The sequence below is a fragment of the Shewanella sp. SM29 genome (assembly GCF_025654245.1).
GTDB lineage: Bacteria > Pseudomonadota > Gammaproteobacteria > Enterobacterales > Shewanellaceae > Shewanella > Shewanella oncorhynchi.
In genome coordinates, this window is sequence record NZ_JAKKRN010000002.1 from 173015 (window position 1) to 230685 (window position 57671).

Annotated in this window: 51 protein-coding genes (2 of these 51 running past the window's edge); 27 read left to right on the forward strand and 24 right to left on the reverse strand. The window is 45.6% G+C overall.

Annotated elements, in window-relative coordinates; all coding sequences use genetic code 11:
* On the reverse strand, positions 1-1300 hold the 5' portion of the coding sequence (astB, locus tag L5L77_RS02160) for an N-succinylarginine dihydrolase (RefSeq protein ID WP_263185399.1). Its footprint begins 35 nt before the window's first position; only the first 1300 of its 1335 coding nucleotides appear in the window; the start codon lies at positions 1298-1300; its stop codon lies beyond the left edge, outside the window.
* A gap of 330 nt (positions 1301-1630) precedes the next feature.
* Here astB and topA point away from each other — a divergent pair, with 330 nt between their 5' ends.
* Complete coding sequence (gene topA / locus L5L77_RS02165; RefSeq protein ID WP_105252683.1) at positions 1631-4273, forward strand: type I DNA topoisomerase; 2643 nt, start codon at positions 1631-1633, stop codon at positions 4271-4273.
* 225 nt (positions 4274-4498) lie between these two features.
* Here topA and zomB read toward each other — a convergent pair whose 3' ends face one another.
* Entirely contained in the window at positions 4499-5278 is a 780-nt protein-coding gene (gene zomB / locus L5L77_RS02170) for a flagellar motor control protein ZomB (RefSeq protein ID WP_028759720.1), read from the reverse strand.
* A 228-nt stretch (positions 5279-5506) separates the two neighbouring features.
* On the opposite strand from zomB, the gene cysB reads away from it, so the two are divergent.
* Positions 5507-6490, forward strand: a complete 984-nt coding sequence (gene cysB, locus L5L77_RS02175; protein WP_028759721.1) for an HTH-type transcriptional regulator CysB — start codon at positions 5507-5509, stop codon at positions 6488-6490.
* A gap of 63 nt (positions 6491-6553) precedes the next feature.
* Here cysB and L5L77_RS02180 read toward each other — a convergent pair whose 3' ends face one another.
* The 4 genes from L5L77_RS02180 to L5L77_RS02195 form a co-directional block, all read right to left on the reverse strand.
* Positions 6554-7216: a response regulator transcription factor gene (locus L5L77_RS02180; RefSeq protein WP_028759722.1), complete on the reverse strand. Its 663-nt coding sequence runs from the start codon at positions 7214-7216 to the stop codon at positions 6554-6556.
* Positions 7217-7436: 220 nt separating this feature from the next.
* Positions 7437-7901 (reverse strand): acyl-CoA thioesterase, encoded by a 465-nt coding sequence (locus L5L77_RS02185; protein WP_168825401.1) that lies wholly within the window; start codon positions 7899-7901, stop codon positions 7437-7439.
* A gap of 180 nt (positions 7902-8081) precedes the next feature.
* The gene (locus L5L77_RS02190) at positions 8082-9146 is read right to left on the reverse strand and encodes a 3-deoxy-7-phosphoheptulonate synthase (RefSeq protein WP_028759724.1); all 1065 of its coding nucleotides are present in this window, start codon (positions 9144-9146) and stop codon (positions 8082-8084) included.
* Between the two features lie 182 nt (positions 9147-9328).
* Positions 9329-10141 carry a pyruvate, water dikinase regulatory protein gene (locus L5L77_RS02195; protein ID WP_028759725.1) on the reverse strand — a complete coding sequence of 271 codons (813 nt, stop codon included), beginning with the start codon at positions 10139-10141 and terminating at the stop codon, positions 9329-9331.
* 124 nt (positions 10142-10265) lie between these two features.
* Here L5L77_RS02195 and ppsA point away from each other — a divergent pair, with 124 nt between their 5' ends.
* From ppsA to L5L77_RS02215, 4 genes are all read left to right on the forward strand, one after another.
* Positions 10266-12635, forward strand: coding sequence for a phosphoenolpyruvate synthase (gene ppsA / locus L5L77_RS02200; RefSeq protein WP_263221955.1), 2370 nt, complete (start codon positions 10266-10268; stop codon positions 12633-12635).
* Between the two features lie 98 nt (positions 12636-12733).
* Positions 12734-15775, forward strand: coding sequence for an FAD-binding and (Fe-S)-binding domain-containing protein (locus L5L77_RS02205; protein WP_263221958.1), 3042 nt, complete (start codon positions 12734-12736; stop codon positions 15773-15775).
* Positions 15776-15897: 122 nt separating this feature from the next.
* Positions 15898-16371 (forward strand): DUF1285 domain-containing protein, encoded by a 474-nt coding sequence (locus L5L77_RS02210; protein WP_168825406.1) that lies wholly within the window; start codon positions 15898-15900, stop codon positions 16369-16371.
* Between the two features lie 144 nt (positions 16372-16515).
* On the forward strand, positions 16516-16932 hold the full coding sequence (locus L5L77_RS02215; protein ID WP_028759729.1) for a MarR family winged helix-turn-helix transcriptional regulator: 417 nt from the start codon (positions 16516-16518) through the stop codon (positions 16930-16932).
* Between the two features lie 135 nt (positions 16933-17067).
* Here L5L77_RS02215 and L5L77_RS02220 read toward each other — a convergent pair whose 3' ends face one another.
* Positions 17068-17412 (reverse strand): hypothetical protein, encoded by a 345-nt coding sequence (locus L5L77_RS02220; RefSeq protein ID WP_011789104.1) that lies wholly within the window; start codon positions 17410-17412, stop codon positions 17068-17070.
* Positions 17413-17624: 212 nt separating this feature from the next.
* Positions 17625-18659, reverse strand: a complete 1035-nt coding sequence (locus tag L5L77_RS02225; RefSeq protein WP_028759730.1) for a Glu/Leu/Phe/Val dehydrogenase dimerization domain-containing protein — start codon at positions 18657-18659, stop codon at positions 17625-17627.
* Positions 18660-18939: 280 nt separating this feature from the next.
* On the opposite strand from L5L77_RS02225, the gene L5L77_RS02230 reads away from it, so the two are divergent.
* A complete protein-coding gene (locus L5L77_RS02230) occupies positions 18940-19389 on the forward strand; it encodes a DUF4826 family protein (protein ID WP_011789106.1) in 450 nt (149 codons plus the stop codon).
* A 176-nt stretch (positions 19390-19565) separates the two neighbouring features.
* Here L5L77_RS02230 and L5L77_RS02235 read toward each other — a convergent pair whose 3' ends face one another.
* From L5L77_RS02235 to rluE, 6 genes are all read right to left on the reverse strand, one after another.
* Entirely contained in the window at positions 19566-20705 is a 1140-nt protein-coding gene (locus L5L77_RS02235) for a cupin domain-containing protein (protein WP_263185396.1), read from the reverse strand.
* 151 nt (positions 20706-20856) lie between these two features.
* Positions 20857-22227 carry an adenylosuccinate lyase gene (purB, locus tag L5L77_RS02240; protein ID WP_263185395.1) on the reverse strand — a complete coding sequence of 457 codons (1371 nt, stop codon included), beginning with the start codon at positions 22225-22227 and terminating at the stop codon, positions 20857-20859.
* A 29-nt stretch (positions 22228-22256) separates the two neighbouring features.
* Positions 22257-22874, reverse strand: a complete 618-nt coding sequence (hflD, locus tag L5L77_RS02245; RefSeq protein ID WP_263185394.1) for a high frequency lysogenization protein HflD — start codon at positions 22872-22874, stop codon at positions 22257-22259.
* A gap of 3 nt (positions 22875-22877) precedes the next feature.
* On the reverse strand, positions 22878-23996 hold the full coding sequence (mnmA, locus tag L5L77_RS02250; RefSeq protein ID WP_248991201.1) for a tRNA 2-thiouridine(34) synthase MnmA: 1119 nt from the start codon (positions 23994-23996) through the stop codon (positions 22878-22880).
* 331 nt (positions 23997-24327) lie between these two features.
* Positions 24328-24822: an NUDIX hydrolase gene (locus L5L77_RS02255; RefSeq protein WP_263185393.1), complete on the reverse strand. Its 495-nt coding sequence runs from the start codon at positions 24820-24822 to the stop codon at positions 24328-24330.
* A 46-nt stretch (positions 24823-24868) separates the two neighbouring features.
* Complete coding sequence (rluE, locus tag L5L77_RS02260) at positions 24869-25654, reverse strand: 23S rRNA pseudouridine(2457) synthase RluE (RefSeq protein ID WP_263185392.1); 786 nt, start codon at positions 25652-25654, stop codon at positions 24869-24871.
* A 332-nt stretch (positions 25655-25986) separates the two neighbouring features.
* Here rluE and L5L77_RS02265 point away from each other — a divergent pair, with 332 nt between their 5' ends.
* Positions 25987-28212, forward strand: a complete 2226-nt coding sequence (locus tag L5L77_RS02265; RefSeq protein ID WP_263221962.1) for an NADP-dependent isocitrate dehydrogenase — start codon at positions 25987-25989, stop codon at positions 28210-28212.
* A 321-nt stretch (positions 28213-28533) separates the two neighbouring features.
* Here the strand turns inward: L5L77_RS02265 and cspD are convergent, their stop codons facing one another.
* On the reverse strand, positions 28534-28740 hold the full coding sequence (cspD, locus tag L5L77_RS02270) for a cold shock domain-containing protein CspD (protein ID WP_006081937.1): 207 nt from the start codon (positions 28738-28740) through the stop codon (positions 28534-28536).
* A 194-nt stretch (positions 28741-28934) separates the two neighbouring features.
* Between cspD and clpS the strand changes: the two genes are divergently transcribed.
* Together clpS and clpA are read left to right on the forward strand one after the other, a co-directional pair.
* Entirely contained in the window at positions 28935-29243 is a 309-nt protein-coding gene (gene clpS, locus L5L77_RS02275; RefSeq protein WP_006081936.1) for an ATP-dependent Clp protease adapter ClpS, read from the forward strand.
* Between the two features lie 43 nt (positions 29244-29286).
* Positions 29287-31554 (forward strand): ATP-dependent Clp protease ATP-binding subunit ClpA, encoded by a 2268-nt coding sequence (gene clpA, locus L5L77_RS02280; RefSeq protein ID WP_263148401.1) that lies wholly within the window; start codon positions 29287-29289, stop codon positions 31552-31554.
* Between the two features lie 116 nt (positions 31555-31670).
* On the opposite strand, the gene infA is transcribed toward clpA, so the two are convergent.
* From infA to aat, 3 genes are all read right to left on the reverse strand, one after another.
* Positions 31671-31889, reverse strand: coding sequence for a translation initiation factor IF-1 (gene infA / locus L5L77_RS02285; protein WP_006081934.1), 219 nt, complete (start codon positions 31887-31889; stop codon positions 31671-31673).
* A gap of 82 nt (positions 31890-31971) precedes the next feature.
* Entirely contained in the window at positions 31972-32682 is a 711-nt protein-coding gene (locus tag L5L77_RS02290; protein WP_263191632.1) for an arginyltransferase, read from the reverse strand.
* Positions 32669-33382, reverse strand: coding sequence for a leucyl/phenylalanyl-tRNA--protein transferase (gene aat, locus L5L77_RS02295; RefSeq protein WP_131523329.1), 714 nt, complete (start codon positions 33380-33382; stop codon positions 32669-32671). Before aat ends, L5L77_RS02290 begins: the two co-directional genes overlap by 14 nt.
* 54 nt (positions 33383-33436) lie before the next feature.
* Here aat and L5L77_RS02300 point away from each other — a divergent pair, with 54 nt between their 5' ends.
* Together L5L77_RS02300 and L5L77_RS02305 are read left to right on the forward strand one after the other, a co-directional pair.
* Entirely contained in the window at positions 33437-33907 is a 471-nt protein-coding gene (locus tag L5L77_RS02300; protein ID WP_028759742.1) for a glycine zipper 2TM domain-containing protein, read from the forward strand.
* 70 nt (positions 33908-33977) lie between these two features.
* Positions 33978-34730, forward strand: a complete 753-nt coding sequence (locus L5L77_RS02305) for a Nif3-like dinuclear metal center hexameric protein (protein ID WP_263185391.1) — start codon at positions 33978-33980, stop codon at positions 34728-34730.
* A gap of 157 nt (positions 34731-34887) precedes the next feature.
* Here L5L77_RS02305 and L5L77_RS02310 read toward each other — a convergent pair whose 3' ends face one another.
* Together L5L77_RS02310 and metG are read right to left on the reverse strand one after the other, a co-directional pair.
* Complete coding sequence (locus L5L77_RS02310; RefSeq protein ID WP_263185390.1) at positions 34888-35844, reverse strand: AEC family transporter; 957 nt, start codon at positions 35842-35844, stop codon at positions 34888-34890.
* A gap of 271 nt (positions 35845-36115) precedes the next feature.
* Positions 36116-38185, reverse strand: coding sequence for a methionine--tRNA ligase (gene metG / locus L5L77_RS02315; RefSeq protein ID WP_263162756.1), 2070 nt, complete (start codon positions 38183-38185; stop codon positions 36116-36118).
* A 160-nt stretch (positions 38186-38345) separates the two neighbouring features.
* Between metG and apbC the strand changes: the two genes are divergently transcribed.
* From apbC to L5L77_RS02360, 9 genes are all read left to right on the forward strand, one after another.
* Positions 38346-39461 carry an iron-sulfur cluster carrier protein ApbC gene (apbC, locus tag L5L77_RS02320; protein WP_263185389.1) on the forward strand — a complete coding sequence of 372 codons (1116 nt, stop codon included), beginning with the start codon at positions 38346-38348 and terminating at the stop codon, positions 39459-39461.
* Between the two features lie 11 nt (positions 39462-39472).
* Complete coding sequence (gene udk / locus L5L77_RS02325; RefSeq protein ID WP_028759746.1) at positions 39473-40111, forward strand: uridine kinase; 639 nt, start codon at positions 39473-39475, stop codon at positions 40109-40111.
* 31 nt (positions 40112-40142) lie between these two features.
* A complete protein-coding gene (gene dcd / locus L5L77_RS02330) occupies positions 40143-40724 on the forward strand; it encodes a dCTP deaminase (protein WP_028759747.1) in 582 nt (193 codons plus the stop codon).
* A 5-nt stretch (positions 40725-40729) separates the two neighbouring features.
* On the forward strand, positions 40730-41539 hold the full coding sequence (gene pabC / locus L5L77_RS02335) for an aminodeoxychorismate lyase (RefSeq protein ID WP_263191634.1): 810 nt from the start codon (positions 40730-40732) through the stop codon (positions 41537-41539).
* Positions 41536-42573 (forward strand): endolytic transglycosylase MltG, encoded by a 1038-nt coding sequence (gene mltG, locus L5L77_RS02340; protein ID WP_263191637.1) that lies wholly within the window; start codon positions 41536-41538, stop codon positions 42571-42573. The genes pabC and mltG overlap by 4 nt, the downstream gene beginning before the upstream one ends.
* Before the next feature lie 22 nt (positions 42574-42595).
* Positions 42596-43222 (forward strand): dTMP kinase, encoded by a 627-nt coding sequence (gene tmk / locus L5L77_RS02345; protein ID WP_028759750.1) that lies wholly within the window; start codon positions 42596-42598, stop codon positions 43220-43222.
* Positions 43216-44172, forward strand: coding sequence for a DNA polymerase III subunit delta' (gene holB / locus L5L77_RS02350; RefSeq protein WP_113940548.1), 957 nt, complete (start codon positions 43216-43218; stop codon positions 44170-44172). Before tmk ends, holB begins: the two co-directional genes overlap by 7 nt.
* 6 nt (positions 44173-44178) lie before the next feature.
* Entirely contained in the window at positions 44179-44505 is a 327-nt protein-coding gene (locus L5L77_RS02355) for a PilZ domain-containing protein (protein ID WP_028759752.1), read from the forward strand.
* Between the two features lie 133 nt (positions 44506-44638).
* Positions 44639-45427, forward strand: coding sequence for a TatD family hydrolase (locus tag L5L77_RS02360; protein ID WP_263191639.1), 789 nt, complete (start codon positions 44639-44641; stop codon positions 45425-45427).
* A gap of 241 nt (positions 45428-45668) precedes the next feature.
* Here the strand turns inward: L5L77_RS02360 and rsmF are convergent, their stop codons facing one another.
* On the reverse strand, positions 45669-47114 hold the full coding sequence (gene rsmF / locus L5L77_RS02365; protein ID WP_263221963.1) for a 16S rRNA (cytosine(1407)-C(5))-methyltransferase RsmF: 1446 nt from the start codon (positions 47112-47114) through the stop codon (positions 45669-45671).
* A 224-nt stretch (positions 47115-47338) separates the two neighbouring features.
* Here rsmF and L5L77_RS02370 point away from each other — a divergent pair, with 224 nt between their 5' ends.
* Positions 47339-48565 carry a nucleoside recognition domain-containing protein gene (locus tag L5L77_RS02370; RefSeq protein WP_263185383.1) on the forward strand — a complete coding sequence of 409 codons (1227 nt, stop codon included), beginning with the start codon at positions 47339-47341 and terminating at the stop codon, positions 48563-48565.
* Between the two features lie 140 nt (positions 48566-48705).
* Here L5L77_RS02370 and L5L77_RS02375 read toward each other — a convergent pair whose 3' ends face one another.
* From L5L77_RS02375 to L5L77_RS02385, 3 genes are read right to left on the reverse strand one after another with little or no spacing between them, the layout of a single operon-like run.
* A complete protein-coding gene (locus L5L77_RS02375) occupies positions 48706-51345 on the reverse strand; it encodes a PqiB family protein (protein ID WP_263185382.1) in 2640 nt (879 codons plus the stop codon).
* The gene (locus tag L5L77_RS02380; protein WP_028759757.1) at positions 51332-51949 is read right to left on the reverse strand and encodes a paraquat-inducible protein A; all 618 of its coding nucleotides are present in this window, start codon (positions 51947-51949) and stop codon (positions 51332-51334) included. The genes L5L77_RS02375 and L5L77_RS02380 overlap by 14 nt, the downstream gene beginning before the upstream one ends.
* A gap of 1 nt (position 51950) precedes the next feature.
* Positions 51951-52583 (reverse strand): paraquat-inducible protein A, encoded by a 633-nt coding sequence (locus tag L5L77_RS02385; protein WP_263185381.1) that lies wholly within the window; start codon positions 52581-52583, stop codon positions 51951-51953.
* A 207-nt stretch (positions 52584-52790) separates the two neighbouring features.
* Here L5L77_RS02385 and L5L77_RS02390 point away from each other — a divergent pair, with 207 nt between their 5' ends.
* The 5 genes from L5L77_RS02390 to pepN all read left to right on the forward strand — a co-directional run.
* Positions 52791-53090, forward strand: a complete 300-nt coding sequence (locus tag L5L77_RS02390; protein WP_105252655.1) for a YebG family protein — start codon at positions 52791-52793, stop codon at positions 53088-53090.
* A 17-nt stretch (positions 53091-53107) separates the two neighbouring features.
* Complete coding sequence (locus L5L77_RS02395) at positions 53108-53566, forward strand: GAF domain-containing protein (RefSeq protein WP_028759760.1); 459 nt, start codon at positions 53108-53110, stop codon at positions 53564-53566.
* 280 nt (positions 53567-53846) lie between these two features.
* Complete coding sequence (gene proQ, locus L5L77_RS02400) at positions 53847-54476, forward strand: RNA chaperone ProQ (RefSeq protein WP_028759761.1); 630 nt, start codon at positions 53847-53849, stop codon at positions 54474-54476.
* A 28-nt stretch (positions 54477-54504) separates the two neighbouring features.
* Positions 54505-56550, forward strand: a complete 2046-nt coding sequence (gene prc, locus L5L77_RS02405) for a carboxy terminal-processing peptidase (RefSeq protein ID WP_263221964.1) — start codon at positions 54505-54507, stop codon at positions 56548-56550.
* Positions 56551-56634: 84 nt separating this feature from the next.
* Positions 56635-57671, forward strand: the 5' end (the start) of a protein-coding gene (gene pepN, locus L5L77_RS02410; protein ID WP_263221966.1) for an aminopeptidase N. Its footprint extends 1513 nt past the window's final position; 1037 of the gene's 2550 nt are visible here — the first part of the coding sequence; its start codon is at positions 56635-56637; the stop codon falls past the right edge of the window.

Sequence of the window (57671 nt, forward strand, 5' to 3'; positions counted from 1 at the left end):
TAATCTGTGTCAGTTCATCCAGAGCTGTTCGAGATTCGATGATTAGCTGAGGGTCTGCAAGATCTTGGGTGGTTAATCTGTCTCGATAATGTTTGTCTACCCAAAGGTTTAAACGAGTAAATAAAGCATCATTCATCAGAGTGTGTTGATTTACCGCTGCGACTTCCACTTCATTCATGGCGACACGTAAACGAAGACAGGCAGGGCCGCCACCGTTTTGCATGCTTTGTTTTACGTCGAAATAAAGCACTTGCTTAATCGGCGTGTTTAACGTGAGTAATTCGTTTAAATAGGCAAATACCGCGGGATTTTCTTGGCAATCCGTTGGGGCAATAATTGCCATTTCACCGGATGGCAATGTAATAATTTGAGTATTGAATAAATAGCTTTTGACTGCGTCGTTAATTGCTACTTTCGCGGTTGGCACTTCAATGAAATACAGCTCAGTGTCGAGTTTACGTTTAATTTCATCGATCTTATTCTGGGTATTTAAGAAGGCTTGTTCGTGGTAGAACAGGACATTTTGATTACCTACTGCGATAACATCGTTATGGAATACACCTTGATCAATCACATCAGGATTCTGTTGGATGAAGACACAATTATCGTCTTCCAGTTGATGTAAGCGTGCGACTGCCATCGACGCTTCTAAGGTTTGTCTTGCTGGATATTTTTGCGGTTTAGGTGCGTTGGGATTGGTGGCTTCTTGTCCATAAACAAACAGCTCAACACCAGCATGGCCGTATTCATTGCAGAGACGAGTGTGGTTTGCGGCACCTTCATCACCGAAGCTATTATGCTCAGGTAAGTGACTATGGTGATGAAAATAGTGGGGATCACTGAAAGTTGCTGTTAATATGCGCCCCGTTGTCAAAGGCTCGATGCTGCGATGCAGTTTATCGACTAAATTTGCTGGGGTAAAATGCAGTTTGCCGTCACGTGTATCTGCACTTGGTGAGACGGTAGCGGCATTGGCTGTCCACATACTGGAAGCACTGCAACAGGCATTAAGTAATATGGGCGCTTCTTTTGCCGCTTGTTTTAATACATTAGCATCAGAGCCGGAAAATCCAATTCGGCGCAATGTATAGAGGTCTGGGCGCTCTTGAGGAGCTAATATTCCTTGAACCATGCCCATATCGGCTAGTGCTTTGGCTTTTTGGAGTCCTTGTTTTGCAGCAGCTTTGGGGTTGGAAACTAAGGCGGCATTGTTAAGTGAGGCGACATTGCCAAAAGACAACCCTGCGTAATTGTGTGTTGGTCCAACGAGTCCATCAAAATTCGCTTCAAAGTGCTTCATTGCTTATCCTTGTGATAGGGAAAGTTATTATTTGTTCATATGGTCCCTGAGGGAACCCAGTATACTGAAGCTTTTCGAGTGCACAAGCGGACGGTTTTGTGCTCAAAGCGACTTTTTCACGATAAATGCATAACTATTTCTTGCTTGCTGGCAAATAATGAAATATTAGTTTTTAATTACGCATATTATATTTTTACATTTTTTCAACTTTGATTAAAAAGTGACTCGCTGGTACATATAAAAGAGGGATTAACTTGAAACTATCAGTACAACCCTCTATATATGGTGCCAATTTCCACCTTCTTGAGATTTTTTGGCGCAAATTAAACTATGGGTAAATCGCTAGTTATTGTCGAATCACCGGCCAAAGCTAAGACTATTAATAAATATCTTGGCAAAGAATTCATCGTTAAATCGAGCGTAGGTCACATCCGTGATCTGCCGACATCATCGACTTCAGAAGGCAATGAAAAGGTTAAATCCGCTGCCGAAGTTAAGAAGATGTCGCCAGAAGAAAAAGCTCAATATAAAAAGGTGAAAGATCAGCAAGCGCTAGTGTCTCGTATGGGCGTAAACCCTGAAAAGGGCTGGGCGGCTAAGTACCAAATTTTGCCGGGTAAAGAAAAAGTCGTTAAAGAGTTACAGGCACTTGCCGATTCTGCTGACCAAATCTATCTCGCAACCGACTTAGACCGTGAGGGAGAAGCTATCGCCTGGCATTTGCAAGAGGTGATTGGTGGTGATCCTTCACGGTATCAACGTGTTGTTTTCAACGAAATTACTAAGTCTGCGATTCAAGATGCTTTTAGTAAACCGTCGACACTCGACACTAACATGGTTAATGCCCAACAAGCACGCCGCTTCTTAGACAGAGTTGTCGGTTTTATGGTGTCGCCGCTGCTGTGGAAAAAAGTTGCTCGCGGTTTATCCGCTGGGCGAGTGCAGTCGGTTGCCGTGCGTTTAGTGGTTGAACGCGAAAGCGAAATCAAAGCCTTTGTGCCTGAAGAATTTTGGGATGTACACGCAGAGCTCAATACGCCAGCTCAAGAAGCTTTGCGGATGGAAGTGGTTAAGCATCTAGATGCTGCTTTTAATCCTATCAATGAACAGCAAGCGATGGCTGCGGTTCAAGCGTTATCGGCAGCAAGTTTTACCGTGCTGGCCCGCGAAGATAAAGCGACTCAAAGTAAACCATCGGCTCCTTTTATTACGTCGACACTGCAACAGGCCGCGAGTACACGCTTAGGTTTTGGTGTGAAGAAGACCATGATGATGGCGCAGCGACTTTACGAAGCCGGTCATATCACTTATATGCGTACCGACTCGACCAATTTGAGTCAAGAAGCCGTTGAAAACTTGCGCGATATGATTGCCAAAGAATTTGGTGATAAGTATCTACCCGCCGAACCGATTCGATACGGATCAAAAGAAGGCGCACAAGAAGCTCACGAAGCGATTCGCCCATCAAACGTTCAAGTGCAAGCAGCGACCTTATCTGACATGGAACGTGACGCTCAGCGCTTATATGAGCTTATTTGGCGCCAGTTTGTCTCATGTCAAATGACACCTGCACAATATGATGCCACTAAGTTGACCGTAAAAGCGGGTGATTATGAGCTCAAAGCCACGGGACGTACCTTACGTTTTGATGGTTGGACTCGCGTACAAACAGCGCTTAAGAAGAAAAACGAAGAAGACAATACGTTACCATTCGTGGCTCAGGGCGATGTATTAGCATTAAAAGAATTGCAGCCTAAACAACATTTTACTAAGCCGCCAGCACGATACAGCGAAGCTTCTTTAGTAAAAGAATTAGAAAAACGCGGTATTGGCCGCCCTTCAACCTACGCAACCATCATTTCAACGATTCAAGATCGTGGTTATGTAAAAGTCGAAAATCGTCGTTTCTATGCCGAAAAAATGGGTGAAATTGTCAGCGAACGATTGGTGAGCAGTTTTGCTGATTTGATGAGCTATGACTTTACCGCCAGCATGGAGCAAACATTAGATGATGTGGCTCGGGGCGAGTTAGACTGGAAAAAAGTGCTCGATGGTTTCTATGCTGACTTTACTAAGCAATTAGAAAAAGCTGAGCTGGATCCCGAAGAAGGTGGCATGCGTCTTAACCAAATGGTGATGACCGATATCAAGTGCCCAACTTGTGGTCGTCCTATGGGGATCCGCACGGGAACGACTGGCGTTTTCCTTGGTTGCTCTGGTTATGAATTACCCCCTAAAGAACGCTGTAAGACGACGATGAACCTCACGCCTGGCGTTGAGGCGATTAGCGAAAACAGTGAAGATGCCGAAACAGATGCACTGCGTGCGAAGCACCGTTGTAGTATTTGTGGCACGGCAATGGACAGTTATCTGATCGATGAGAAGCGTAAGTTACACGTCTGCGGTAACAATCCAATCTGTGAAGGCTATGAAGTCGAAGAAGGCCAATTCAAGATCAAAGGCTATGAAGGTCCACTGATTGAGTGTGATCGCTGTGGTCACGATATGGAACTGAAAAATGGTCGTTTTGGTAAGTACTTTGGCTGTACCAATGAAGAGTGTAAGAATACCCGTAAATTACTGAAAAATGGTGAGGCGGCGCCGCCAAAAGAAGATCCTATTTATTTACCCGAACTGAAATGCAGTAAATCGGATGCCCATTTCGTATTACGTGATGGTGCTGCGGGTATCTTCTTAGCGGCCAGTACTTTCCCTAAATCACGTGAAACCCGTGCGCCTCTGGTTGAGGAGCTGGTTCAATACCGCGAGCTGCTGTGGCCTAAGTATCAGTATTTAGCGGATGCGCCAGTCACTGATGATGAAGGCAATAAGGCTGCGGTGAAGTTTAGCCGTAAGACGAAAGAGCAATACGTTGCAACTGAAGTCGATGGTAAAGCCACGGGTTGGTCTGCGCATTACGTCAATGGTAAGTGGGTGAGTGAATCTACCAAGAAGGCCAAGAAAGGCGCATAGCGACGGATTAAGCTAGCTTAACGCTAAGAGAACAACAAAAAAGCCAAGTCATATTTGACTTGGCTTTTTTGTTTGCGTTTTTTCGATATCAATTTGTTGCTATAGATAATAATTCAAACATGTTGAGTACTTTACGTACAGATACAAACTGACTAACAATGACGCGATAGCATGAGTGGCAAATGTGTCGCTAATTCAACTTAACGGTAAGCAAATAGAGACTGATCACCATTTCTTTTTAGGTTGAAACAGCATATCGATATCATCTTCTTCATTTTTAGGTCTAGGCGCACTGGGCTCAGATTGTTTCTGTGCACCCATAATTTCATCAAGTAATTGTTTAGCCTCATCGACTTTACGCCCAATGAAGGGATCATTAGGCGTTTGTGCCTTAATGGCGTGTAATGTTGATAGGGCTTTGGTTACCATTTGTTTTGATGAGCCATATTGCTTCATAAAGCTGGCCGCGCGGGCACGAGAAAGCATAGAATCGACATTAATTCTGAGCTGTAAACTGTCGATGCGGCTTTCTTCTTGAGCAAAAATGCTCGGATCGACTTTACCTTTATTATGCTCGGCTCTGAGTATCGCCTTTAATTTTTTTAAGGTTTGAACAAGTGCTAAAATTTGCTTGTCATTATCGGGTAGTCTGAAATTCTCAATTGGAGGAGTTTGAGGTTGTCCAGACTGTAAGCTTGTTATTTGATTATTGATATCGGCTAAGCGGCGTTGGTAGTCTGACTGTTGTTGGCCATTGCTGATCGCTGTTGCAGATTGCAAGGCATCTTGTACACGCCGATACAAAACCAACACTATATTCGTGCTACAAGGCATCATTCCTGTGTTTGATAACACAGTTTCAGTTTCATCGATAATTGCTCTTTGACGGGCAAATTCAATGCGACGCTCAGCCTCTACACGTTCTTTTTGTTGCTGTAATACGTTAATTCCGATAACAAGCAGTAAAAGCGCACCGATGAGGATCAGAACCAAGGTGAATGACATAGATGTTCCATTATTTATCCAATTGAGCTAATGCTACAATAAATCAATAAACTAGCATAGTTATCTTAGCCTAGGTTATCATTTCTGTCGTATGAATCTGTAGACTTGTGCTCTATATTCCTATTTGCTTTAATTTTTACTATATACTATAACGATTGATTATAGCTGAGAGTGCTTTGAGGGCTCAGTTGTTAATGGCATTTTGCGTGTTTGAGACAAGGAAATAAGATGAAACTGCAACAACTCAGGTATATTGCTGAGGTCGTAAAACATAACCTCAATGTATCGGCGACAGCTGAAAACTTGTATACCTCTCAACCCGGGATCAGTAAACAAGTTCGTATGCTTGAAGATGAGTTGGGGATCCAAATATTTGGCCGTAGCGGTAAACATTTAACACATGTCACACCTGCGGGTTTGCAAGTGATCAGCATTGCCAATGATATTTTAGGTAAAGTTGAAAGTATCAAAAAAGTGTCTGAAGAATATACTAAGCCAGATCAAGGTGAGTTAAATATTTCCACAACAGATACTCAGGCACGCTATGCATTACCGACGATAATTCGTCAGTTTATTGATCGCTATCCTAAAGTGAACTTGCATATGCACCAAGGGACACCGTCGCAGATCAGCGAACAGGCAGCTCGCGGTGATGCAGATTTTGCTATTGCGACCGAAGCAATGCATTTATATTCAGATCTGATCATGTTGCCTTGTTACCACTGGAACCGCTCTATCGTTGTGCCAAAAGACCATCCTCTTGCGACCCGCAATCAAGGCAGCTTGATTAGTATCGAAGATTTAGCCCGTTTCCCCTTAGTGACCTATGTCTTTGGTTTTGACCGTGCTTCTGAAATTGAAAAAGCGTTCAATCGGGCCAATTTAGAGCCGCGTGTTGTCTTTAGTGCGACCAGTGCCGATGTGCTTAAAACCTATGTTCGTTTAGGATTAGGCGTGGGCGTCATCGCGTCTATGGCCATTGATCCAAATGTTGATAAAGATTTAGTTGCTATTGATGCCGGTCATTTGTTTGCCCACAGTACGACTAAAATTGGTTTTAGGAAGGGCAGTTTCTTGCGCAGTTATATGTATGATTTTATTCAGCACTTTGCGCCGCATTTAACCCGTGATGTGGTGGAGAAAGCCGTAGCATTACGGGATCAACAGCTCATAGATGAAATGTTTGCCGATAAAAATCTGCCAATGCGTTAACTTGGATGATTTACAAACATAAAAATGCCGCTAATAAAAGCGGCATTTTTATGGGTTTAGCGATTAAGATAAATCGACTTTATCCATCTCGAGTTGCGCAAGGGCAATAACTGCTTGAGTGCGGTTGCGAACGCCAAGTTTTCTAAATATGGCAGTCGCGTGCGCCTTGATGGTCGCCTCAGACACGCCAAGATCGTAGGCTATTTGTTTATTTAATAACCCTTCGGCAAACATCTGCAACACTTTATATTGTTGCGGCGTGAGATCGGATAACTTGCTGGCCATTTTATCAATGGCATCGTCATTGATAGCAATAATCTCAGTGCCTTTAGGCAACCAAATATCACCGAATAACACCGCACTTAGCGCCTCTTTTAGGGTTTCCATTGAAGCTGATTTAGGGATAAAACCACTGCTGCCATAATGAATCGCACGGCTAATGGTATTGATATCCTCGTGGGCTGAAATCACCACAACGGGTAACTCAGGATAATGTGAGCGTAGGTGGATAAGCGTGGAATAGCCGTGGGACCCGGGCATCTGCAGATCTAACAGTACAAGATCGTAATCGACGCTTCGAACATCCAATACAGATTGCAGTGCGTCAGCACTGTCTGCTTCAAACCACTGTGCATGTTCGAAAGCGCTGGTCAGCGCTTGACGTAGTGCATTTCTGAACAATGGATGATCGTCTGCGATAATAATATTTAAGTTTTCTAGCTTCATGGCTTTTATGATTATGTTCGGTGCGCGTGAAGATTGAACTCAATGTAACAGAAAAGTAATCAAGGATCCTATTGCTTTATTCAGGAATAAGGACAAAATTTTGATATGTTTCTGGTTGTTAGACTTTGGTCGGTGTTTTACAGGGAAAAAGATGGACAGTATAGTTTCAATTGAAAGCCCGAAAGTACGGGCTAACCTATACTTTAAAATCGTCTAAAAACTACCCATATGTCCACACTTTTGTAGGATTTCGTTGTTCGTCAACCGCAACAAAGGTGAACACACCACGTATGGCATGCTCTCGATGGTCTTGATACATGTCTTCGACATAGATGTTGACTTCAACTTTTAATGACGTATTACCTACATGGATCACACGAGCGATGAGTTCGGCTAGTGTGCCAGCTGGGATAGGCTTTTTAAAATCAATTCTATCGGAACTCACTGTGACTAAGGTTTTACGGCAGAAACGAGTTGCCGCAATAAAGGCTGTTTCATCCATCCACGCTAAAGCTTCGCCACCAAATAACGTATTGTGATGGTTGGTGATTGAGGGGAATACTGCTTTAATCACGCGCGCTTCTGAGGAATCAATTCGAGTTTGAATCGCGTCAGGAAAGGGTGTTTCAGCGGCTTCGATTCGTGAGGTATTTTCGGTGTTTGTGGACATGGGGGTAAGCGACATACAGCAACCTAAGGTAATGCAGCAAAATAAGCTCGAATTATAAAGATTTATGGTGGTTAAAGATAGAAAACTACAGGCTTTAAGGTGCAGTAGGCATATGACTGAGGATAATGTCATGCTTCCAATAAAAAAACCGAAATGAGATCGGTTTTTTATTGGACGATTTATTTTACTTCAGATTTATTTGGTTAACAGTGCTTTTCTTTCGCGGGAAGCCGCTGCGAGCTTACGTAGCAGAATTTCAGAGTCGTCCCAATGTAAGCAGGCGTCTGTGATACTTTGGCCATAACAGAGTGGCTGGCCTTCAACGACTTTTTGATTACCTTCTTGTAAGAAGCTTTCAGCCATTATACCTGCGATGGCAGTGCTGCCAGCACGCATTTGAGTCATAATTTCATCGGCGACCATCAGTTGTTTGAGATGGTTCTTCTCACTGTTTCCGTGGCTGAAATCGATAACCATACGTTGAGTTACCCCAACAGATGCAAGCTGTTGACGCGCTTCTTCGATATCTTGTGCGTGATAATTAGGTTTTTTACCACCACGTAGGATGATATGGCCAAACGGGTTACCGTGGGTGCGATAGACCGCCATAGCGCCATCTTTATCTGGTGAATAGAAAACATGTGGCACTTGTGCGGCACGCACTGCATCAACGGCAATATTGATGTTCCCATCAGTACCATTTTTAAAACCAACCGGGCAGGACAGTGCTGAAGCCATTTCACGGTGGACTTGGCTTTCCGTAGTACGCGCACCAATCGCACCCCAAGTAATGAGATCCGCTATGTACTGACCGTTCACCATATCTAAAAATTCGGTGGCGATAGGCAATTTTAATTCAGTGATTTGTTGCAGCAACTCGCGGGCAATGCGTAAACCTTTGTTTGGTTCGAAACTGCCATCGAGATCGGGATCTGAAATTAATCCTTTCCAACCGACAATTGTGCGGGGTTTTTCAAAATAGACGCGCATTAAGATACACAAGTCATCTTTCAATTCCTGGTGTAACGCGGCTAAGCGTTGAGCATAATCTAATGCCGCTTTAGTATCGTGGATTGAACATGGGCCTATGATCACTAATAGACGTTGGTCTTCACCCATAATGATGGCTTCGACTTCACGACGTTGCTGAACCAGATAATCGGCTGCATCTTGAGTTAATGGGAACTCAGATGCCAGTTGCGCAGGTGAGATGACTTTTGCTAATAAGGAAGTGCGTAGTTCGTCTGTTTTTATGGTCATTCAAAATACCGAGCTTGCGTGCGGCGCTTTTCGCCAGATTGCCTCGGATTATAACGAATCGAACCGAGTTGCACAGTGCCAATTGCGTTAATTGTCGGCAACTGTGCAATGAATTTGATTTAAGTTAGTTTCTTTTAGACTAAATTCACTCGGTTTCTTTTGCTGATTTTGGCTTATTAGGCTTAGAACATATGCCGTTCTAGGCCCGTGACATCTAATATTTTAGTGGCAATTTCTTCCACGGAATGATTAGTGGTGTCTATGTAAGGAATGCGTTCGCGTTTAAACAGCATTTCCACTTCTTTGACTTCTAAGCGGCACTGTTTGAGCGATGAATAGCGGCTATTCTCCATTCGACTCTGACGGATTTCATGTAAACGCACGGGATCAATCGTTAAACCAAACAGTTTTTTCTTATTGCGTTTCAGCGCTTCAGGTAACTTAAGGTTATCCATATCATCTTCGGTGAAAGGGTAGTTTGCCGCTTTTATACCGAACTGCATTGATAAATACAGGCTCGATGGCGTTTTGCCACAGCGAGAGACCCCAAGTAAAACCAGATCGGCTTGATCCATATGTTTCATGGTCTGGCCATCATCGTTATCCATGGCGAAATTAATGGCATCAATACGCGCTTCATAGCCGTGATTCGCTTTTCCATGGGTTCTATGTACAACTGGAGAGGCAGAAACACCTAAATGTTGTTCGAGTGGGGCCACAAAAGTATTCAAAAAATCATAATCAACCCCTTCACTCGAGTAGATGATGTCGCGGATCTCGGCTTTTACGATGGAATGGAATACTAACGGCCGCTCACCTGTTGTAATAAAACAATCATTAATTTGTCGCTTAACTTGCTCCGCTTTCGTCAGAGTTTCGACAAATGGAATCGTAAGTGACTCAAATTCTAATGGAAATTGCGAGAGAACCGCATGACCAAAAACTTCAGCTGTGATCGCTGTCCCGTCGGAGATATAGAATACTTTTGGTGCCATACTGACCTCTTGTAGTAATAAAATTACAAATAAAATTATAGATTTACGCGTGTTCGACAGGAGTGTAAAATGCCGCTGCCCTCGTGTGAAGGGGCCACTGAAATAAACTTGCGGAGATAGAACTGTGCAGCAATACGTACTCTGGTATCAAGAATTAGGCATGGGTGACGTCAACTTGGTTGGCGGTAAAAATGCTTCTCTAGGCGAGATGATCAGCAATCTGGCCAATGCCGGTGTTCAAGTACCTGGCGGATTTGCGACAACTTCCCATGCGTTCAACGAGTTCCTTGAACAAAGCGGAGTTAACCAGAAGATTTATGACATTCTAGCCACACTGGATGTAGATGATGTCAATGCGCTGGCTAAAGTAGGTGCACAGATCAGACAGTGGGTTATCGACACTCCATTTCAACCAGCATTAGAGCAAGCGATTCGTGAAGCTTACGATAAACTTGCCGCTGAAACTAGCGAAGCGTCATTCGCGGTACGTTCTTCTGCAACAGCTGAAGATATGCCAGATGCCTCTTTTGCGGGTCAGCAAGAAACCTTCTTAAACGTAAAAGGATTTGAATCCGTACTGACAGCGATCAAGCATGTGTACGCTTCACTCTTTAACGATCGCGCTATTTCCTACCGTGTGCATCAAGGTTATGAGCACCACGGTGTTGCCTTGTCTGCTGGCGTACAACGCATGGTTCGTTCAGATAAAGCGGCTTCAGGTGTGATGTTCACTATGGACACTGAATCTGGCAATAATGATGTGGTGTTTATCACTTCATCTTTTGGTCTGGGTGAAATGGTTGTTCAAGGCGCGGTAAACCCAGATGAATTTTATGTTCATAAACCTATTTTAGCCTTAGGTCACAAGGCTGTTGTGCGCCGTAATATCGGTAGCAAGCTCATCCAAATGGTGTATTCAGATGATGCTGCTCACGGCAAACAAGTCAAAATTGAAGACGTGACTGCTGACAAACGTCGTCAATTCTCTATCAATGACGCTGAAGTTGAAGAATTAGCCAAACAAGCCATGGTGATCGAAAAACATTACGGTCGTCCAATGGACATCGAATGGGCAAAAGACGGCAACGATGGCAAATTGTATATCGTTCAAGCGCGTCCAGAAACGGTTCGTAGCCGTGAAGATGTGCAATTGATTGAGCGTTATCACTTAAAGAGCCGTGGCGCTGTGATCTGTGAAGGTCGCGCTATTGGCCATAAAGTGGGTACTGGTGTCGCCAAAGTATTAACCTCAATCGCCGATATGGATCAAATCCAACCTGGCGATGTGTTAGTGACCGACATGACAGATCCAGATTGGGAACCTATCATGAAGCGCGCGAGCGCCATCGTTACAAACCGTGGCGGTCGTACCTGTCATGCGGCGATTATCGCCCGTGAATTAGGCGTGCCAGCGGTAGTAGGTTGTGGTGACGTGACTGACCGTATCAAGAATGGTCAAATCGTGACTGTTTCTTGCGCCGAAGGTGACACTGGTTTTATCTACGAAGGTAAACAAGAGTTTGAAGTGATTTCAAACCGTGTTGATTCTTTGCCAGAACTGCCAATGAAAATCATGATGAACGTGGGTAACCCAGATCGTGCATTTGATTTCGCTCGTTTGCCAAACGAAGGTGTGGGTCTAGCGCGTTTAGAATTCATCATCAACCGTATGATCGGCATCCATCCAAAGGCACTGCTCGAATTCAATCAACAGGATGCAGCGCTGCAAACTGAAATCAACGAAATGATTGCTGGTTACGAATCACCCGTTGAGTTCTACATTACCCGTCTAGTTGAAGGTATTGCGACTATCGGTTCAGCTTTCTATCCGAAGAAAGTGATCGTACGTATGTCAGACTTTAAGTCTAACGAATACGCAAACTTGGTTGGTGGTGACAGATACGAGCCGGAAGAAGAGAACCCAATGCTGGGCTTCCGCGGTGCGAGCCGTTATATCTCTGAATCCTTCCGTGACTGTTTTGCCCTTGAGTGTGAAGCGATCAAACGCGTTCGTAATGACATGGGTCTGAAAAACGTTGAAGTCATGATCCCATTCGTTCGCACAGTGAAAGAAGCTGAGCAAGTGGTCGGCCTGCTCAAAGAGCAAGGTTTAGAGCGTGGTAAAGACGGTTTACGTGTCATTATGATGTGTGAAGTGCCTTCAAACGCCCTGTTAGCAGACCAATTCCTTGAGCATTTCGATGGCTTCTCTATCGGCTCAAACGATTTAACTCAGCTGACACTCGGCCTTGACCGTGACTCAGGTATCATTAGCCATTTATTCGATGAGCGTGATGAAGCCGTTAAAATGCTACTTTCATTAGCCATTAAAGCGGCTAAAGCGAAGGGCGCTTACATAGGTATTTGTGGTCAAGGTCCTTCAGATCACGCTGATTTTGCAGCTTGGTTGGTAGAACAAGGCATAGATACAGTGTCATTAAACCCTGATACTGTGATTGATACTTGGTTGTATTTAGCCGAAGCGCACGGTTGATCTAGATAGTAATTTTATAAACTTGTTAAAAAAGCCGCTTTTTAGCGGCTTTTTTTTGTTTATAATGGCGCCATAACGATAATTGACAGAAGCCATCTATGCTACCCCTGCTATCACATCAACAAACATTAGAGCCAGTGTATTTGGCATACCTTGATGCACTGGAGCAAAGTGAGTATTCCGGTGATATAGACAAACGTTACAGCGCCCGTTTAGTGCAAGCAACGGACAACTCTGTATATCAATTTTTGCCTCAAGCTGTGTTATATCCTAAAAATCAGCAGGATATCCAAATTGCATTGACGCTGGCTGCTACTGACGCATTTCGCAGCGTGACCTTCAGTGCGCGGGGCGGTGGTACGGGCACCAACGGACAATCTCTGACCCATGGTTTGATTTTGGATGTGTCGCGTTACATGAATCGTGTGCTCGAAGTGAATGCTGAGCAAGGTTGGGTTCGAGTCGAAGCTGGCGTGATTAAAGATGCGCTTAACGATGCATTGCGTCCCCATGGATTCTTTTTTAGTCCCGATTTATCCACTTCAAACCGCGCCACTATTGGTGGCATGATCAATACCGATGCCTCGGGTGCGGGCTCACTGGTCTATGGTAAGACGTCAGATCACGTGCTGGCGCTGCGTAGCGTGTTGATCGATGGCAGTGTGCTGGATACGCATCCCCTAGATGCGGGACTACTGTGTAACCCCGATAATGTCAGTGATAATCCGCTGGGGCAGAAATTGTTTTCTGCTGTGGCGGCGGTATGTCGTGAAAAGCGTACTCAGATTGAAAACCAATTTCCTAAGCTCAATCGTTTCCTCACTGGCTATGACTTAAAACACGTGTGGAACGACAACCTGACGCAATTCGATTTATCACGAATTCTGACGGGCTCAGAGGGCACGCTTGCGGTGATAACCGAAGCCAAACTTAATCTCACCCCGCTGCCGACTGAGCGCGCTATGGTGAACATTAAGTACGATTCGTTCCAATCGGCATTGCGTCATGCGCCATCCTTAGTTGCCGCGCGGGCGACTGTGGTTGAAACCGTCGATTCAAAAGTGCTTAACTTAGCCCGTGAAGATATTGTCTGGCATTCGGTGGCTGATCTTATCCAAGAAGTGCCTGGTAAAGTTATTGATGGCCTCAATATGGTCGAATTTGCAGGTGACACGGTCGAAGTTGAGCAAAAGCTCGCGAGTTTGGAAGCTGTGTTAACTGAGCAGATCAGCAAAGGCGAGTGCGGTGTATTGGGTTACCAAGTGACGCAAGATAAGCCGAGTATCGAAAAAATTTACGGCATGCGTAAAAAAGCCGTTGGCTTACTCGGCGCCACTAAAGGTCGCCGTAAGCCTATCGCCTTTGCTGAAGATACTGCGGTATCGCCCGAAAAACTCGCCGATTACATTATGGAGTTTCGCGCGTTACTCGACGGGCATAATCTGCAATACGGTATGTTCGGCCATGTGGATGCGGGCGTGTTGCATGTTCGTCCAGCGCTCGATATGTGCGATGTTGAAGATGAAAAATTACTACGAGTCATTTCTGATCAAGTCGCGGCACTGACACTTAAATACGGCGGTCTAATGTGGGGCGAGCACGGTAAAGGCGTGCGCGGTGAATACGGTCCAGCTGTCTTTGGTGATGAACTTTTCGGTGTGTTGCAAGATATTAAAGGTTTGTTTGACCCCGATAACCGACTCAATCCCGGCAAGCTTGTGGCGCCTAAAGATACAGGTGCCCTCTATTACGATGTTGACAGTGCTAAGCGCGGTAAGTTTGATCGACAAATCCCCGTTGATGTGCGTGATGCGTTCCCCGATGTGATGAATTGTAACGGTAATGGCCTGTGTTTTAATTACAGTAGCTATTCGCCCATGTGCCCATCGTTTAAGGTGACGGGTGACAGAGTGCAGTCGCCTAAGGGGCGTGCAGGGCTCATGAGAGAGTGGCTAAGACTGCTTGAGGCTGAAGGGGTTGATGTTAATGCCCTCGCCAAAGCGAAACCTTTTGGTATATTGCAGCGCATACAAAATACCATCAATTCCAAACGTGATTATGATTACTCCCACGAGGTGATGGAATCGCTCAAGGGCTGTTTGGCCTGTAAAGCCTGCTCTGGACAATGTCCGGTAAAAGTGGATGTGCCTAAGTTTAGGGCGCAGTTCTTCAATATATACTATCAACGCTATTTAAGACCCGCGAAAGACTATCTCGTTGCAGGGATTGAAGATAGCTTGCCATTGATGGCCGCGGCACCGCGTCTCACTAACTTTGTCGCACAAAATCCATTGAGCCAATGGGTGATTAAACAGGCGATTGGTTATGTGGATGCGCCTGCGTTATCTGTGCCGACTTTGAAGCAAAGACTCGATGGTCATGCAAGCCGCGGTTACGACTTAGCTGCGTTGCAAGCGATTCCAGAAGAGAAGCGCTCGCAGTTTGTGTTGGTGGTACAAGATCCCTTTAACAGTTTCTATGACTCAGGTCTTGTGTTGCGCTTTATCCAATTAATTGAAAAACTCGGCTTAAAGCCGGTGTTATTGCCCTATAAACCCAATGGTAAGCCAACACATATCAAGGGATTTTTAGATAAGTTTGCTAAAACGGCGCAGTCGAGTGCGGACTTTCTGAACCAAGTCCATAAACTGGGCATGCCCATGGTCGGTATCGATCCTGCCTTAGTCTTGTGTTATCGCGATGAATATCGTGAAGTCTTAGGGGCTAATCGCGGTAATTTTGAGGTCAAGTTAGCCAACGAATGGCTACTGAATGTCATCAAAGATTTACCTGCAAAAGCTGCGCAAGGTAAGCAATATACTTGGTTTAGTCATTGTACCGAATCGACTGCCAAGCCAAATACCGCCAATGAGTGGACTAAAATCTTTGCCCATTTCGGTGCTAAGTTAACCGCAGTTAATTTAGGTTGTTGTGGTATGGCGGGAACCTATGGTCATGAGGCGGAAAACCTCGAGCGCTCTAAGGCCTTGTTCGACATGTCTTGGCAGCAAATGTTAGCAAGAATTGAGCAGCCGCAAGTGTTAGTGTCTGGCTATTCGTGCCGTAGTCAGGTAAAACGTTTTGCCGGTTACAAGCCAAAGCATCCACTTGAGGCCTTACTTGAGTTAGTAAACGCGTAATGGTCCTTATTACTTAAATTGACCAGCAAGGCCGTAATTATCCTCACTGGTATATCCAAGTGTTGAATGTCACACTAAAGCCAGCCGCAAGGCTGGTTTTTTTATGGATGATGGAGGCCTAGATGGAAAAGATGACTTACAGTATTCAACACACGCTCAAACAATTCGCCGCTGATAGTAGGCTAACCTCGGTTGCGCCATTGTGCAGTGAAGTCCCATTGTTTGACATTAACGCCTTGGGTGATTGGACATATCTAGGCACATCGCTGCCAGCCAAGTTTGCTAAGTTGTTCGCCAGTATTTTGCATTGCATCGATGATGAGTATTTCTTAATTACCCCAGTGGAGAAGGTGCGAGTGCGGGTTGAAGATGCTCCCTTACTGATTGTCGATTTCGAGCGAGCGCAACCCCATTCGCTGCTCAATGTAAGAACCAGTATTGAAACACAGCACCATAAAGTCGATATAAAACAGATGAAGCTCACCGATGACAGTGTTTATTTGCCGCTTGAGCGCGGTTTATGGGGCAAATTAGGTCGGGCCTGTTACTATAATTTTGTGAATGAATTCAATTTATCTGATCTAGATGAGGAATGAGCTCGTAGGTTAATCGCATAATTTGCTGTGGTCTAAGCTAGTTTATTATGGGTTAAGTGGTAGTATTAAAACTAACTCTGGGTTCTTATGATGGCGTGCAGAGTAAGTGAAAACGCGTTAAACCTTTGCTGTAGGAGGTGCTGTTTGAATCGTCATGAAAGCTTAGGCTATCTTGTCTCCCACTTAAATATCGAGCTGCAAAATGAGCTTGATCTGCATCTTAAGCGATATCAACTCGATATAAAACTGTGGCCTGTGCTGTTTGCTTTGTGGCAAGAAGAGGGCATAAGCCAAACTGAATTGTCTAAGCGTTGCGATGTGGCAAATTACACTATGACGCGCTTACTCGATCAGTTACAGGTGCAAGGTCTTATTACTCGCCATCAAGAAGTCGATAATCGGCGTGCTTTCCAAATCTTTTTGACCGATGAAGCAAAAGCATTAGAGCAAGATCTTATCTGCGAAGCTGAGCGGGTCAATGAAAAATTCCTGTCAAATTTAAGTGAAGATGAACAACAGACATTCATTTTACTATTAAATAAAATCAACCGTTTGGCTTGAGATTTTGAATCTAATGGGTATGGAGGAAAACTGTGGTTTAGCCGTTTTTACTTCTATCTGTATGTGGTTATCTAAATCATTTTCCAGTTTAATCCCACCCACTATGCCTCACTTTGCGGGATTAAACTGGTTTGATTAATTCAAGTAAAGTGCAAAGACGCAAAGCAGACTTACGGCTATCACTGAGTGCTGTAAATAACGCCGGCTAGCTAATAAATTTTCTTTACCTTGTTTTAGGCTAGCGACGAGTCTATGTTGCTTATAAATTCGGCACATGAGTTCATCGGTTTGGGGATCGATAAGCAGTTCAAACTTGCAAGGCGCGCCGTCTTTAAGCTGAATGGTATGCTCGCTTTGAGGCTTAAAGTTAAGCTTGTGCGACACCATCTGGCCATTAACGAAGACCCGCTCTAAACCACTCCAATTGCTGGCTTGCAGTTCTACCACATCTTGGTTGAGATCATATTTGAAACGGATCATAGCGCTATCCTGTGCTGGGACCTGATAGACTAATTCAAGCAGACAAATATGACGTTTTCCAGCGTGATTAAATGAATATTCTGTGTCGAAATTAAAAGCGCGGTTAAACCATGAGCTTAGTGATAGATTAAATTTTAGATAACAAAAAAGCGACCAGAGGTCGCTTTTTTCAATATTTGACGGGCATAAAAAATAATAAACGCGTAGAAAAATTACTGCTTAGCGGCTTCGATAATGGCTTTTGCCATTTCATCAGCCACGGCGCCGGTTGTACGGTTCTGCGCATCGGCTTGGCTGAATATTTTAAGCAGCGTGTTGTAAATTTCTTCTACTTTAGCCGTCGATTTTGCTGCGTCGTAATCTTTTTCGAACGACACGTTGATAATACCGCCTGCGTTGATCACATAGTCTGGCGCGTAAAGTATGCCCATTTCTTTCAGTTGTTCACCGTGGCGTACTTCGGCTAATTGGTTGTTGGCACAGCCAGCAACAATTTTGGCTTTCAGTTGCGGTAAGGTCGCATCGTTTAAGGTTGCGCCAAGGGCACAAGGGGCATACACATCCACATCTTGCGCGTAGATTTCTTGAGGCGCGACAACAATGGCACCAAAGTCGGTAGCGACTTTATCTAACGAGGCTTGATGAATGTCGGTAACAATCAGTTCAGCGCCTTCGTTATGCAAGTGTTTGCACAGGTAATAGCCAACGTGACCGACGCCTTGAACGGCGATTTTAAGGCCTTTAAGGCTGTCTAAACCAAGTCTATGTTTAACCGCAGCTTTGATGCCTAAATAAGTGCCAAGGGCTGTGAACGGTGATGGATCGCCACTTTTGCCTTCAAGACCCGCCATATAAGGGGTTTCTTCATGGGCGATCATAATATCAGCCGTAGTAGTGCCAACATCTTCCGCTGAATAGTAGCGGCCACCTAGGCTGTTAATCAAACGGCCAAAAGCACGGAACAGCGCTTCGCGATCTTGTCTTTTCGGATCGGCAATGATCACGGATTTACCACCGCCCATGGTTAAACCTGCTAGGGCATTTTTATAAGTCATGCCACGAGAAAGGCGTAATACGTCAGTCAGGGCTTCATCATCCGATTGGTAGTTCCACATCCTACATCCACCCACGGCAGGACCAAGGTTAGTGTTATGGATGGCGACAATGGCCTTTAAGCCACTTTCTTTATCATGACAGAATACAACCTGTTCATGTTCGTCAAAGGATACATGATTAAATACAGCCACGTGAATTTCTCCGCTATACACAATGAAAAAGCCGACGAGGTGAGCCTCTATCGACTGCTTGTTATATTTATTGCAGAACCATAGCATTTAGCGATACTCTCAACCATGCATAATGACCGAATAAATACATTATTTGTGGCAATTTAGCTTTCCACTTTACGTAAACGTAAGCTTTGCGATTAAGAATGGATTGTACTGAATTTAACGTAACGAATAGAATGAATCGCGCACTGATCCCAAGAATTAGGCTCGCGTTATAACAATAAGATAGGACGGAAGTATGACTGAACAAGCTGTCGACCAAACTCAACAAAATTTATCAGCTGAAGAAATAGAAAAGCTGCGTCAAGAGTGGGTCAGAACTCAATTTCAAAAAGCTAATCGTTTTCTCGCTGAAAAAGGCGTGATCCCAAGCAAAGTCCTAGCCGATGAAAGCCGTTATCTTGCGCCTTATATGGCGATTTGGAAGATGGAATCAAAGCGTCCAAGCAACAAAACCTATTGGGTGATGTCAGGTGATTTGCCGTCGGATTTTGTCGATGTGAAAGTGGCGGCGACGGCCCGTGATGCCGTACGTCATTTCTCTATGATGTGGCAAATGCAGGCGGAAAACTTAGTGCGTTCGGGTGCAACCCGTGATGCCACTCAGGCAAAATTTGCTCAACTATTAGTATCGCGTGCCGAGAGTTTATATCGTATGCACAACGACGATAAACTGTGGAATGCTTAAACTCAAATGAGTTGAGGATTGTATTTAGATAGTATTGAGTTAATACAGTCACTTGTGTTGATTGATACTGATAATTGAAATAACAATAAGGCACTCAGTTGAGTGCCTTTTTTATACTGACTTTTATGTTGATTTCCTATGTTAAGAACAAGGTCATCGAACAAAGTCGATAGGGCTTATTCTTCGCTGTCGCTCAAGTAGTAGAAACCTTGATTGATGAGTTTCAACAGTAAGGCTTGGACTTCTTCATGCTGACATATTTCAGTCGCTTCATCGGCGTTTAAGCTGACGTTATCGCTCAACTGTGCGATTACGTCTGCCGGTGTTTGGGGCAGTTCGTGTACATCACCATTGATGAATAATCGCGGCGTGGCGTCATTTTCAAGGCGCAATACTTTCAAACCACCGATACGGCTCACTCCAGCACCTTGGGCGAAGGCATCTTGCAAATCTTCCATGCTGTAAGCTTCTTCGCCTTCACACAAATCAAGCTCGAAACGGTTTTGACTAAGCAACTTGCCCAACACGATTTGGTAGCTATTAGGATCTTGGCTCAGCTGGCTCAAGAGTGACATGATGCCCACTTGATGGTCTTGGCTGACGATACCGGCTGAACTCGGTTCAGTTTGCGAGGTGAAACGCTGCTGACCTAAGTTATTGTCGAGCAAATAATCGGCGACTTCACTGACTAATTCTTGCTGGCTAGGAGCGCGGAAACCAATCGAGTAACTCATTGCCACAGTTAGGGTTTCGCCGCAATGCGGGTAACCGGGTGGAATATAAAGCATGTCGCCTTTTTCTAACACTACATCGATAATGGGCGTAAAGTCTTCAACCAGCGGCGAGTTGGGATTGCCACCACGGCGTTGTTGCGGGGTATTGTCACCCACAGTCCAGCGACGCTCACCTTCGCCTTGAATGATAAACACATCGTAGTTATCGACGTGTGGGCCGACACCGCCACTTGGGGTTGCAAATGATGCCATCAAGTCATCGAAGCGCCAGTCAGGTAAAAAACGCAGCGCTTCAACTAATGGTTGCGAATCTGGATACCAATGGTTGACTGCTTGCACTAGTAACTGCCAATGGGTTTCGCCATAGCTGTCGTAATCTTCAAACGGGCCTTGAACCACTTCCCAGTTATCATCTTTGGTGACGACAATACGCGAAGAGATTTCTTCTTCACAGGCAAGGCCTGCTAGTTCATCGGCGCTGATCGGATCTTCAAACTGTGGAAACGCTTTTTTGATCAGCAGGGGTTTCTTTTGCCAGTATTCACTAAGAAACTGGGCGATATCGAGATTGAGTGTATACATAGTGTTAAAAAAGGCGACCACATCGCGGTGATGTGGGTCGCCTTAATCCTTATTTCTGTTTAAGAAAGAGTATTATCCGTCGCCAACTTCAGTTAATAACTAATGTCAGTTAATAACCAATTTTAATTAATAACCGTTTTTAATTAATAACTTAGTTCAGTTCGTCGACAAACGTTTCAGCGCGACCAATGTAATTGGCTGGCGTCATTTTCTTCAGTTCAGCTTTCACTGAGTCTGGTAATTCAAGTCCGTCAATAAACACTGACAGTTGCTGTGCGTCGATACGTTTACCGCGCGTCAGTTCTTTTAATTTTTCGTATGGCTTTTCAATGCCATAACGACGCATTACCGTTTGTACGGGTTCTGCTAACACTTCCCAGTTGTGATCTAACTCATCACGCAGGTGCGCTTCGTTGACTTCTAACTTGCTGATGCCTTTTAAGGTCGCTTGATACGCGATTAACGCATGGGCAATACCCACACCTAAGTTACGCAGCACAGTCGAGTCGGTTAAGTCACGTTGCCATCTTGATAACGGCAGCTTAGACGCTAAATGTTGCATTAGTGCGTTAGCGATACCTAAGTTACCCTCAGAGTTTTCAAAATCGATGGGATTAACTTTGTGCGGCATAGTCGATGAACCGATTTCACCGGCGATAGTGCGTTGTTTGAAGTGTCCTAGGGCGATGTAACCCCAAATATCACGGTCAAAGTCAATCAGCACAGTGTTGAAACGGGCAACCGCATCAAACAATTCGGCAATGTAATCGTGTGGCTCGATTTGCGTCGTGTAGGCATTCCAGTGTAGGCCTAGGCTTGTCACAAAACGCTCAGACAGTTCATGCCAGTTGACTTCTGGATAGGCAGACAGGTGAGCATTGTAGTTACCGACGGCGCCGTTCAGTTTACCCATGATTTCAACATTGGCGATTTGTTTGATTTGGCGCTCAAGGCGCATAGCCACGTTCGCCATCTCTTTACCAAGTGTTGATGGTGAAGCGGGTTGGCCATGGGTACGTGACATTAATGGCACAGAGCGATATTCAATCGCCAGCTTTTTAATCGCTGTCAGCAACTCGTTGCAGTACGGCAGTAATACTTGCTCACGGGCTTCAGTCAACATTAAACCGTGGCTTAAGTTGTTGATATCTTCGGAAGTACAGGCAAAGTGAACAAACTCACCAACAGCCGCTAATTCGCTATTGCCCGCGATTTTTTCTTTAATGAAGTATTCAACCGCTTTCACATCGTGGTTAGTGGTGCTTTCGATAGCCTTAACACGCAGCGCATCTTGTTCGTTGAAATTATCTTTAATTCCATCAAGCACTGCGATAGCAGCTTCGCTCAATGGTGGCACTTCGGCGATGTCGGGGCAGTCTGCTAACAGTTTTAGCCAATTGATTTCAACCTGAACACGGTACTTGGTAAGACCGAACTCGCTGAAAATCCCTCTCAATGGCGCGGTTTTACTACCATAACGACCGTCTACCGGAGAAATAGCCGTTAGTGCGGAAAGATCCATGTGAAGCTCCTTGATGAACGCTAATTTTATTATAGGGTAAGACTTTTCTTGGCTGTATCGACTATGGCTTTGCGGGCGAAGACTAAGTGTCGACGTTTACCGCCCAATTGACGCCAAAGTACTGCGCTACGTATAGCGGCAAGCAATAGAGCACGAATTTTATGTTGCACGATAGGGCGCTGCAAACACACGGGATTACCCGATATTTGGATTTTTGGCCCAAGGTTACTGATGATGTCACTGTAAATGCTGGCAAGGTTGGCAACGACTTGCTCGTCGGTGATCGCAAAATGATGTAGCTGGCGATTCACTTGATTAATACGCTCGGCTAGCATGCCTAACCCGCTATTTGACCGTACGAGTTTTCGCTCTAAGGTCAACACGCCAACTAAATAACGGGTAACTTCGACATCTTTTTGACTGCTGTCACCGAGCTGATTAAGGATCAGCATATAGCCTTTTTGCAATACGACTTTGTCTGGGTAGACATCAGCGGTATTGTCAGGTTCCGTGACAAGAATGGTGTTTAAGCTCGCCGCGAGCTCGGTATTATCTAATTCGCCATGGCGGGCTAAATGTTGAACTTGGGCAATGGCTTGCAGTATGCCTGCAAACGCCATCGTCCGATTAACTAGTTGCTCGTTCACGCTTTACCCTCGGATCAGTTGATCGATAATGCCGCCACCTAGGCAGACTTCACCCTCATAAAATACCGCAGACTGCCCTGGCGTCACCGCCGCAACTGGCTCATCGAAGATAACCCGCAAGGTGTGCTCATCTGTGTAGGTCAGAGTGCAAGGCACGTCTTGTTGGCGATAACGGGTTTTTACTGTGATATGACAGCCATCGACAGGTCCGATTCTATCCACCCAATGCAGCTGGTTGACTGTCATGCCGGTAGACATCAAACGGGGATGGTGTCCGCCTTGACCTACGATTAACACATTGCGCTCAAGATCTTTATCGACCACATACCAAGGATCGTCATTGCTATTTTTCATGCCGCCAATGCCTAGCCCTTTACGTTGGCCTAAGGTGTGGTACATGAGTCCTTGGTGTGTGCCTATGACTTCGCCTTCAGGGGTTTCGATATTGCCAGGCTGCGCCGGTAAATAAGTCCCTAGGAATTCAGTGAACTTGCGCTCGCCGATAAAGCAGATGCCAGTACTGTCTTTTTTATCATGGGTGATTAAGCCCATTTCTTTCGCAATTTCGCGAACTTGATGTTTTTCAAGCTCACCGACAGGGAACAGGCTACGGGCCACTTGCTCGTGACTTAAGGTGTAGAGGAAATAACTTTGATCTTTATTGCCATCAACGCCGCGGAGCATTTGCGTACTGCCGTCGCTATTGTCGCGACGGCGAACATAGTGGCCCATGGCGATGTAATCGGCGTCGAGGATTTCATCGGCAAATTCTAAAAATGCCTTAAACTTGATTTCTTTGTTGCACATAATATCGGGATTTGGCGTGCGGCCCGCTTTGTATTCGGCGAGGAAATACTCAAATACATTGTCCCAATATTCAGCAGCAAAGTTGACTGTGTGTAGCTTGATCCCGAGCTTGTCGCACACGGCTTGGGCATCTTTTAAATCTTCAGCGGCAGCACAGTACTCGTTGTTGTCATCTTCTTCCCAGTTCTTCATGAAAAGGCCTTCAACCTGATAGCCTTGCTGCATAAGCAAATAGGCTGAAACAGATGAATCTACACCGCCGGACATGCCGACAATGACTTTTTTTCCTGTATGAGTGGGTTCGATTGATGTCATAAATCCTAAAAACCATTGAGTATGTGTGTTGGCTAGGTGGTTGAATTTAAACCGCGAAATAGAGCGCGTAACAAAAATACCTACCTAACTTAAAATCTGGGGTTAACCTAAAAATATGGGCTAACTTAAAAAATCCAAGTTAACTTAAAAAATTCGGGTGTAGTGCGCTGCTCGTTGCTAAATCAAACTTTGCTAGCGCTATTAAACAGAATTAGCCCTATAGCGGTCATTTCTAACTCGCATTTGCGGCCTACTATTTAGTCGCATAGAGGCTGACAGGCAGTAACAGATGCATAAGTTTAACAAGCAGTTTACGCGGGGCGGTATTCTATCATGCCTTGCTCGCTTGGGCTATCGTGAGGCGGTCACTATTGAGTAAGCTAAGGGGATAAGTTTGGCCATTTTGCGCGTGATTGAGATAGTCCTTTAGGCAATCGAGCACTAAGGGGCTGCGCAGTAAAGATGACTTGGCTTCTATCTGCGCAAAACTCAGCCAGTGTGCACTATGGATAGCTTTGTCCTGCGGTGCGGGGGAGGGCATATCATCTAATTGCACGAAGAAGGTAAAGCGCACAAAGGCTAAGTCTTCACTGGCGCTAAACTGATAGACGCCGACGAGTCCTTGGGGGTTAAGTGATAACCCCGTTTCCTCAAATACTTCGCGCTCACAGGCTTGGATTAAGCTTTCATTTGCTTCTAAGTGACCTGCTGGCTGATTAAAGCGCTGCTCGCCATCAATCCACTCTTCCACCATCAGATACTTATCCTGTGAAGTCGCATGAATAATACAAGCGACGGTCACATTGGGTTTATATCTTAGGCTCATAAAAGCTCCTTTAAGTGGATGTTAGCTGCAGAAATTAGGCTGAAATTTAGACTTCATCACCGAGGCGGATGCATTTGTGCTCGCCCGATGGCAAATTATCTAGACTCCATTGGCCTATTTTATAACGGATTAATCTTAAGGTCGGAAAACCGATATGCGCTGTCATGCGTCTGACTTGGCGGTTACGGCCTTCATGAATTTGAATTTCTAGCCAAGTGGTTGGGATATTTTTGCGCTCTCTGACTGGTGGATTGCGTGGCCAAATATCGGGTGAATCCATGATTTTGACTTTAGCAGGCAGGGTCATACCATCATTTAATTCAACACCTTGGCGCAGTTTAGTGAGTGCATCTTCCGTTGGAACGCCTTCTATTTGCACCCAATAGGTTTTAAAGGTTTTCTTTTTCGGCTCAGTCAGCCTTGACTGTAATTGACCGTCATTGGTCAGCAGCAACAGGCCTTCACTGTCTCTGTCTAAGCGGCCTGCGGCATACACATCAGCAATCGGGATATAGTCTTTTAGGGTCTTGCGACCTTGTTCATCGGTAAACTGGCAAAGTACATCAAAAGGCTTATTAAACAGCACAATAATCGGTGCGAGCGTTTGGCTTTGCACCGGTTTTGCCGCCGCAATTGCGCGTCGATTGGGATTTTTAAAGGGTTCTTTCTTCAAACTGCCATTGGCATTACGCGCCGGGGCTACTTTACCATCTACGGCGGTAGCGCGGTTGGCTGGGCCTCTGCTCGCGGGCTTAGCGGGTTTAATCGGGCTCTTGGCTGGGGAACTTGCGCTGGAATTGGCACCTTTAGGTGGAAACTTGTTTTTGGTCATACTTTTGCTAACAGGAGGTTGAGACACGCTTACCTGACTTGATTGAGTCGTTAATGTGGCCATAGTGTACTTGGCATTCGCCGTTAGTGGAATTTGAATATTATTGTGAATGCTCTATGATGTCGGCCAGAAAATGTGATCTGTGCCTAAAGGTTTATTAGTCGTTGTAACAAATTTTAGCTTGTGCGCAAAGGCAGAAGGGCACTGAGAATTTGAAAGGTTAAGGCGTGGTCGATTGCCTTGATTGATATTTTCACTGTGCTCAGATTTGTTCGCCATGCTATAAAATTATTATAAAAAATATTAAATTTTACAATAATGTAGGATGTACCATGAAAGATAACTCATCAACAATTATTTACACTGAAACAGACGAAGCGCCAGCACTGGCCACCCTCTCACTCTTACCTATTATCAGAACGTTTACCGACGCCGCGGGTGTTGCGGTTGAAACCCGTGATATTTCGTTATCTGGCCGTATTATTGCCAGTTTCCCTGAGCAACTGACCGATGCGCAAAAGATTGGCGACCATCTGACAGAGCTTGGCGAGTTAGCGAATCAGCCAGAAGCGAACATCATCAAGTTACCGAATATCAGTGCTTCGATCCCACAATTAAAAGCCTGTATCCTTGAACTGCAGCAAAAAGGTTATGACATCCCTCACTATCCGGATGAGCCAAAAACCGACGCTGAAAAGTCAATTAAAACCCGTTACGACAAGATCAAAGGCAGTGCGGTAAACCCTGTACTGCGTGAAGGTAACTCAGATCGCCGCGCGCCATTATCGGTGAAAAACTTCGCCAAGAAAAACCCGCATTCCATGGGTAAATGGGCCAAAGATTCTCAGTCACATGTGGCTCATATGACCGAAGGTGACTTCTACGGTAGCGAGCAGTCTGTGACTTTATCTGATGCTGGCAGCGTAAATATCGTGCTGACGCAAAAAGATGGTCAAGAAGTGGTGCTCAAATCTGGTCTTAAGTTGCTGGCTGGCGAAATTATCGATGCAGCAGTATTGAGTAAAAAAGCCCTAGTGAGCTTCTACGAACGTGAAATTGAAAACGCTAAAGCTGAAGATGTGCTGTTATCGCTGCATCTGAAAGCCACTATGATGAAAGTGTCTGATCCTATTATGTTTGGTCACGCCGTGAAGGTGTTCTTCAAGCCAGTATTTGACAAACATGCAGTGTTATTCGCTGAGTTAGGTGTGGATGTTAACAACGGTTTTGGGGATGTTTATGCCAAAATCGCGACTTTGCCAGCAGATGCCCGTGCAGAAGTAGAGGCGGATATCGCGGCGGTTTACGCAGCGCGTCCAGCATTGGCTATGGTTGATTCTGACAAGGGCATTACCAACTTACACGTGCCAAGCGACATCATTATCGATGCTTCTATGCCCGCTGCGATTCGTTCATCTGGCCAAATGTGGGGACCAGACGGTCAACTGCATGATACTAAAGCCATGATCCCCGATCGTTGCTATGCGGGTATTTACCAAGAAACGATTGCTTTTTGTAAAGAGCACGGCGCTTTTGATCCTAAAACCATGGGCAGCGTGCCAAACGTGGGCTTGATGGCGCAAAAAGCCGAAGAGTACGGCAGCCACGATAAGACCTTTGAAATTCCTGCTGACGGTGTGGTCAACGTTGTCGATGCCAGCGGTAAGGTATTGATGAGCCATAACGTGGAAGCGGGCGATATCTGGAGAATGTGCCAAGTTAAAGACGCACCTATCCGTGATTGGGTAAAACTGGCCGTGCGCCGTGCCCGTCTAAGCAATACACCCGCAGTATTCTGGTTAGATAGCAAACGTGCCCACGATGCGCAAATCATTGCAAAAGTGCAGCAATACCTGCCAGAACATGACACTGATGGCTTAGATATCAGCATCATGTCTCCAGAAGACGCGACGCGTTTGTCTTTGGCTCGCATCAAAGAAGGTAAGGATACCATTTCAGTTACGGGTAACGTTCTACGTGACTACCTGACTGACTTGTTCCCAATCCTAGAGCTAGGCACCAGTGCTAAAATGCTGTCAATCGTTCCATTAATGAACGGCGGCGGTCTATTTGAAACAGGTGCGGGTGGTAGTGCGCCTAAACACGTGCAACAGCTTGAGAAAGAAGGTCACTTACGCTGGGATTCGCTCGGTGAATTCTTGGCTCTGGCGGCGTCTCTTGAGCATTTAAGCCAAACCGTGGGCAATCCAAAAGCCCAAGTGTTAGCCGATACTTTAGATCAAGCCATTGGCCTATTCTTAGATGGCAACAAATCGCCATCAAGAAGAGTCGGTGAGTTAGACAACCGTGGCAGCCATTTCTACTTAGCCATGTACTGGGCACAAGCCTTAGCAGCGCAAACGGGCGATGAGCAGTTACAAGCTCACTTCATTCCGTTAGCGCATGCGCTCGCGGCGAATGAGCAAGTGATTGTGGCTGAATTAGCGACGGCACAAGGTGCACCAGTCGATTTAGGTGGTTACTACCGTTTAGATGCGGCTAAGGCTGAAAAAGCCATGCGCCCAAGCGAGACGTTGAACAAGCTGTTGATTGCTTAATTTAGCTCGTTATCACTTTTAGATGGCGTGCGCGTCAGTGTGGGCCATCTAAGGTGATGTAAAGTTGTAAGTCATTAGACTGATTTAAAAAAAGGGTCTGCATTGCAGATCCTTTTTTATACCCTAAATTTGCTGTCGAGACCGATGATAAAATCTTTTTGCTTGGATGCCATGGGTGATATGTGGCGATTGAACTTGAATTAAATTCATGCGAAATGATGATGAACGATGCAGCATTAAGTGGTGAGAATTGATGAAACACGCAGCAATAAAAAGGCAGGGACAAGTCCCTGCCTTTTAGATCATTGGCCTCACCAAACGTTATTTTGTTGGTGAAATGGCTGAAGCGTGCATCCCTTTTGGACCGGCTTCTACTTCAAATTGAACGGGTTGGCCTGCTTTTAGAGTTCGATAGCCTTCCATTTCAATGGTAGAATAGTGTGCAAAAACGTCCTCACCACCTTGATCAGGGCAAATAAACCCGAATCCTTTGGCGTTGTTGAACCATTTAACAGTTCCGCTTGCCATACTTCCACTTCCTTCTGTTGTCTACTTACCAGTAAGATAGTAAAACCTGTATAGACGGGTATTCGTTCACCGTCTGCACAACAGAATGTAAGGAGTAAATGCGGAAGTCAAGCTAAAATTAACAAAGAGGTAACAACTGATTAATTTGAACGGATCAATTGGAAGAGGCCAACACGAGAGGCTAGTATTAAAAAATGGCAAAGATAGGAAATATTGAACACGTTGAAGAACGTGTCGAATCAGAGTTAATGCCGCCTTCGATGTATAAGGTGGTACTCAATAATGATGATTACACCCCAATGGATTTTGTGATTGAAGTTTTGCAGGTTTTCTTTCGCAAGAACGAGCAGGAAGCGACCGATATCATGTTGACGATCCATCACCAAGGAAAAGGAATTTGCGGTATTTTCCCGTTTGGGATTGCAGAAACTAAGGTGATACAAGTAAATCAATTTGCAAGACAAAACCAACATCCGTTACTGTGTTCGTTAGAGAAAGCATAAAACCGCTTTACTCTGTAGTCTGTTGTTAATTTTGGGGGTGCTTATGCTGAACAAAGATCTGGAAGTCACCTTAAATCTGGCGTTTCAGCAAGCCAGAGACGCGCGTCACGAGTATATGACAGTGGAACATCTGTTATTAGCTCTGATCGACAATCCTGCGGCTCAAGAAGCGTTAATCGCCTGTGGAGCGAATCTAGATAAACTCAGAGATGAAGTGGCAAGCTTTATCCAACAAACAACCCCAATCATTGCCGATATTGATGATGACAAAGAAACTCAGCCGACGCTTGGGTTCCAGCGAGTGCTGCAACGGGCAGTATTCCATGTGCAGTCATCGGGTCGCAATGAAGTGAACGGCGCTAACGTGTTAGTCGCCATTTTCAGTGAGCAAGAATCCCAAGCCGTGTATTTACTGCGCCGCTGCGACATTAGTCGCCTCGATGTAGTGAATTTTATTTCCCATGGTTTCGCCAAAAATGATGATGCTGAGTCACATCAAGATCAAGAACGTGTTGAAGATCAGGGCGAAGGCAGCGAAGAGCGCAGTATGTTGTCGCAATTTGCGTCCAACTTAAATCAACTTGCAAAGCAAGGGATCATCGACCCACTGATTGGTCGCGACCAAGAAATTGAGCGCGCGATTCAAACCCTGTGCCGTCGCCGTAAAAATAATCCACTGTTAGTGGGTGAGGCGGGTGTAGGTAAAACGGCGATTGCCGAAGGGTTGGCGTATCGTATCGTCAATAAACAAGTGCCCGATGTGATGCTTGAAGCCACAGTGTATTCCTTGGATTTAGGTTCACTGCTGGCGGGAACTAAGTATCGCGGCGACTTTGAAAAGCGCTTTAAGAACCTGTTAAAAGAACTGGCGGCTGATAAGCATGCCATCCTATTCATCGATGAGATCCATACCATTATCGGTGCGGGCGCGGCCTCTGGCGGCGTAATGGATGCCTCTAATCTGCTGAAACCTTTACTATCTAGCGGTAACTTGCGCTGCATGGGCTCGACAACTTTCCAAGAATATCAAAGTATTTTTGAGAAAGACCGCGCACTTGCACGTCGTTTCCAAAAGGTGGATATCAATGAGCCTTCAGTGGAAGAAACCACTAAGATTTTGATGGGGCTTAAGTCTAAATACGAAGAATATCATGGTGTTCGTTATACTCAGGCCGCGATCAGCAGCGCTGCAGTATTGTCGGCCAAGCACATCAACGACAGGCATTTACCCGATAAAGCCATCGATGTGATTGATGAAGCGGGTGCGCGTATGGTGATGTTGCCTATGAGCAAACGTAAAAAGACCATAGGCCAGGCCGAGATTGAGTCGATTGTGGCGAAAATGGCACGTATCCCTGAGAAGTCGGTATCCGCTACTGATAAGGACTTACTGCGTAACCTTGAGCGTAACCTTAAGATGGTGGTCTTTGGCCAAGATAAGGCCATTGAGAGTCTGAGTTCGGCCATTCGCTTATCGCGCAGTGGCTTAGGTGCTGACCGAAAACCTGTGGGGAGCTTCTTATTCGCCGGTCCCACCGGTGTGGGTAAAACCGAAGTCACTAACCAACTGGCCAACTGCTTGGGGATGAAACTGGTGCGCTTTGACATGTCTGAGTACATGGAAAGCCATACAGTGTCACGCCTGATTGGTGCGCCTCCTGGTTATGTGGGTTATGACCAAGGTGGCTTGCTCACGGATGCTGTGATTAAAAATCCGCACTGTGTCGTGCTATTGGATGAAATTGAGAAGGCCCACCGTGATGTCTATAACCTGCTGTTGCAGGTGATGGATCACGGTACTTTGACCGATAACAATGGTCGTAAGGCGGACTTCAGACATGTGACTTTGGTGATGACCACTAACGCGGGTGTACAGGAGACTATTCGTAAGTCGATTGGCTTTACCCAGCAAGATCACACCCAAGATGCATTATCTGAAATTAATCGAGTATTTTCGCCAGAATTTCGAAATCGTCTCGATTCCATCATTTGGTTCAATCATTTGGATATGACGATTATCGCCAAAGTGGTCGATAAATTCTTGGTGGAATTGCAGGCTCAGTTGGATGCAAAACACGTTACTTTGGAAGTCAGCGACGAAGCCAGAACCTTGTTGGCCGAGAAAGGCTACGATAAGAACATGGGCGCACGTCCAATGGCTCGGGTCGTGACCGAATTGATCAAACGTCCATTGGCAGACGAGATCTTATTTGGTGTCTTAGAGTCAGGCGGTGTTGCGTATGTGGATGTGAAGGAGGGCGAGATTGTCATTCGTACCGAACGTCACGAAAAAGCTACAACAAAAGCTTAATGCTTGATTATCCGTTAGTTTTAGACATAAAAATGGCTGCAATTGCAGCCATTTTTTTCATCTTTCGCAAACAAAAAAACCCGGCCTTGCCGGGTTTTTAAATCTAAGAGGCTATATCAGCGTGCGCGGAAGACAATGCGACCTTTGGTCAGATCATAAGGAGTCAGCTGGACGGTAACTTTATCGCCAGTGAGGATCCGGATGTAGTTTTTACGCATTTTGCCTGAAATGTGGGCTATCACCACATGACCATTTTCAAGCTCTACACGAAACATTGTGTTTGGCAAGGTTTCAAGGATAGTGCCTTGCATTTCAATGTTGTCTTCTTTCGCCATTAATTAATTATCCCATTAGCCTTCGAATATAAAAAACGGGCGTATCATGCCCCAAATTCCCCCCGCTGTAAAGGGGAAGTACTTAGCAAACTTGGGAATACTCCCAGCCCGTCGGTGTCAGAATTTGATAAGGGCGATACAAACGCTTGTAAGACATTTTACGGTTTTCATCTATTTGATATCCGAGATAAACAAATTCTTTATTCATGAGTTTCGCCAGTCGACACTGAATTAAAATCAACAGTGCGCCGAGGGAGCGATGTTCTTCGTCGGGGTCAAAATAGCTGTAAATTGCCGAAAGACTATTGGGCAAGCTATCAGTGACCGCAACTGCCAATAATTTATTTCCATCATAGACTTCGATAAACGTTGGCGGTAACCAATAGCAAAAAAGAAAGTGATTATATTGATCTTCACTCGGGGGAAACATGGGGCCGTCAAAATGTCGCCCACGAATGTAATGTTCATATAGCGTATATTGCTCGGCGGTTTGCTCCGATGTAATTCGCCAAGTCAGATCTTGGTTTTTTGCTAAAGTGCGTTTTTGGCGTTTCGATGGGACAAATTCATGCGTTGGCACACGGATTGGTTGGCATGCACTGCATCTAGGGCAGCGTGGTTTGTAGATAGAGCTACCACTGCGGCGAAAACCTACCGCGAGCAAACGCTCAAATAAAATGGGATCGAGCGTATCTTCTTGGATGACGAGTAGCTGCTCCTGCTGGCCATCAAGGTAGCTGCAGGGAAATATTTGACTGATACCGATAGCGATCGATGCTTTACTCGAGTTCAAGGATGACCTCTTTAGTGGCCCAAGTATTTGGGTCCACGGGATTGTTTCTCAGTTCGCTCAGTAACGTTATAAAATCAATGCGTTTAATAGCTTTAGCTCCCAAACTTTCTAGGTGGGGATTCATCACTTGTGCGTCGATGAGTTTGAATCCCATCTTGAGTAAATGTTGTTGCAGTGCGGCAACGGCGGCCTTGGACGCATTGGTTTTACGGTGAAACATGGATTCGCCGCAAAATACTTGGCCGATCGCTAAGCCGTAAAGCCCACCGATTAAACGTTCACCTTCCCACACTTCAATGGAGTGAGCATGACCTGTGTGATGCAATTCGCGATAGGCCATTTGAATTTCTTGGGTGATCCAAGTGCCGCTCTGTTTTTCTCTTGGCTGCGCGCATCCTGCCATCACATCGGTGAAAGCGTGATTGATAGTGATCCGCCAAGGTTGCTTTTTTAAGTACTTACGCAGGCTGGTGCTGATGTGAATTTCACCTGGAATAAACACGGCGCGGGGATCCGGCGACCACCACAGGATGGGATCGTCAGAATTAAACCAAGGAAAAATACCGTTGTAGTAAGCAGAGAGTAAACGTTCAGGACGTAAGTCGCCGCCGATAGCCAATAAACCATTAGGATCGGTTAAGGCGAGCTCGGGCGAAGGAAAAGCGTCAAATTCGTGATTCAGGAAAGACAGTGACTTCACAATTGAGTATGATTTAGTTATAGACCTTATTATTAAGTTAGCGGAAATTCAGATATGTGGAAACCTACTCTAGCAAGCTTTATGTTTATTTTTGCTTTTATCATCAGTCCCGCTAATGCTGGCTATGATCGCAATCAAGCCGTGCCAGTTGAGAAAGTACTCTATGGCGATATCACTTCGGTACGTAATATCACCGAAACCCAGTTAATTGAAGACCGTAATCAAGGTTGGAAAACCTTCGGCGGCGCCTTAGCGGGTGGGGTGATTGGTAATCAGTTTGGTGGCGGTTCGGGTCGAGATGTGGCGACGATTTTAGGTGCTTTGATTGGTGGGGGTATCGGTAACCGTTATGGCAGTGGTACTAGCGTGCAATCGTTTAAGCTGGTGGAACTGATGATCAATCAAGAAGATGGTACTCAGGTCATGGTGATCCAAGATTACGATGCTGGCATGACGTTTAACGCGGGTGACAGAGTTCGAGTGGTATACCTGCAAGGTGGCGTGCGTGTTGATATCGCGATGTAAGCGATTGTCTCATATTGGATAAATTCTCATCTTCAGTAAATGGTCATCTTGAGTAACGGACGGTAATGCAATGACACGGACAGAACTAAGCCAATATTTAGCCGATTTTTTACATGTGTCGGCCTTTAAGGATTACGCACCCAATGGGCTGCAGGTAGAAGGCAAGGATGAGATCCGCACCTTAGTCACGGGCGTGACAGCGTGTCAGGCCTTGATCGATGAAGCGATTCGATTAAACGCCGATGCGATATTGGTTCATCACGGCTTTTTTTGGAAGAATGAGCCTGAAGTGATCACAGGCATGAAACAACGCCGAATTAAGGCGCTGCTCAAGCATGATATTAGCTTGTTTGGATATCATTTACCCTTAGATGCCCACCCAATGCTCGGTAATAACGCGACTTTGGGGAGACAGCTTGGGATCATTGACGCAGAAGCCATCGAAGATGTGGCTCAGGGGCTACTGTGGCGTGGAAAACTTGATCTTGCAGTCAGTGCTAGCGAATTTTCTCACACCCTTGAGAATGCGTTAGGCAGAGCCCCACTGCACATTGGTGATAGCGATGCTAAGATCCAACATGTAGCTTGGTGTACTGGTGGCGCGCAGGATTATATCGATGTTGCGGCGAGTTTAGGTGTGGATGCGTTTATCAGTGGTGAAGTGTCCGAGCGAACGTTCCACAGTGCGGTAGAGCAGGGCATACATTATTTTGCGGCGGGGCACCATGCGACAGAACGTTTTGGTATTCAAGCCTTAGGCCGTCACCTCGCCCGCGAGTTTGATCTCGTGCACCATTTTGTGGATATCACTAATCCGGTCTAATCCATTCATAAAGCGGCTTATGATGACCATCTAACTGTTTTATTCCTAAACGAAAGGCGAGCATGGCTCGCCTTTTTTATTGTGGTTTATTATTACTTATAGTCACTCAAATCCGTTTCTCTAGCGTTTGTGCCAATCAGCTCTTAGCCTTTAGCTGCTAGATCAGCCCCAAAGTGGACAGTATAAAGATGCCTAAGGTGCACGTGATCAGCGAGCAGACTGTGGTTAGCGCAATAATATTGGCCGCAAGGGGCGCATTGCCACCCATGGCGCGCGCCATCACATAGCTTGCGGCTGCGGTGGGCGCAGAACTCATTAAAAAGACCATTGCTAACTCAATCCCTCGATAACCCAACAGCAAGGCCCCAATCGAGATAAAAAGCGGGGCAAAGATCAGTTTCAATGCGGTCGAGAACCAAGTTGAATGCTTTTCATGTTTGAGTGAACCAATATCGAGCGAACCGCCAGTGCACAGTAGCGCTAGTGGGAGGGTCATATTGGCAAAGTATTGGCCCGCATCGAGCACCATTTTCGGTATTGGAATAGCAAGCAAATAGAACAACATGCCTGCCATAATGGCAATGATCAACGGGTTTTTGGTGATGGTCTTGATGATCACGCCAAATGCACGTTGGCTGGATTCTTCACCTTTAGGGCTTAGGCAAATAACCGCTTGAATGTTATACAGCAGCGTCATTGAGGCAACATAGACCGCGGCTAAGGCAACACCAGAACTCCCATAGGCGTTGGAAACGTAAGCTAAGCCGATAATGGCGGTATTGGCTCTAAATCCCCCTTGAATGATCACACCTTGGTCTTTGTGCTTGGGAAATAGCCGCCCAGTTGCATAGGTGGAGAGTATAAAAAACAGGAAATTGGCCACTAAACCATAGCCAATCAAGGGCGCACTGGAGGCGAGATCGTGATTGGAGCTAATAATGCTAAGGAACAGCAAGGCTGGCAGCGTCACGTTAAAGACTAATTTTGATGCAACATCAATAAAGTTTTCATTGATGATTTGGGTGCGTTTTAGGATCACACCGAGTGCTAACATCAAACAGATTGGACCCGTAATCGAGGCAGAAAACAGCAACTGCTCAACGATATTTCCCATAACGACTCCTCGAATTATTCATTTAGCACTGCGTCGATTTTAGACTTGTCACTGATATGAATGTCACATTGCCGTGAATATCTTGTCGATAGAAATACGAGTTTTAACTCGGTCTCTTAAACCACTCAGTTAAAATTAAATGGCTTAAACTCAGTCTTTTAAAAGACTGCGTGACACTTGCGACCACGAATCGGCTCAAACAATCGATACCAACAAATAAGGCCACATAAAATGCGGCCTTATTGATTTTTCGAGCGTTATCTAGCGCAGATTACTTAACCCGCATGCCAGGCTGTGCGCCTTCATGGGGTTCTAAAATCCACAGATCGCTGCTACCAGGGCCAGCGGCCAAAACCATGCCTTCTGACATGCCAAAACGCATCTTACGTGGTGCTAAGTTAGCCACCATCACAGTTAGTTTGCCTTCAAGGTCTTCTGGCGAATAGGCCGATTTGATCCCAGCAAACACTTGGCGTGTTTCGCCACCTATGTCGAGCTGCAACTTCAGTAACTTGTCTGCGTCAGCAACATGCTCGGCTTTCACGATACGAGCGATACGCAGGTCGATTTTCGCAAAATCATCAAAGTTGATGGTTTCACTGATAGGATCGTTAACCAGAGGCTCACTGCTGACATTAGATGATTCAACCGTTTTTTCAGGCGCAGCCGTCTTTGGTGCATCGGCCGTGACTTGCAGGTTATCCTTGGAGTCGGCAACCATAGCATTGACTTTATCCAGCTCAACACGTTGCATCATGGCTTTGAATGGCGCGATTTCATGACCCGCTAAATCTTGGTTCAATGCACTCCAAGTGAGCGGTAGTTGGAAAAAGGCTTCCACATCTTGGGCTAAACGTGGCAATACAGGTTTGAGATACGTCACTAGAATACGGAACAGATTCAAGGCATTTGAACACACTTGATGGGCCGCTTCCTGTTGATCATCGTGTTTTACCATTTGCCAAGGCGCAGCATCGGCTACAAAACCGTTAGCAATATCCGCCAGTGCCATGATTTCGCGCATTGCTTTGCCGTATTCGCGCGACTCGTAAAATTCGGCAATCACCTCTTGCTTGGCTAGAAACGCCTCAGTCAGTGTGGTGTCGTTAATTTTCGCTAGCTTGCCATCGAAACGTTTAGTGATAAAACCTGCGGTGCGCGAGGCTAAGTTCACTAGCTTACCGACTAAGTCTGAATTCACGCGCTGGGCGAAATCTTCGAGATTTAAATCTAAATCGTCGATACGGCTGCTGAGTTTGGCGGCGTAGTAGTAACGTAAATATTCAGGATCTAAATGATCTAAATAAGTTCGCGCCTTGATGAAAGTGCCTTTGGATTTTGACATCTTAGCGCCGTTGACCGTCACATAGCCGTGGGCATAGACGCTGTTTGGCTGGCGGTAACCTGAGCCGTGTAACATGGCAGGCCAAAACAGACTGTGGAAGTAGACTATGTCTTTACCGATGAAGTGATACACCTCGGCGGTTGAATCTTTGCCCCAGAATTCCTCAAAGCTCAGCTCAGGGCGTTTGTCACAGAGGTTTTTGAACGAACCCATATAACCGATAGGCGCATCTAGCCAAACGTAGAAATACTTGCCTGGCGCATCGGGAATTTCGAAACCAAAATACGGTGCATCACGGGTGATATCCCATTGCTGCAATCCTTGCTCGAACCATTCGTCGAGTTTATTGGCCATTTCGACTTGCAGGGCACCAGAGCGAGTCCACTCTTTTAGCATGCCTTCGAAGGCGGGCAGGTCGAAGAAAAAGTGCTCAGTGTCTTTCATCACTGGTGTCGCACCCGATACCGCTGATTTTGGATTGATGAGCTCAGTTGGGCTGTAAGTCGCGCCGCAGGCATCACAGTTATCGCCGTATTGATCCGGTGACTTACACTTAGGACAAGTGCCTTTTACGAAGCGGTCTGGCAGGAACATGGATTTCTCAGGATCGAACAGCTGAGAAATACTCTTGCTCTTGATATAGCCATTCGCACGTAGCTTGAGATAAATATCACTTGCCAGTACGCGGTTTTCATCGCTGTGGGTGCTGTGATAGTTATCGAAGGCGATATTGAAATCGGCAAAATCCTGCTGATGTTCTTTGTTCACTTGGGCAATCATGTCTTCTGGCGCTATGCCTAATTGCTGTGCTTTAAGCATGATTGGCGTGCCATGGGCGTCATCGGCACAAATATAGTGGCACTCATGTCCACGAAGCTTTTGATAACGCGACCAGATATCTGTCTGTATGTATTCCAGCATGTGACCTAAATGTATCGGTCCGTTTGCATAGGGAAGTGCGCTGGTCACGAGAATTTTACGTTGTGAAGTTGCCATCTTGTCTCAAATATCGTGGTGGGCCAAAAATATTGGTAGAGATACTAACCGATTACAGGATGATTTTCATCAAAACCTGAGCCAATTGAGCTAAATCTGCGCTAATGTTTTCTGCATTATCTGGTACACTTGGGCAAATTTATTGGTGGGGGTAATTCTTTTGTCTTCAACTCAAACTGATTATCGTCTGAATGACGATCTTCTCGGGCCAGTTCTGGCTATTCTCGATTCATTTGTTGACCCGTATCTCGCGAAAGGGTTAGTGAGCGCAGGATGCGTAAATAAGCTGGCATTGGAAGGTAAGCGTTTGCAGCTTGGCTTAGTCTATCCATACCCTTGTATGACTCAGTATCGCGACACTGTCATGGCGCTGACGAATAAGTTAGCGGTGCTCGATGCTATTGATGAAGTCGAGTGTGAAATCGATTTTCAACCTAAAGCCTACTCAGCGTTATCTTCTATTGCGCCGATTGCCAATGTGAAGCAAGTGATTGCCGTAGCCTCAGGTAAGGGCGGCGTGGGTAAGTCAACCACAGCGGTGAACTTAGCTTTGGCATTAGCGGCCGAAGGTGCGCAGGTGGGTATTCTCGATGCGGATATTTACGGCCCGTCAGTGCCTATGATGTTAGGTATCCCTAATTTCAGACCGCTTTCCCCCGATGGCAAACATATGACAGCCGCCAGTGCCCATGGTATTGCCGCGCAGTCGATTGGTTTTATGCTCAGTGGTGATGAAGCTGCCGTGTGGCGTGGCCCAATGGCCGCGGGCGCGTTGGCCCAGTTACTGAATGAAACCCAATGGCCAGAACTGGATTATTTAGTCGTTGATATGCCACCAGGCACAGGGGATATTCAGCTCACGTTATCGCAAAAAGTCCCTGTGAGCGGCGCTGTTATCGTAACTACACCGCAGGATATCGCGCTGGCCGATGCCAAGAAGGGCATCAATATGTTCCAGAAAGTGAACATTCCTGTGCTGGGTATTGTCGAGAACATGAGTTTCCATTTATGTCCTGAGTGTGGTCATAAAGAACATCCATTTGGAACTCTCGGCGGCAGTAAAATCGCTGAACGCTATCAAGTTCCACTGTTAGGCGCTTTACCGTTGCACATTAATATCCGTGAAGCCATGGATAATGGTGCGCCGACCGTCGTTGCCGATCCTGACAGTGAAGTCGCAGCTCTTTATCGGGAAATTGCCCGTAAAGTGGGCGCAGAATTGGCTTTAAAGCAAAGCCAGAAAACAGTTTCTATTAGTGTTTCAGATGACGAGTAAGGTTTAAGGGTATGAATTCTCAGCAGTGTGTCATTATTGCAATTGCTGGCGCGTCAGCATCGGGCAAAAGTTTAATTGCCAAAACGATTTTTGACGAATTACGCCGCGATTTAGGCACAGATCAAATTGGGGTAATTAATGAAGACGCGTACTATCGCGATCAGAGTCATTTATCCATGGATGAACGGGTATTAACGAATTACGATCATCCAAAAGCGCTGGACCATCAACTGTTGTGCACGCATTTACAGTTGCTCAAGTCTGGCGAAGCTGTTGATATCCCTTGTTATAGCTATACAGAACATACACGCACTGCAGAAACCTTAAAGATGACACCGAAAAAGGTGATCATTTTAGAAGGTATCTTATTGCTGACCGATCCTAAGTTACGTGCCCTGATGGACGCGAGTGTGTTTATGGACACACCGCTGGACATTTGTTTCCTACGTCGCTTAACTCGTGATGTGGCCGAGCGCGGCCGTACGATGGAATCTGTGATTTCACAGTACAAGAAAACCGTGCGTCCTATGTTCTTACAGTTTATCGAACCCTCGAAACAATACGCCGATATTATCGTTCCCCGTGGCGGCAAAAATCGTATTGCGACCGATATTTTAAAGACTCGTATCCAACATTTATTGGCAAAATAACGACATAAAAACTCAAGGAGTAATAGGCAAGATGCGCTTAACCGATATCGAAATTGAACAGGCCCTTGATAACGGCACTATCGTAATAGAACCTCGCCCAGGCATAGAAGCTATTTCAGGCGTCAGTGTTGATGTGCGCTTAGGTGGACAGTTTCGCGTCTTTAAAGATCATACCGCGCCTTTTATCGACTTGAGTGGTCCAAGTGCTGAGATGCAAGCGGCGCTCGATCGGGTGATGAGTGAGATTATCGAAATCCCCGATGGCGAAGCATTTTTCTTGCATCCTGGCGAATTGGCTTTGGCTGTGACTTACGAGAGCGTAACTTTACCTGCCGACATCGTCGGTTGGCTTGATGGCCGTTCGTCTCTAGCGCGTTTAGGCCTGATGGTACACGTAACGGCGCACCGTATCGATCCGGGTTGGCAAGGTAAAATTGTGCTCGAGTTTTATAACAGCGGCAAGTTGCCTTTAGCTTTGCGTCCACGCATGACTATAGGTGCGCTTAACTTTGAACGCTTAAATCATGCGGTTGCACGTCCTTATAACACCCGTAAAAGTGCCAAGTACAAAGATCAGCAAGAAGCGGTGGCTAGCCGTATCAGTCAGGACTAACACGCGTGTTCTGGGTGAATGGCGCATCGCAGGCAAGTGTCGACCCTTCCGATCGAGGGCTTGCCTACGGTGATGGTCTGTTTGCAACGATGCGAACGGACGCTGAGGGGATTATGTTTTTTGAAGCCCATCAAGCCCGTTTAACCGCAGGCGCCGCAAGGCTTGGATTTCAATGGCAAATGAGTAAAGCATTGCAACAGCAACTGAATACCTTAGCTATTGAATATCCTCATCATTGCATTAAGTTAATCGTTTCCCGTGGTGCTGGTGGCCGTGGCTATACACCGCCAGAAACGGTTAATCCTACTGAAATCGTCTCAGTTCACACTATCCCCGGCCATTATGCTCAGTGGCAGCAACAGGGTATTAGCCTTAAAACTTCGTCGGTACGATTGGGTTTGCAGCCTCTGTTGGCAGGGATAAAGCATTTAAATCGACTCGAACAAGTTTTGATTAAATCACACTCTTTACCGCAGGGATTTGATGACTGGTTAGTCAAAGATATCGAGGAGAATGTGATTGAATCTTCGATGGCGAATGTGTTTTTTATCAAAGATAATCGCATTATCACGCCTTCATTAGCCCTGTGTGGCGTGGCGGGTGTGATGCGCGAACAGATAATGTTGGCCTTGCTTGAACAGAACATGAATATCGAATGTTTGCCCGTTGGCGCCGAGCGTTTAATCGAATTTGACTCAGCGTTTATCACTAACAGCGTTTTAGGGATTGTGGATGTACTGGCGATAGACTCGCTCAAGTTCACCCGTGCTCCGATTACCGCGCAACTTAGACAGACACTTTCACTCACTCTATGAAAAAAATCATTATTATCGCCAGTTCAACCCTGTTGACCTTGCTAACCTTAGTCTGTTTGGGTGCCTTTTGGGGCTATCAAACGGTTGTCGAATACAGTCAAACGCCGCTGAGTCTCAGCGAGCCTAAAGAGTTGAAGGTTGAACGCGGCACCAGTGTAAATCAACTGGCGCAGCAACTTGCCGATGACGGCGTTATTCAAGATACGTGGAAACTCAAGTGGCTACTTAAGTTCCGTCCTGAGCTTGCCAAAATTCGCACGGGACTTTATGAAATATCACCTTCACAAACGATTACTGATTTACTCAATGATTTGATCGCTGGGAAAGTAAAAACCTTCAGTTTGACCTTAGTTGAAGGTAAAACTATTGTGGAATGGGAACAACAGCTTACCAGTGCTCCGCATTTACAAATGTCACCAGAAGCATTTGCAGCGGTATTGATGGCAGAAGGCGATGATTCTGGTTTGCCTGAAGGAAAATTCTTCCCCGACACTTATCATTATACCGCCGAGGCGGATGCTAAAGTCATGCTGACTCAAAGCTATAAAATGATGGAGCAGGAGCTTGCCAAAGCGTGGGCAGAACGGGCGCCAAATTTGCCGTTAAAATCGCCCTATGAAATGCTGATTTTGGCATCGATAGTTGAGAAGGAAACCGGCCAAGCCCATGAGCGTGAGCAAATCGCCGGTGTATTTGTTAATCGTCTTAACCTAGGTATGCGTCTGCAAACCGATCCGACCGTTATTTACGGCATGGGTGATCGCTATAAGGGTAATATCACCCGCAAAGATTTAGTCGAAGAGACGCCTTTTAATACTTATCGTATCTTTGGATTGCCGCCAACGCCGATAGCTGCACCGAGTAAAGCCTCATTGATGGCCGTGTCTAAGCCCGCCAGTGTGAGTTACCTTTATTTTGTATCGCGCAACGATGGCACCCATGTGTTTTCAACCACGCTTGAAGAACACAATCATGCTGTAGACGTCTATCAGCGTAAGACAAAACCAGCGACGCCAGAAAAATCACCAAAGTAAAAATGCAGAGAAAGAAAATCCAATGTCAGTTTTTGCAAAATTTATCGTTATTGAAGGTTTAGAAGGCGCGGGTAAGTCGAGTGCGATTAACCTTATTCGCGACTTTATTGAAAAGCATACGGGTAAAGCACCGATTTGCACCCGCGAACCGGGCGGTACACCATTGGCTGAACGTATCCGTGATTTAGTTAAGATTGCCGATGCGAACGATCCCCTGTGTGATGAGGCCGAGTGTTTACTCATTTATGCTGCCAGAGCTCAGTTAGTTGCTAATGTCATAAAGCCCGCGCTTGCGCAAGGGCAATGGGTATTGGGTGATAGACACAATCTATCGTCATTAGCTTATCAAGGTGGTGGTAGAGGGTTAATGCCGCTAGTGGAAGCGGTGAGCACTGCAACACTAAAGGGATTTAAACCCGATCTTACTTTGTACTTAGATTTAGATCCTAAGCTTGGGCTTACCCGTGCAGCTAAACGTGGTGAGCTTGATAGAATTGAGCAACAAGCGATTGATTTCTTTGAGCGAGCACGCGCTACATATCTCAAACTTGCCAGCGAAGATGACAGTATCGTGGTTATAGACGCGAGCCAAACTATGGCCGAAGTGCACAAAGATATCTTAGCCGTGCTTCAGGCGATGGTATGGTAGCCGAGTCCGGATTTACGGCTGAGCAATTACCTTGGCTCGAAGGGCCAAGGCAGGCATTTTTAGCTCAATTAGCGCGTCAAAAAATACCTCACGCACAACTCGTGGGCATTGATTCAGCCTATGGTGGTGAGTTGCTGAGTGTGTTTATGGCGCGCGCGGCTATGTGTGTGCAGCCAACGCCTGTGGGCGCGTGCGGTTTTTGTAAGTCTTGTCAGCTCTATGATGCGGGCAATCATCCTGATTTTTATCATATCGCCGCCGATGGCAATCAAATTAAAGTCGATCAAATTCGTGAGCTGTGTACGCGTCTGACAGCCACCGCACAGCAAAGTGGCAGGCGTGTAGCGATTATCCACCACAGCGAGCGTCTTAACTCCGCTGCCGCGAACGCACTCCTTAAAACCCTTGAGGAGCCAGGTAAAGACACCTTACTTATTTTGCAGTCGGATACGCCTGCACGTTTGATGGCGACGGTTAGCAGTCGTTGTCAACGCATTCCTTTTGTCGTTCCTAGTCGAGAGGTCATCAAAAACTGGCTTGCCCAGCGATGTGGTATTCAAGAGGATGTAACTTGGTGTTTGAGTGTGGTGGGTGGACCGTTAAAGTTGGCTGAGAGCTTGCTGTCTGAGAGTAGCCAACAGAGTCGGTATCAATCCTTGCTACAATTTCGCAAAGATTGGGCACAAAGTTTGTCGTCTGGTCATCTGTGTGCTAGTTTGTTAATAATAAGTGAACAACAAATAATTGATGTTCTTAAGGTTTTGTACCTACTTATACGACAGGTTTTACTGAAAAATAGCCATCAAGATGCGTTTGTTCATGCGCAGCTCGGGAATTTGGCGGCTAAGATCATGGGAATGTGTCATAGCTTAAGCACAATGCCAAGCGTCAATTATCTGGCCCTGTGTCAAAGTTATGTCTTAGAATATAGAGAGATAACAAATAAGTAATATGCCATGGTAGATCTCGTCGTTAATTTTGATACCTTACATCAGTTATATCGTGCCTATATGCCTTTTATTAAGCCGGCAGGATTATTTATTGCGACCAGTGAAAGTCATTATCTTGGCCAACCGCTGACGATTGCGTATCGTTTACCCGGCGCAACCCTCACTAATGAATTTCGTGGTGTTGTGGTGTGGATTAATCCCTTAGGAGCGTCGGGTGGCCGCCCTGTGGGGATTGGCATTAAAATTATTTCTGAGCCAGATAGCCATAAACACCATATCGAAAAGTTACTGTCCCGCGAACTCGCCTCTGGCGATCTAACCTGCACTATGTAGGTTAGCCTGCATTATTGATCTGGTTTAAACGTTTGCTCATTGCCTAAACTGGCTATTTACTTCTGTTGAATTTGACCTCGATCCCTTGGCTGGGTATCCTTGTCGTCCTTTGTTACTCTGCTTGGAAATCCTTGTGCTTATTGATTCACACTGCCATCTCGATCGCCTCAAAGCGGCGCCTGATCAACAAACCTTAGAACAGATTCTTGCTAATGCTAAAGCCCGTGGTGTGGACTATATGTTGTGCGTGAATGTACGCCAGCAAGGATTTGAATCGATGCGAGATAAAGTTGCAGCCTTCGAACAGGTATTTTTGTCATCGGGTGTGCATCCATTAGACGTTAAAGAAGGCCTCGATGTTGAGCAAATCCGCCGCTTTGCCACCGATCCTAAAGTGGTCGCGATTGGTGAAACGGGGTTAGATTATTTTTATGCAGACGACACTAAGCTGTTGCAACAGCAATGTTTTGAGCAGCAGATTACCCTTGCGGTCGAAGTGAATAAACCTTTAATTGTCCATACCCGTGATGCACGTGAAGATACGATCAATATGCTTAAGCAGGGCAACGCGGATAACGTTGGCGGCGTGCTGCATTGCTTTACCGAGAACTGGGAGATGGCGAAAGCGGCGATTGATCTCGGCTTTTATATTTCGGTTTCTGGCATCGTCACTTTTAAAAATGCGGGTGATCTACGAACCGTTATCCGCAAAGTGCCTCAGGATCGCCTGTTGGTTGAAACGGACTCGCCCTATTTGGCGCCGATCCCACACCGTGGACAAGAGAATCAGCCTGCCTATGTGCGTGATGTGGCTGAGTTTGTGGCAGAGCTTAGAGGTGAGCGTTATGAAGATCTTGCTGAATACACCAGCAATAACTTTTTTAATTTATTCAAAGATGCAGCGCGTTTAGTTGGCCGTTAGCAGTAAGTGCTTTGAATCACTTTATGCGATAGCGTGATTGTTAGCGTACAGGCATAAAAAAAGGCCCAAAACGATTAAAGCTGTTTGGGCCTAGGGGAATGGCTCATTGAAGAGCCGTGCGCTACAGGTGAAAGCGCCATGCAGTACGCTTTACAATAGACTCAGTGTAGTCGAGCTTTTGTCTTATAGTCGCGCTCACTTTCCCCTTTTTTAGGTTATTTATCGCTAAAAAACAGCGAAATTATAACGATTTTGTCTGTTCTGGTAGCAGTAACACTTTATCTTTCACTAAGTCTCTGGGTAGGTTGTTTTTTAACTTATTGCCTAAATGTTTCGCCATGCCTAATGGTGCACCGCCATAACAGACGATCACTTCACCTTGAGCTTTCACTGCGGTGTTTAGGGCAATATCTCGCCCCATCAAATACTCTTTCGCTTCAACATCGCTCACATCGACCGTTTTTGCGGTTGGGCTGAGCTGTTTTCCTGCTAATGCAATAATCGCTTCATGGCGGACTTTAAAGCCGTGTTTACTGTTATCGGCGAGTTTAATGCCAATACGCTGAAAGCGCATACGGCCGATAAAAGCGTTGAATTCATGCGGGAATAGCCAGAATTCATCATCGCGAACCATGATGAGTTCGTCCGGTAAGCTGATGCCTAAATCCTGCTGAAAATAGTCTTTGATCCCTTGGGCTTGTTTCGCTGATGCGGGCGTGAAGGGGAAGTTTTTCTGCAGTTTAGGCTCAGGCTGTAAACGCGGCACTGAGGCGGTTTTTTTCAATTTAGCGACAAAGAAACCTTCACTGTCGTAAATCTGTGGCCAGACATGTAAGAAGCCTTCGGGCGTTGTAGCTCGATCTGCGCCATCAAATAAATCGCTTAAGGATTCAAATTGCACCGCATCGCCGTAGACTTGCTTTAAATACTCGCACACGCCTTGGTTTTCGAGGCGGTTTAAGGTGCAGGTTGAGTAGACTAAAGTACCGCCGGGTTTCAGGGCGAGAAACGCCGATTCGATTAAGGCTTTTTGGGTTTCGCTAATCGCCAGCACATCGTCTAGGCTCCAGTGTTTTAGTGCATCGGCGTCTTTACGCACTGTGCCTTCACCGCCACAGGGCGCATCGATAAGCACGGCATCAAAACTTTCGTATAGGTATTCGCCAAATACACGGCCATCGAAATGGGTGAGGGCGCAGTGGCTCGCGCCCATGCGTAGCACATTGGCGTGTAATACTTTTACGCGGCTTGCCGAATACTCATTTGCCACTAATAAGCCTTGGTTTTGCATAAATGCGGCCATTTGAGTGGTTTTTGAACCCGGCGCGGAGGCAAGATCGAGAACGCACTGCCAATGTGCATTCGGTGTAAAAAGTGCGGTCGGCGGCAACATAGAGCTGGCTTCTTGAATGTAGAATAGGCCCTGAATGTGCTCTAAGGCATTGCCGAGTTGTTCTTCTTCGTCGTAACTGATCCAAAATCCGTCTTCACACCAAGGAATAGGATCGAACGTCCAGCCCTTAGGTTGCATCAAGGTCTTAAAGTCGTCGCTGCTGATTTTTAAGGTATTGACCCGAATTGAACGTCTAAGCGGCCTGTCGCAGGCGGCAATAAACTCGTCCATGGATAAATGGGCGGGGAGTTCTTGGGTGATTGTATCGATAAAATTTTGATTTAATTGGACCATTGATTTCATTGAACCATAGGAAAATAGACTGTGTATCAACTGGCGCGAGTATATCATAATCCCTTATTGGGTCTGAGATTTTCTCCCGAGCAGCCAAGGCTGCTATTGTGATTTAATGTTTATGCTCTGACGATTTGAGCGATATTGGAATGAGTCGCCATAAAGCTAGCACTCAGTAGCCATGAGCTAATAGAATAAAAACAAATAAAAATAAGGGGATTAGCGTGCTGAATCGCGTGTGGTTGGCTTTTTTTATCACGGCATTGCTTGCAATAGCAGTGCAGTTATTCAATGGACATATAGAAGTATTATCGGCTTCAGTCGCCGCATTATTTGCGAGTGCTAAGCTTGCCGCTGAAATTTCTCTTGGGCTGATTGGCGTGCTTTCTCTGTGGATGGGATTGATGCAGGTAGGGGAAAAGGCTGGCGTTGTCGGCGCTATTGCCTTTGTGTTTGAGCCATTACTGCGCCGTTTGATGCCTGAAGTGCCCAAGGGGCATCCCGCCTTTGGCAGTATCACGATGAATTTAACAGCGAATATCTTTGGGTTAGATAATGCCGCCACACCACTTGGTTTAAAGGCGATGCATGATTTGCAGAGTTTAAATCCGCTAAAAACCGTGGCGACCAATGCGCAAATCTTATTTTTAGTACTCAATACTTCCTCTGTGACCTTAGTGCCTGTGACGGTATTCCTTTACCGTGCCCAGCAAGGTGCCGCTGCGCCTGCGGATATTTTTTTGCCGATTTTACTGGCCACTTCTGCATCGACATTGTCGGGTTTGCTGGTTGTGGCGTTAGTGCAGCGAATTTCATTATTAAACTCAGTGGTGCTCGGTTATGGCGCCTTGATGCTCTCAGGGTTAGTGGCGAGTGGTTTTTATCTGATGACTTTAAGTGCTGATGCCATTGGCACAGTGTCGACGGCAATGGGCAATGGTATCTTGCTGTTATTGGTATTTACCTTCGTGATTGTTGCGGGCATTCGCAAGGTGGCGGTTTATGATGAGTTTATTGAAGGCGCGAAGGCGGGTTTTGCCCAATCTATCCGGCTGATCCCTTATTTGCTCGCCATGTTATTAGCGATTGGTTTACTGCGCGCATCCGGCGCCTTGGATTATCTGTTGCAGTTGATTGCCACTGGTGTGCGGATATTAGGTTTCGATACGCGTTTTGTCGATGCTATGCCGACCGCGCTGATGAAACCTTTTAGTGGCTCAGGCGCTAGAGCTATGATGCTTGAGACAATGGATCACCACGGAGTAGATTCCTTTGCGGGTCGATTAGCGGCGATTTTTCAGGGTAGTACTGAAACCACTTTCTATGTTCTCGCTGTGTATTTTGGTTCTGTGGGTATTCGCCATGGACGCCACGCCTTGGCTTGCGGTTTAACTGCGGACTTTGCGGGGATCAGTGCCGCGATTGCCGTTTGTTATTGGTTTTATGGATAAGGGGGCTAGAGTGTTGAGCGACTTAGAATGTGTCAATAATATTGCGAGAAGCTAAAAATAAATCAGGCGCATTATGCGCCTGATTTATTTGTAAGAGCTTTAATATTAGTGCGTTGGTGTAAGTATTTTGATGAAAAGAATTACTGGGCGGGTGCCCATTGCTGCCATTCGTTTTCGGCTTTGTGTTGCAATCTTAATACTGTGCCAGTCGCTAAACGATTATCCCCTTGAGTCGTGTTCTTAGTCGCCACATTGATGCCGCCAGCGAGTAAGGTTTCCAGCGAGCCCGCTTCGATTTGGGCACCAGAGAAGAGGCCGACATCGACTTTAATCCCCGAGGCATCCCAGAACTGACTGCTTTGATTCACTAAGTGACTGTACTGCGGCTCAATATGGGCCTGCATCAATACACTATTCCCCTGTGTCGATAGGCTATAACCGTCGATTTGACCGACTTTAATCCCTCGGAAGAAGATAGGTGTGCCGACTTTCATTGAGCCTAGGCTAGTATCTTCTAGAATGAATTTCAGCGCATCTTCGGCAACATTGGCATAACTGCTGGCGGCGAGGTTGGCAACAAACTGGGTCGCTTTTTGACTGCCCTTACCCGGTAAGACTCCTATGTAAGGACCTGTGATCAGCGTTTCTGGCGCTTTGATCCCCGCCAGAGAAATTTGTGCATCCACTAAATGATATTCACAGTCACTGCGGCTGAAATGTTCGGCATACTCCCCGTAGAGATATGCGCTAGCTGTGAGTGTATTGAGATCCGCATTTAGCTTCACCTGCGACACTTCACCCACTTGATGACCTTGATAGCGAATCGCGGCCTTGGCCGTCAGTTTGCTGGAGGCGGGTAATGTGAGGCGAATCGCCTGCGCCTGAGTTAATGCCAACTGCTTGCTCTCATAGAGTTTTAAGTTAGCTGCATTGCTGGCTTTGTCATTGCTATCAAGCAGTCCCAGACTGATACTGCCCTTTAATGCCCCTTGTAGCGGGGCAACAGCGACATCAATACCGGCAAGACTGGCACTGATATCAACGGCGCTGTTACGCCAGAATACTTTTGGCTTTTTCAGCAAGGGTTGAAATTGTTTGTCTATGGCGAGCTTGATAGCGAAGTCTTCGGTTTTGCTTTGCCAGTTCACTGAGTCAACTGTGCCAATTTGCATTTTTTTATAGTAAATCGGTGAGCCTTGGCTGACATCGGCGCCATCTTGACTGATTAACGTTAAATGCACTTGCTGCTGACGATCATAAAAAACTGTCGCGGCATCCACAGAGCTAAAGAGGGTCAGAGCGCTGTTAGCAGCTAAAGGTGTGTCGCTATGACCTTGGATCAAGCTAACTGCACCTTGAGTGAGCGTTGTAAAATCCCTTGCTTTGACTGAGACCCCGTCTAACGATGCGTTTACCGTTAATGCCGACTCAGGCACAAAATAGCTGTCGCTGCGTATTAGACTGGCAAACTCAGGTTGTAGCTCGAGTTGGTATTCCACCGCCGATAAATCTTTGGTTAACTTAACTGTAAGCACGGAACCAATGGGGATTTGCTTGAAGCGAACTTGAGCGCCCGCTGAAATGCCCATGTTTTCGGCTGAGGTTAAGGTCAAGAAACGCTTCTTCGATTGCAGTAAATCAGGCGCTTTGGCTTGTAAGGCAAAGCTGCTTGGTATCGCGCTTTTGGTGTTGATGCCTGGCAGGAAGTTGATCACGCTACCTGTCAGTAAGCGTTCTGGATTCTTAATGCCTGAGAGGGAAATATCAGCACCTTCAAGCCAAAACACGCCGTCGTTAGTTAACAGTGAACCGTATTGAGATTCAAATTTAGCCACGGCTGTAACACCATTGGACGTGAGTTGTTTACTTAAAATACTGCCAATATTGATGCCGCGATAAACGATGCGGGTACCTTTGTCGACACCGTTAGCGTCAGCCATGGTCAAGCTTATTTCTATGCCGCCAAGGGCGGTGGTTTCTGAATCATAAAGCGAAAAAACGTCACCGTTTTTAGCTATGTCTGCTTTATCGTCAGAGCTGAAACTCACGCCGCCAGCCAGAATGGACGCCAAACTCTCTGAACTGACTTTAACCCCAGTTAGTGAAGCATCAATTTTGACGCCAGAAACATTCCAAAAGTGAGAATTTTTCTTCACTAACCGCGCGTATTGCTCTTGAATGAAAGCGCTGATAATGACTCTTTGATTGCCATCTAAACGATAGCTGACCACGCTACCCACGGGGATTTGGCGAAAAAATATTGGCGAGCCAACATCGAGCGAACCCAGTTTATCGGAGGTCAATTCGACCATCACACCTTCTGAGCCGATTTGCATCGGCGGCGGTTGGCGTTCTGCTTCAAAAAAGGTCGAGGCATTACCTTTCCCTGGTTGGATAGCAATATAGTTACCCGAAAACAGCGCATCTAAGCCTTCAACACCTGTAATACTTGCTTTAGGTGTGACAAGCCAGAAGAGGGTTTCTTTATTCAAGAAAGGTTTAGCGCGGTAGTCCATCATGACCTTGACGTTCACACCTTTGAGATCTTCATCTATGCCAATGTCTTTAACTTTACCGACAGTTAAACCTTGGTATTTGACTAAGGTTTTACCTACATCAATCCCAGTGGCGCTCGGAAAGTGAATTTGAATTTCAACCCCCGATTCTTTAATGCTCTTAATGCCCAGCCAAGCACCTAATGCCAACGCGACAATAGGAAGCAGCCAAATGGGCGAAAAGAGTTTTTTCTTTACAACTTTCGGCGATTCAATTTGTGTCATCTTGAGGTTCCAATCGATCCCAGAGTAAACGAGTGTCTAAAACTTTTGCGGCTAACTGAGTTAACAGAATAACCAAGGCAAATGCGGTAGCCGCAGGCGCGGGTTTCGCGTCGAGTAATTGTCCCATGTTCACTAATGCCACTGTGATTGAGATGACAAATAAATCGAGCATTGACCAGCGGCCAATCCATTCGATGATGTGAAAACCCACCATCAATTTCTTTTTTGAAATCGGAATGTCAAAGCTGATCGCACACAGATAAATGGATAAGCCGATGATTTTAATCCATGGTACTAAAATACTGGCGGTAAACACTATGATGGCAATAGGCAACATATCTGAATGCACTAAATGCAAAATGCCTGAAAAAATGGTGTCGTGCCGCACTTGCCCTTGATTGGTCAGCATAGTGATAGGGTAAATGTTGGCTGGCACCAGTAAGATGGCAGCGGTAATCAACAAAGCCCAACTTTTTTGCAGGCTGGAATAGTCTCTGACTTGCAACTCAGTTTCACAGCGCTGACAGTGCGTGAGTTCACTGCTGTTGAGTTGGCGACACACTTTACAGAGACATAGGCCGATATCTTTACCTTGTTGTTTCATATCAGCTATGACCTTCCAATAACGTCCACATATGTTCTAAGTCGTATTCTCTTTGTAGAAACAAGGTCACGAGAAACAGCATAGTGAAGCAAAATGTGCCCATACCAAAATAAATGTCCGAAAAATCAGATAGCTGAAATGATGAAACTAAGAAGCTGATCACATAAATTTCCAGCATAGTGAGCTGCGATAAGACGCCATGAAATTTTAACAACTGCTTCAATGAGTTACGCCAAAAAAAGCTACTCAATCCCCATTTCACAATTAAAATCTGTGTCAATATCGATAACAGTAATAAGCCTGGACCTATCACAGCTGCGGCAAGTACGGCGACACCTACAACCCAATAGCCTTGGTCAAATACTGCAAATGCCCCTTGGAAAACCGTGGTAGTACGAATACTGCCGAAAAAGTGGATCTCGAGTACGGGTAAAAAATTAGCAGGGAAATAAAACACTAATGCCGAAATACATAGGGCTAACATACCATTCACAGAGCAGTATGGCGTGTCATAAAGTGCAGTGCTGCAACGAGGACAGATTGCTCTAACGCCGCTAGGCAAGGCACGTTTGCGGACTGCTAAATCGCAGGAGCGGCATAGGGTTACTGAATTTTCTGCTGCGTTTTCATGCATATAAAAATATATATTAGCCTAATAGGAGTAATAACAGCGAGAACGGTGCAAAGTGTCGTGCTAGTTAGCTGTTCAGCCACGTCTAGCGCTTTTATAATCTTGGCAACGAAAGTACGCTAATAATATCAGATTAATCAGAACACTTGCATCACAAGTTCAATCTATGTCACTCTAGTTACTGTATATAAAAACAGTGCGAGGGCAGTCATGGCAGTAATAACACAGTTTGTCGTGGTCAGAGAAGGGGTTGAAAAGATGACATTCACATCTAAGAAGGAGGCTGATGCCTACGATAAGATGCTCGATATCGCCGATAACCTTATCCCCTTCATTCAAAAAGCTGATTTGGGTATAGATGAAAGTGTGGGCGAAAAGCTCGCATTCTATTTTGCTAACAATAAAGATGAGCTGACGAACTTGCTTAAAGGCGCCGTTCAGGTTAATAGTACGCCAACGAATCCGCCTGCAGCGAAAAAAGCGGCTAAAAAGACCGAAGCAGCAGAATAAAATTGTTAGGAAATGTAATGAAATCGAAATTTTATGAGTCACTTAACCGTCAAGCCTTGGCCTTGTTGGAAGGGGAAGATGACCTTGTTGCGGCGATGGCGAATTTTTCAGCCTTGCTCAATGATAATTTAACTGAGCTGAACTGGGTGGGATTCTACGTCATGCGTGGCGAACAACTGGTACTTGGCCCGTTTCAAGGTAAAGTGGCTTGTACACGCATTCCGTTAGGAAAAGGTGTGTGTGGTACAGCAGCATTCACTAATCAAACTCAGCGAGTGGCTGATGTCCATCAATTTGATGGTCATATTGCCTGTGATTCTGCCAGTAATTCTGAAATCGTTGTGCCAGTTCGTGCGCAAGGTAACGTGGTTGCGGTGCTCGATATTGACAGTCCTATCTTCGATCGTTTCGATGAAGAAGACCAAAAGGGGCTGGAATTACTGGTTAAAAGTTTTGAAAACTGCCTATTTGATTAATTTGCGTACAATAACGCATAATTCATAGTCGCAATCGGTGGCGTGCGCCTTATAATATGCGCCTGCACGCATTAAGCTGGTTTGATTGGCATGCAATGAATAAGCTTAGTGTTTTGAGCTGTCAAAATTTGTTAAGGTATATTTTTTAACTTTAGTAAACGCGGCTAGGATGCTAATTTGTACGTTGACTCAATATTGAGTTTAACGAAGATAAACGACATGTAAGAAGCTGATATATATCACCTCGAATCGATGTCCCTTTTTGACTGTGGAAGTAATGATGGAATCAACAGAAAAGTTGACCGACACCAATGCAATTTTGGCGTATTTGTATGAAACATTTCCTTTGTGCTTTATTGCTGAAGGTGAAACTAAGCCATTAAAAATCGGATTGTTTCAAGATTTGGCTGAAAGGTTGGCTGATGATTCTAAAGTCAGTAAAACTCAGCTCAGAGTTGCCTTGAGACGTTATACCAGCAGTTGGCGCTATTTAAAGTGCGTTAAAGCGGGCGCACAACGCGTAAACCTGGATGGCGAACCTTGCGGCGAGTTAGAGCAAGAGCACATTGATCATGCTCAAGCCATGTTGAAAGAGAGTCAGGATAAGGCCAAAGCGAAACGTGCAGCACTTGCACCTAAGCCTGCGGCGAAGAAAGCACCTAAAAAGGTGGCTGTTCCTCAACGTCCTAAAACTGAGCGTCCTGCTAAGCCTGCGCCAAAAGCTGCAGCGCCAGTCGTCAATTATGTCCAAGCACAATTGACTGATTTAACGAAAAAACAACGCGTCAATGTTAAATTAGGTATGACACCCGTAGCCGGTGTGATTACTGACATTAACAAGGAAGATATTCATGTTCAGCTTGATAGTGGCCTAACGATTAAAGTTAGAGCAGAACATATCCTGCTGTAATCATTTATTAAAACGGAGTAACTTGTTGATGCGAAAACTCACTTTGGCTACCTCGATCGCCACTGTTTTTGTCGGATTCTCGGCTTGGGCCGTACCACCCACGATTCAAATCAGCGAGTTACCCACTCTCAAGCAGGAAGCGCAACATAAGGTTGCGAGCAAAAGGGTAACGGACTTATACACTCGTTCGCACTATCATAGATTCAATCTTGATGACGCCTTTTCTGCGCAAATTTTTGATCGTTATCTACAGCAGTTAGACTATCGCCGCAATGTGTTAACCCAAGCGGATGTCGATAGTTTTAAACCTTATGCAACCCAATTCGATGACATGCTCAGTTCTGGTGAACTTGAGCCTGCCTATAAAATGTTTGATATTGTCCAAAAGCGCCGCTATGAAGGCTTTGTCTATGCTTTATCTCTATTAGATAAAGAGATGGATTTTTCTGCGCCCGGTGATGCCTATGAGTACGACCGCGATGAGGCCGCATGGCCAAAAGACCAGACAGAAATTAATGAGTTATGGCGTCAACGTGTTAAATACGATGCACTAAATCTTAAACTCACAGGTAAGAAATGGCCTGAGATTGTTGATATCCTCCAAAAGCGTTACAACAATGCTATTAAACGGTTGATTCAAACTAACAGTGAAGACGTGTTCCAAGGCGTGATGAATGCCTTCTCCCGTAGCATTGAGCCACATACAAGTTACCTTTCACCACGCAATGCTGAACGTTTCCAAATGGAAATGAACTTGAGCCTTGAAGGCATTGGTGCTCAACTGCAACTTGAAGACGATTACACTGTCATTAAAAGTTTAATTACTGGCGGCCCTGCTGCGGGCAGTGAAAAACTGTCACCGGAAGACAAGATTGTCGGTGTCGGTCAAGAAGGCGGCGAGATTGTTGATGTGATTGGTTGGCGTTTAGACGACGTGGTCGACCTGATTAAAGGGCCTAAGGGCAGTAAAGTTGTTCTGCAAATTTTACCGAAGAAAGGCGGTTCCAATGCTAAGCCATTCGACGTTACCTTAGTTCGCGACAAAATTCGTCTTGAAGACAGAGCGGCAACCTCTAAGGTGATTGAACCTAAAGACGGCGAGTACGCAAATCGCAAAGTCGGTGTGATCCAAATTCCTGGTTTCTATATGAATTTGTCGCAGGACGTTGAAAAAGAGCTAGTGAAGTTAAACGACGCCAAAGTCGAAGGCATAGTCATCGACCTTAGAGGTAACGGTGGGGGTGCATTAACGGAAGCCGTGCTGCTGACGGGACTCTTTATCGATATGGGCCCTGTAGTGCAAATTCGTGATGCCGATGGACGAGTGTCTGCGCATCGTGATAACGACGGTAAAACCAGTTATGCAGGACCATTGACTGTGATGGTTGACCGTTACAGTGCTTCAGCCTCTGAAATTTTTGCTGCCGCATTGCAAGATTATGACCGTGCACTGATCGTCGGTGAGTCGAGTTTTGGGAAAGGCACAGTGCAGCAGCATAAGAGCCTAGGCCGTATCTACGACATGTATGAGAAGCCAATTGGCCATGTGCAGTATACGATTCAAAAGTTCTACCGTATTAATGGTGGTAGTACACAGATTAAAGGTGTGACCCCCAACATTGCTTACCCAAGTGCGTTGGAGCCGGGCGAGTACGGTGAAGCTGAAGAGAAAAATGCTTTACCTTGGGATAAAGTGCCAATGGCGCAATATGGTACGCTTAATGATGTTACGCCTGAGTTAGTGACTAGCCTTGAATCTAAGCACCTTAACCGTATAAAAAGCAGCGTAGAGTTTGCCTATATCAATCAAGATATTGCCGACTTTAAAAAGCATCACAAAGAGAAAACTGTGTCTCTGGTTGAAAGTGAGCGTATTGCTTCCCGTGAAGCCGATGAGAAAAAAGTCCTCGACAGAACAAACGAGCGTCGAGTCGCCAATGGTTTAGCACCGGTTAAATCAATGGAAGACATTAAAGACGACGCTGAATTGCCAGATGCATTTTTAGACGAAACCGCTTATATCACCTTAGATATGGCTGATGTGCAAAAAATGGCTAAAACTAGTGCTAAGTAGGCGCTAGTCGAGTCGATTTATCCGATATCAAAACGCGCTTATGGCGCGTTTTTTCTTATTTAGATCAGCGTTAAAGGGATCGAAATGACACAAGCTCAAGCAAAATACTTAAAAGATTATCAAGCGCCACTTTTTACGATAGAGACTATCGATTTAGCTTTTAATTTGGCTGGCAATGAAACCCAAGTGCAGGCGATCAGTCGTATAAAACGCACTTCAAAACATGCACAAGCCTTAGTGTTAGATGGCGAAGATTTGACCATTGTTTCACTGACTATTAATGGTGATGCTGTGCCTTACCATGTTAGTGCAGGTCAATTAGTTCTAGAAACTGAGCTTGATGAGTTTGAGCTTAACATTATCACTAAGCTCGATCCTGAAGCTAATTCGAGCCTTGAAGGGCTCTATATGTCCGATGGTGCCTACTGCACGCAATGCGAGGCAGAGGGCTTTCGACGTATCACTTATTTCCTTGATCGCCCTGATGTATTAGCTAAATACACAGTTCGTATCGAAGCCGATAGCGCCGCATTCCCGTTTTTACTGAGTAACGGTAATTTGATTGATCAAGGTGAGTTAGATGGCGGACGCCATTATGTTTGCTGGCAAGATCCATTTCCAAAACCAGCGTATTTATTTGCCTTAGTCGCTGGCGATTTTGATCTATTGCAAGATGAGTTCATTACTCGCAGTCGCCGTAAAGTGATCCTGCAAGTGTTCGTTGATAAAGGTAATTTACATAAAGCACACCATGCGATGGCATCACTTAAGAAATCCATGGCATGGGATGAGAGCCGTTTTGATCTTGAGTATGATTTAGATATTTACATGATAGTGGCCGTCGACTTTTTCAATATGGGTGCGATGGAAAACAAAGGCTTAAATATCTTTAACACTAAATATGTGCTTGCAGATACCTTAACGGCCACCGACGAGGATTATCACGGCATTGAATCGGTTGTAGGCCATGAGTATTTTCATAATTGGACAGGAAACCGCGTAACGTGCCGCGATTGGTTCCAATTAAGTTTAAAAGAAGGCTTAACGGTTTTTCGCGATCAAGAATTTAGCTCAGATTTAGGCTCTCGTGCTGTGAATCGAATTCACGCAATTAAAGTGAT

Excerpts from the sequence above, each read along its gene's own strand:
- L5L77_RS02210 (WP_168825406.1), top strand. The coding sequence starts at position 15,898 with ATGGAAAAGATGACTTACAGTATTCAACACACGCTCAAACAATTCGCC.
- topA (WP_105252683.1), top strand. The coding sequence starts at position 1,631 with ATGGGTAAATCGCTAGTTATTGTCGAATCACCGGCCAAAGCTAAGACT.
- L5L77_RS02255 (WP_263185393.1), bottom strand. The coding sequence starts at position 24,822 with ATGAGCCTAAGATATAAACCCAATGTGACCGTCGCTTGTATTATTCAT.
- L5L77_RS02310 (WP_263185390.1), bottom strand. The coding sequence starts at position 35,844 with ATGGGAAATATCGTTGAGCAGTTGCTGTTTTCTGCCTCGATTACGGGT.
- rluE (WP_263185392.1), bottom strand. The coding sequence starts at position 25,654 with ATGACCAAAAACAAGTTTCCACCTAAAGGTGCCAATTCCAGCGCAAGT.
- udk (WP_028759746.1), top strand. The coding sequence starts at position 39,473 with ATGAATTCTCAGCAGTGTGTCATTATTGCAATTGCTGGCGCGTCAGCA.
- mltG (WP_263191637.1), top strand. The coding sequence starts at position 41,536 with ATGAAAAAAATCATTATTATCGCCAGTTCAACCCTGTTGACCTTGCTA.
- L5L77_RS02390 (WP_105252655.1), top strand. The coding sequence starts at position 52,791 with ATGGCAGTAATAACACAGTTTGTCGTGGTCAGAGAAGGGGTTGAAAAG.
- L5L77_RS02300 (WP_028759742.1), top strand. The coding sequence starts at position 33,437 with ATGTGGAAACCTACTCTAGCAAGCTTTATGTTTATTTTTGCTTTTATC.
- L5L77_RS02190 (WP_028759724.1), bottom strand. The coding sequence starts at position 9,146 with ATGACCATAAAAACAGACGAACTACGCACTTCCTTATTAGCAAAAGTC.
- tmk (WP_028759750.1), top strand. The coding sequence starts at position 42,596 with ATGTCAGTTTTTGCAAAATTTATCGTTATTGAAGGTTTAGAAGGCGCG.
- proQ (WP_028759761.1), top strand. The coding sequence starts at position 53,847 with ATGGAATCAACAGAAAAGTTGACCGACACCAATGCAATTTTGGCGTAT.
- purB (WP_263185395.1), bottom strand. The coding sequence starts at position 22,227 with ATGGATCTTTCCGCACTAACGGCTATTTCTCCGGTAGACGGTCGTTAT.
- L5L77_RS02230 (WP_011789106.1), top strand. The coding sequence starts at position 18,940 with ATGACTGAACAAGCTGTCGACCAAACTCAACAAAATTTATCAGCTGAA.
- holB (WP_113940548.1), top strand. The coding sequence starts at position 43,216 with ATGGTAGCCGAGTCCGGATTTACGGCTGAGCAATTACCTTGGCTCGAA.
- L5L77_RS02180 (WP_028759722.1), bottom strand. The coding sequence starts at position 7,216 with ATGAAGCTAGAAAACTTAAATATTATTATCGCAGACGATCATCCATTG.
- zomB (WP_028759720.1), bottom strand. The coding sequence starts at position 5,278 with ATGTCATTCACCTTGGTTCTGATCCTCATCGGTGCGCTTTTACTGCTT.
- L5L77_RS02265 (WP_263221962.1), top strand. The coding sequence starts at position 25,987 with ATGAAAGATAACTCATCAACAATTATTTACACTGAAACAGACGAAGCG.
- clpA (WP_263148401.1), top strand. The coding sequence starts at position 29,287 with ATGCTGAACAAAGATCTGGAAGTCACCTTAAATCTGGCGTTTCAGCAA.
- infA (WP_006081934.1), bottom strand. The coding sequence starts at position 31,889 with ATGGCGAAAGAAGACAACATTGAAATGCAAGGCACTATCCTTGAAACC.
- L5L77_RS02385 (WP_263185381.1), bottom strand. The coding sequence starts at position 52,583 with ATGCATGAAAACGCAGCAGAAAATTCAGTAACCCTATGCCGCTCCTGC.
- metG (WP_263162756.1), bottom strand. The coding sequence starts at position 38,185 with ATGGCAACTTCACAACGTAAAATTCTCGTGACCAGCGCACTTCCCTAT.
- L5L77_RS02375 (WP_263185382.1), bottom strand. The coding sequence starts at position 51,345 with ATGACACAAATTGAATCGCCGAAAGTTGTAAAGAAAAAACTCTTTTCG.
- L5L77_RS02195 (WP_028759725.1), bottom strand. The coding sequence starts at position 10,141 with ATGGCACCAAAAGTATTCTATATCTCCGACGGGACAGCGATCACAGCT.
- L5L77_RS02185 (WP_168825401.1), bottom strand. The coding sequence starts at position 7,901 with ATGTCGCTTACCCCCATGTCCACAAACACCGAAAATACCTCACGAATC.
- cysB (WP_028759721.1), top strand. The coding sequence starts at position 5,507 with ATGAAACTGCAACAACTCAGGTATATTGCTGAGGTCGTAAAACATAAC.
- L5L77_RS02305 (WP_263185391.1), top strand. The coding sequence starts at position 33,978 with ATGACACGGACAGAACTAAGCCAATATTTAGCCGATTTTTTACATGTG.
- mnmA (WP_248991201.1), bottom strand. The coding sequence starts at position 23,996 with ATGACATCAATCGAACCCACTCATACAGGAAAAAAAGTCATTGTCGGC.
- L5L77_RS02235 (WP_263185396.1), bottom strand. The coding sequence starts at position 20,705 with ATGTATACACTCAATCTCGATATCGCCCAGTTTCTTAGTGAATACTGG.
- dcd (WP_028759747.1), top strand. The coding sequence starts at position 40,143 with ATGCGCTTAACCGATATCGAAATTGAACAGGCCCTTGATAACGGCACT.
- L5L77_RS02220 (WP_011789104.1), bottom strand. The coding sequence starts at position 17,412 with ATGATCCGTTTCAAATATGATCTCAACCAAGATGTGGTAGAACTGCAA.
- L5L77_RS02205 (WP_263221958.1), top strand. The coding sequence starts at position 12,734 with ATGCTACCCCTGCTATCACATCAACAAACATTAGAGCCAGTGTATTTG.
- L5L77_RS02380 (WP_028759757.1), bottom strand. The coding sequence starts at position 51,949 with ATGAAACAACAAGGTAAAGATATCGGCCTATGTCTCTGTAAAGTGTGT.
- cspD (WP_006081937.1), bottom strand. The coding sequence starts at position 28,740 with ATGGCAAGCGGAACTGTTAAATGGTTCAACAACGCCAAAGGATTCGGG.
- prc (WP_263221964.1), top strand. The coding sequence starts at position 54,505 with ATGCGAAAACTCACTTTGGCTACCTCGATCGCCACTGTTTTTGTCGGA.
- rsmF (WP_263221963.1), bottom strand. The coding sequence starts at position 47,114 with ATGGTCCAATTAAATCAAAATTTTATCGATACAATCACCCAAGAACTC.
- L5L77_RS02395 (WP_028759760.1), top strand. The coding sequence starts at position 53,108 with ATGAAATCGAAATTTTATGAGTCACTTAACCGTCAAGCCTTGGCCTTG.
- L5L77_RS02355 (WP_028759752.1), top strand. The coding sequence starts at position 44,179 with ATGGTAGATCTCGTCGTTAATTTTGATACCTTACATCAGTTATATCGT.
- clpS (WP_006081936.1), top strand. The coding sequence starts at position 28,935 with ATGGCAAAGATAGGAAATATTGAACACGTTGAAGAACGTGTCGAATCA.